Consider the following 57,671-nt stretch of genomic DNA (forward strand, 5'->3'; position numbering starts at 1 on the left):
GGGCGTACAGCTTGGCTTTCGTTTAGTCAAAGGATTCAACGAGGAAAGCGCAAACCGGCTTATTGAGCGCCGTCCTAAAAGCGGTTATCGATCTATTCAGGAAGTAAAGCAAATCCTGAGAAATCGCCGCGATATCGAACTCTTAGCATCCGCGAATGCATTCCAGATATTGTCGGGCAATCGCTACAGTGCTCGTTGGGCGGCCATGGACTCACTATCGGACTTACCTTTATTTCATGATGTGCAAGAGCCTGTTGCTAGTTATCAAACACAACCTTCTGAGTATGAAAACCTAATTGAAGATTATGCCAGTACCGGGCTTTCTCTCAATCGTCATCCGATTACTTTATTGGATCAAGCGGGTAAGCTGCCTCGCTTTACTCGCATGCAACAGTTAGTCGAGAAAGAACATAAATCACTGGTAACCGTTGTCGGGCTCGTCACCGGACGTCAATCTCCCGGTACCGCTGCGGGTGTTACTTTTATCACTTTAGAAGACGACACCGGGAATATTAATGTTGTGGTATGGAGTGCCACTGCCCGGGCCCAAAAGCAAGCTTATCTCACATCCAAAGTGATGATGGTAAAAGGAATTTTAGAGAGAGAAGGAGATGTGACACACGTGATAGCAGGCAAACTGATTGATTGCACTCATAACCTAGTGGAGTTACAAAGCAAATCACGAGACTTTCACTAGCGTTTGGGAATAGTACCAATCGTAGTAAGTAACAAGTAGTAAATAACAAAAAGGGATGAGAATTTAAGTCTCATCCCTTTGATATGTCCGATATAAAGTCAGTAAAAGAGATTAACCCTCTACCACTTTCATCAACAGTTGCCCGTCATACAACGCTTGTTTTACAAGTGCTGCACCCGGCATTGTCGCTTGCTTGTAGAAGCGAGACTCTACCAGTTCCAGATCTTGGTGGTAAACCGGTAAACTCTGCTCTTCAATACAACGACGAATAGCAGGGTAAAGGATCCCTTTCGCTTGGTTGATGACACCACCAATCAAGATCTTTTCTGGGTTAAAAAGGTTAATCACAATCGCAATCGCAGAACCTAGATAGCCGCCCAGTTTTTCAATCACATCCACAGCAAGAGGATCACCATTAGCAGCAGCTTCACATATGCTCTCGATACTCATCTCCTCTTGCTCAGCAAGGCTGGACGCCTCACCATCAGCAATACGTCTGACGACTTCTTCACGAATAGCCTGTGAGCTTGCCACCGTTTCCAAACATCCAATATTGCCACAATGACAGCGTTTACCATTTGGATCTATCTGAATATGGCCTAATTCACCGATATTACCGTGACGACCTAACAACACACGTCCATCCAGAATAATACCGGCACCTAAACCATGGTGAATCGAGATCAGAACTGAGTTTTCATTCTCTTTAGAGTGACCAAACAGTTTCTCCGCTAGTGCCCAAGCTCGCGTGTCATTAGCAACAAAGACTGGTAAACCTGTTGCCTTATATATTTCAGGTCCCAGAGCTAAATTTTTTACGTTGTAATGAGGCATTTGTAACACGATGCCTTGCTCTGAGTTAACAAGGCCTGGCAGCGTAATTGCGATACTGGTAACACGATCTAACTGATCAGCATAAGTTTGAAAAAATTCATCGATTTCGTAAAGCAAGCGCTCAAGTACATCGTCTTGGTCCAGCTCATGAATTTCGATTTTTGTATCAATTAATACATCGCCGCCGAGCTCATGGAGCGCGATTGTCAAATAACCACGGCCTAAACGCATCGACAGGAACTGCCAACCTTCATTATTAACCTGTAAACCGACAGCGGGACGACCACGACTGGTGGCCTCTTGAACGGTTGTTTCATGAATCAAGTGTGCTTCAATTAATTCTCGAGTGATTTTAGTAATACTTGCAGGCGCAAGCTCACTTTGCTTGGACAAATCAATTCGAGATATTGGACCCTTTAAGTCAATTAGTTTATATACCCGACCAGCATTGATCTGTTTGATATGATCAATATGGCCCGGTTGAGCCATGTACATTCTGCACTCCAAAATTCTATAACACGGCAATTTTTTTACTTTGCGAACTAATTGTGAAGTGAATTAATAGATCCCCGTGACAAGCATCACGCAGAAACCTGATTGTTTGTGTATTTAGTCAAATAACGGAAAATTTACACCTGTTAAATTGTGTAAAAAATAACTTATTTTTTTGACCAAATTAGTAAATCCCTCCAAGCGAGTGGCTATCACTAAAAACATCAAGCTAATTCTTTGCCGTTGGTTTTTGTAAAGATGCAGAACTTTTTGCTTGTGTTCATCTTAACCAAAGCATTCTGTGCATATACTTAAATACAATTCGAGTTACCTTGTCCCACACTAGCATTCTTCGGAGACTCTATGACATCCACATTGAGAAGAACAAAAATCGTTACCACACTTGGGCCTTCAACTGATAAAGACAATGTACTTGAGGAGATCATCAAAGCTGGCGCTAACGTTGTACGAATGAACTTTTCACACGGTAGCAGCGAAGATCATATTCAACGTGCAAACAAAGTCCGTGCTATTGCCGCAAAACTAGGACGTCAGGTTGCAATTTTAGGCGACTTACAAGGTCCAAAAATCCGCGTATCTACATTCAAAGATGGCAAAGTGACGCTCAAAGTAGGTGACAAATTCACCCTAGATAGCGACTTGCCAAAAGGTGAAGGCAGTCAAGAAACAGTCGGTTTAGACTACAAAGAATTGCCACAAGACGTCGCACCCAACGATGTTCTATTGCTCGACGACGGCCGCGTTCAATTACAAGTCACCAGCGTAGAAGGCAATAAAGTACATACTCGTGTCACGATTGGTGGTGTCCTGTCGAACAACAAAGGCATCAACAAAAAAGGCGGTGGATTATCCGCAGAAGCCTTAACAGAAAAGGATAAGGCAGACATTTTTACTGCCGCAGAAATCAAAGTCGATTATTTAGCGATTTCTTTCCCGCGTAATGGCGAAGATATGCATTATGCACGACGCTTAGCACGAGATGCAGGCTTGGAAGCAAAGTTGGTCGCCAAAGTAGAGCGCGCCGAAACTGTAGAGAGCAATGAGTCGATCGACGATATCATTATGGCATCTGATGTTGTCATGGTTGCTCGCGGAGACTTAGGGGTAGAGATTGGCGATCCAGAGCTTATTGGTGTTCAGAAGATGCTTATTCGTCGTGCTCGTAGCTTAAACCGTATCGTCATCACCGCAACCCAGATGATGGAGTCGATGATCACAAGCCCAATGCCAACACGCGCCGAAGTCATGGATGTCGCAAATGCTGTGTTAGATGGCACCGATGCGGTGATGCTGTCAGGTGAAACAGCGGCAGGCCAATACCCGGTGGAAACCGTTAAATCGATGGCAGATGTATGTCTTGGGGCAGAGAAAATGTCTGAAGCTAGTCTGTCTTCATATCGTTTAGACCGAACCTTCGAAACAGCTGAAGAAACGATCGCGATGGCAACCATGTACTCTGCAAACCATATGGAAGGCATCAAAGCCATGATCTCCTTAACCGAGTCAGGCAGAACAGCCCTTATGATGTCTCGTCTTAGCTCAGGGTTACCAATTTTTGCCTTATCAAGGAATGAATCGACATTGAATCGCGCCGCATTATATAGAGGTGTCACACCCGTCTATTTTAACGCTAAAGAAGATACAGGATTACCAACCGCGCAGGCTGCTATTCGCTGTTTAAAAGAACAAGGTTTTTTAAACGACGGAGATGTGGTCATTATTACTCAAGGTGATGTAATGGATGTCGTTGGCTCAACCAACTGCATGCGTATTATGCCTGTATAATATATCAGTACAAAGAATAAGGGCCCCTTTCGGAGCCCTTATTCACTTTAAAACTCAGCAATATCAAAACACTACGCACTTTCTCGCCCATCTAAGTCAAGATCAATATTTATCTGATCATAAAGTTGGACGAAGTTGTATCCTGCCTGTAAACCTAATTGATAATCATGTTCTAACGCTTCAGGATCACTCAACAAAGAAGAGGCACGAAGCGCTTCTCTGGGCGCGATCTGCAAAATAAAAGTATCATCAGGCGGCGTAGAGAGAAACGCTTGAGTAAGCTCAAATGTTTGATAATGGATCATCAGCATATCAGCTAAACCAGAGTCAAAGTTTTCTCCGATAAGGTGACTCAGTCGATACAAATTATCCGCCCCAAACAACCATCGTCCACCATTTAGAAGCATTTCGCCAGTCAGTTTAGATTGATGGGCGTTATTAATTTTCTGTTGGAAAAAGGACGCCCAATCAGACTTCCACTGACTCACTTTCTGTTGCCACGATTGCTGAACGGAGTTTATAGACTCACGATACCACTGCACAGGGGAGTCCCCTATTTCGCTTTGTACTCTTGCTTTACTCTCTGAGTACGGCTCAGTTCGGATAACAATAATATTACGCGCATTCTGTCGCCATGCTTCCTGAACAGGAATGGAAGCAGAAACACCACCATCGACAAATTTATGCCCATCTACATCAACAGGGCCAAGGTATAACTTAGGAATGGCACACGTTGCCAACATGGTTTGAAACCAGGAATCTCCCAACATAGGAAGATACTGATCGGAAAGCGTCTCTACATTAGTTACAGCCGCAAAAGCGCCTCTAGCTCCCAAGGCTTTACGCCCCATATCGAGGTCCAGTTTGTAGGGAAAATCCTGAATTCGTTCTAGCGCCCATTCCAGCCCCAAGTATTGCTGCTTACGAATATAACGAAAAAGGTTAAAAAACTCAGGCGAGGTAGTCAGTTCAGTAATAAACGCCTTACCCATACCATGCTGACGGCATAAATAGGGGCACAGGTTTAGTGCGCCTGCTGAGGTACCATAGAATTCATCGAAGGGATCAAAGTTGGAGAGTAAAAAAGCATCAAGCACTCCAGCGGTAAAAATTCCTCTCTGCCCTCCTCCTTGCGTCACAAGAGCAGTTTTGCCATGCCTGAATTGTTCGTAAACATTGATATCAAGTTCAGTATGACTATCTGTAATTATACCGCTGTTACGTATCATCGGCTTACGCCTTCTAATAAAGCTAAACTTAGATTAAGCCGAAGTAATCGCAATAATTCCGTATGACAAAAGAACTGCGAACACAGCGGCAACGATGATTAGTGCGGATTTGAGATCGTGTTCCATAAACACCTCCTTAAACTGTAACAAATTAATAACACCAGTGTGAAACATGTTCAAGATTTGCTTGATTTGTTCGCACGGTTTTGACTAAGCCATCACAATTAGCGTAGGTATAATAAGGAGATAGGACATGAGTAATAAATTCGACTGCTTAGTTGGAAGTATTTTGATGAGTGTTGCTGTTAACGCCCAAGCGAATATCATCGTCACGCCATTCATTGGTTACACCGGTGGCGGTAAAGTGGAAGACGCGAACGCTAATACCTACGACATCGATGCAGCTACCAATTATGCGTTGGCAATAGAAACACCTTTTCTTCAGGGTAGAGTTGGTCTTTTTTACTCCTATCAACCGACAGAACTAAAATCACTGTCTAACTCGGCAGACATTCATTACCTACAGTTTCAAAGTAGTCTCGCCTATCCTATTGCACGGGGTTGGCAGACATACGCTGGCTTAGGGTTAGGCGGCTCTTATACAGATGTGAACTGGGCGGATAAAAAAGTGGGTTTTTCTGTTAGTGCGTTTGCTGGTATTGAATATGAATACTCTCAAGCATTTGCTTTAACGGCACAACTACGCTGGCTAGGTACCGTAGTCGACAATGACACTTCAGGCTCATGTACATTACCATCTGAAGGTTCCAACTGCATCATCAAGTATGACACAGATTGGATGAACCAATTTCAATCTAATGTCGGATTTAGCTTTCGCTTTTAATCGCCTCGCGTTGACGAAACATCTTCTAGAGGATGTACAAAAGCTAGTCGTACCCCCTAAATAATCAAAACAGTCCTTATAACCAATTATTTAGCTATATGGCAGTCATTTATCTTGATACATACTGATCAAATCTCAGATAAACACCATGAAAACTAAAATTAACCATATTATAACCAGACAAAATACTAATATTAACATTTAGAATCTGTTGCGCTTGTGATTATTAGAAGTTAGTCTGAACAGCGAAAACAGATAAATATTTCAGTTTTATCAAACACACATCAACAATTTAAGAGTTAAACTCTGAATTCTTTCATGTGAAGCAGAATAAAAAATGGCAAATCAACAACTACTTAGAATTTAGGCTATAAAAACTGATGGATAGCAGTTTCCCTAACTTTTAATAAATTGCCCTGCTTTACAGAAAGAGCTTCATTCCTTAGGGAGTTGTACAGGAGTCAAATATGAAGCGAGAACAATGGGGATCCCGCGCAGGATTCATCTTAGCAGCAGTAGGGTCAGCGATCGGTCTGGGGAACATTTGGCGTTTCCCATACATGGCCTACGAAAACGGTGGCGGCGCATTTTTTATTCCTTACCTTTTTGCCATGATCACTGCAGGTATTCCATTCATGATCCTAGAGTTCAGTATGGGGCAAAAATACCGTGGCTCAGCACCAAAGACGCTAGCAAAGATTCATTCAAAATTTGAGTGGCTTGGTTGGTTTCAGGTGGGTGTCGCAGCAGTCATCGCCGTTTACTATGTTGCCGTGATCGGCTGGTCTATTTCTTACTTTGGTCTGTCGTTCAGCCAAGGCTGGGGAGCAGATACAAACGCGTTTTTCTTCAGTGAATACCTGAAGTTAGGTGATAACTCACCAACTAATCTAGGTAGTATCCAATGGAAAATTGCGTTGTCTATGGTGATTGCTTGGGCCGTTACTTATGTAGCGATTGCGAGTGGTGTGAAATCAGGAATCGAGCGTGCATCCAAGATCATGATGCCAATTCTTTTCTTGATGGTGCTGTTCCTTATCGGGCGCATGGTGTTCTTACCAGGTGCACTGAACGGTGTGAACTACATGTTCGAACCTGACTTCAGCAAAATCTGGGATGTTAAAGTATGGGCAGCCGCTTATGGTCAGATCTTCTTTACCCTGAGTATCGGTTTTGCCATCATGCTGGCCTACTCTAGCTACTTGCCAGAGAAATCAGACATCACAAACAATGCGTTCATGACAGTATTAATTAACTGTGGTTTCTCTATCCTTGCCGGGATCATGATTTTCTCTGTATTGGGCTATATGGCTCAGGAGCAAGGTAAACCATTAACAGAAGTGGTTTCAGCGGGTGTTGGTCTTGCATTTGTAACGTTACCAGCAGCAATTAACTTATTGCCAGCACCTTACATTCTTGGTCCACTGTTCTTCTTTGCTTTAGTTGTAGCAGGCTTAAGCTCCCATATTTCAATCATGGAAGCTGTAACCTCAGCAATTATCGATAAATTAAACTGGACTCGTAAGAAAGCCGCAAACGTTGTTATTGGTACTGGTTTCGTCGTATCCATGGCATTTGCAACCAACGGTGGTCTGCTATTGCTTGACTTGGTTGACCATTTTGCCAACAACGTAGGTATCATGGTTGGTGGCTTAGTAGAAATCGTATTGATGGCATGGCTATTAAACCGTGTTGCAGAAGTTCGTGGTTACGTTAACGAGCGTTCTGATTTCTCAATCGGCCAATGGTTTGAAATCTGCTTGCGTTTCGTTACACCAATTATGCTAACTGTAATCTTAGCGACTAAGCTTTATGCTCTACTTACTGACGGCTACGGTGGTTACGATTTGACGTTAGGCTGGGCATTGATCGCAGCACTCTTTATCTTCGGGCTATTAATTAACGCAGTAAACCGCAAGGAGACAACAAAATGACAACCAGCGCAATCATCATGATGGTTCTTGGCTTAGGCATTACTTGGGGCGGTGCGGCCGTTTGCATCAAGCGAGCAATGAATAAGCAATAAAACTTGTTACCAACAATAAAAATGCCGGCTATTGAGCCGGCATTTTTCTTTGTAACTGATATTAGAAGCTGTATTTCACACCAACTGCACCACCAAGCTGTAAATCTGCACCTTTATACAGATCAAGCTCTGGATGCAGCTGTGCATACACATCCCAGCCCTGAGATAAGTCCCAATTGACGCCTAGTGGTACACGCACACCAAATTCATCGTCCCACTCGTACCAACCACCTACACCCACATACCAGGTTACCGGGATGTTTTGGTCGAACGTACCGCGTTTAGCAATGTAGTCAAAAGCCATGCCGTCATTACCGATAATCCCACGGTAAGTATTATCTATCTCAACAACAACGCTCAATTGTTGATCGACTGCCATACCAACAGCTAAATCAGAAGCTCCATTAGCCGCCATTGCAGCGCCAGACATCAGTCCTGCTGCCAGTATTATTAGTTTCTTCTTCATAAACGTTATCAATTCTTAAAAAAACATCGTGCATAATTCAAACACGACTGGATTTTATTATGTCAATGAAGGGTAAGAAGGATGTAGGGAAACTCTCAAAAAAGTAAAGATGAGTTTATAGTCACATGAATTAGGGTAAGTGCTTTAGTAGGGAAGGAATGTGATATAGAAAGTTTGTTAAACCGTAAGGTGATTAACGTATTGAAGTTAGAGTACGTAGACATTAAAAAAGGAGGCCGAAGCCCCCCCTTTCACTTAAATAATGGACAACTGAGATTAGCCGTGGTTACGAATCCACTCATCCATTTCTGTTTTTAGGTTATCAGACTTAGTACCGAAGATAGCCTGAACACCACCAGCAACAACAACAACACCTGCTGCGCCTAGCTGTTTTAGTTTGTCTTGGTCGACAGCTGCAGTATCAGCGACTGCAACACGCAGACGAGTAATACATGCATCTAAACCTGTGATGTTAGCTTTGCCACCGAATGCTGCGACTAGTTCACCACCCATGTCTGAGCCAGAAGTTGTTGCAACACTTTCAGTTTCATCTTCACGACCCGGTGTTTTTAGGTCAAGAGCAGTGATCACTGCACGGAACACAACGTAGTAGATAACCGCGTAAACCAGACCTACACCAATCATCAGAACCATCTTTTGAGCATTACCAGACAACACTAAGAAGTCGATAAGACCGTGAGAGAAAGAAGTACCGTGAACAAAACCTAGCGTGTTAGAAACAACGTATGCAGAACCAGCTAGTAGCGCGTGGATTCCGTATAGTAGTGGAGCAACGAATAGGAACGAGAACTCGATTGGCTCAGTAATACCAGTAAGGAATGATGTTAACGCAGCTGACGCCATGATACCCATTACCTTCGCTCGGTTTTCAGGCTTAGCACAATGAGCAATAGCAATAGCTGCCGCTGGTAGACCGAACATTTTGAACATGTAACCACCCGCTAGCTGACCGAAGCCATTACCAGCAGCACGTGATGCTTCATCAGCAACAAGGTAACAAGTTAAAACGCCGTTTTGAGCTTGACCTGCAGCGTTGACACATTTACCTGCTTCGAAGAAGAAAGGTACGTTCCATACATGGTGTAGACCGAATGGAATCAGTGAACGCTCAACAATACCGTAGATACCAAATGCTAGCTGCGGGTTTTGATCCGCCGCCCAGTGAGAGAACGCGCTGATACCGCTACCAATTGGTGGCCAGATTACAGAAAGGATAACACCAAGAATGATCGCACCAAAGCCAGTGATGATTGGCACCGCACGTTTACCCGCGAAGAAGCCAAGGTATTCAGGTAACTGAATCTTGAAGAAACGGTTGAATGCCCAGGCAGCCAAACCACCACTTAAGATACCGCCTAGTACACCAGTATCAATTTTTTCAACACCCATGACGCCAGCCATTACACCAAGCGTCGCAGTCATAATACCGTAACCAACGATTGCAGCCAGACCTGCTACACCATCGTTATTTGTGAAGCCTAGAGCAACACCGACAGCAAATAGCAAGGCCATCTGGCCAAATACAGAACCACCAGCTTGTTCCATTAGGTTAGAAACAATCTCTGGAATGAAACTCAGATGGGCAGCACCAACACCCAGAAGAATACCTGCAACCGGCAATACCGATACTGGAAGCATCAGTGATTTACCGACTTTTTGCAGGTTAGCAAAAAGGTTTTTGAACATGTTCAAGCTCCTGATAAGTAATAAATATTATATGGGCACTAACGGCCACCCCCCGTAGCCTAAATGTTAGCACCCAATTAAGATGTAACCACAAAATGATTATATTTTATGCCTCGAAATATATTATTGATAACCCTCAAAGTTCGAAGACAATAATCGTTTACAGATCACGAAAACAACAAATTAATTGATAAATTCCTCTAGTAATAGCGTTTGAACCATACTAGTTATCAACGGCCTCTCTTTTATTACAAAACCAATAAATTTCATAAATATAAGAAACACAAAAACACACAAAGCCATAACGCAAGTTGCGTGCAAAATGTTCACCTTATCCATAAAGTGACAAAAAAATCTAACAGAAGCATAGGCGAGAAATGGCACTTAGCATGCATCAATTGATAAAGTTTACTAAAGAAACCTTTCATTAGTTTTGCTCCTGATAGAATAGTTAGAGCGCTAGCGGCACACCCCCGCAGCCTGAATGCTAGTCTCTACAGAATATATAACCGCGAACACGATATATTTTCCGGCTCTAAATATATCCCGTAATTGGTACCGGTTTCTAGCGGATGCTTGAGATTAGTTTCAAAGTAATATATAGATCACAGTCTAAACGCTATTAAGCAATGGATTACATTGAGGTTAAGTTACTGTTTTAATTTAAATTATTAATTAACAACATTAATTTTAAAGAGTAAATAAAATAGATGGGATTGTTACTTTTCATCACAAAATAAATTCAGATTAAATTGACACCAAAAAATCACCAAAACTAGTTGGGTTATTAAATAAAAAATCGACTAGACGGTATTTTAATATTAAAAAAGGAGCAATCGCCCCTTTTTTAATCTAATTTAACCGAAATCTTTTTATCTATCGTAAAAAAAGATTCTTGAAGTTTTCGGTAGTTTTTTGTGCGACTTCTGAAAGAGCAGCCCCTTTAAGCTGCGCAATGTAAGCCGCTACTTCGACAACATAGGCGGGTTGGTTCTCTTTACCTCGATGAGGAACTGGCGCTAGATAAGGTGAGTCGGTCTCAATAAGTAACTTGTCCAAAGGAAGTGTCTTAACCACTTCTTTGAGTTCAGTTGCTTGGCGGAAAGTTACGATCCCTGAAATAGAGATGTAAAAGCCTAAATCCAACGCGGCTTCAGCAAATGCAAGATCTTCGGTAAAGCAGTGAATCACACCACCACACTTATCTGCTCCACCAGCGCGAAGTATATCCAGTGTGTCTGAACGAGCATTTCTCGTGTGGATAATCAGTGGCTTATTAAGTTCAACCGCAAGTTCAACATGCTGCTCGAAACGTTCTTTCTGCAACGCAGCAGTTTCTGGCTTGTAATGATAGTCCAAGCCAGTTTCACCAACCGCCACTACCTTGTTATGTGAAGCATGCTGACGAAGTGTGTCCAGAGAAAATGCGCTTTCTACATCTAGAGGGTGAACGCCACAAGAAGCGTAAACATTCTCGTATGGCGTAATCATTTCCAACATGTTAGGAAACGAGTCCAGAGTCACCCCTACAGAGAGTAGCTCCGTCACATTAGCCTGCTTGGCTTTGTTAATAACGTCTTCCACGCTGATGTGGAGATCGTCGTAATTCAATTTGTCTAAGTGACAATGCGAATCTACGAACATAATGCCTCTCGTGATTCAATTAACCAATTCATTGATAATAGCTCAAGGTTCAAGCCCGGAAATGCTTGTAGTTGAGCCTTGATTTCCATCAACTGCTTCGCTGATGAATATAAACCGTTGTAGCTTTTGTGCTGAAGCTGATAAGCACCAGGCAAAATATCGCCTTCAGAAACACCAAACTGAACCTTCTGTGCATCAGTGAGAAGATACCAGGCCCAATTTATCGCGTTTTCGGGATGTTTCGCCATATAAGAAGCACATGCTGATAGATCAGCCACAACGGATGACATAGCGTCTATGAAATCGTATTCGAATGTCAAATACTCATCCAATTCACCACTATTTTTTGCCTCTAGTGTTTTTAAAGGCGATCCGCTATTAAGCTTTAATGCATAAGCAGGAAGATCGGATGCACCGTTCTCTTTCAGCCACTGCATTGCTTGATCAGTCGATGGTGGGGTAACAACCCAATGTTGACAGCGGCTGCGTATCGTCGGAAGTAAGCGCTCTTGATTATGTGTGACAAGCAAGAACAAACACTTCTCTCCCGGCTCTTCTAGCGTTTTTAACAACGCATTAGACGCCGACTCATTCATCATGTCTGCAGGTTCAATAACAAACAAGCGATAACCGTTGAGTTGTGATGACTCATGCGCGAGGCGATTACAAGTACGGATCTGATCAACCGTTATTGCTTTGCCCTCTTTCTCTGGTTTGATCCAGTGCAAGTCTGGATGACTGTGCGATTGAACGAGCTGACAGCTATGGCAAAAACCACAAGCTTCGCTAGTGAAGTTCTGACACAGAAGCGCGTGACTAAAACGCTCAACGAGATAGTCAACAGCCAAACCAGGCTCACTTTGTATCAACAAAGCACCGGGAATTCGGTCTGAGTCTAAACCCGCTTTTAGGTTATCCCAAATAGGGTTGAGCCATGGAAAATCATTAAACATGAGTCAATTAAATCCTTGTTCGCGCTTATTGACGCGATAACCACTCATTCAACGCCTCTTGAATATCATGAGACACTTTCTCAATCGGCTGCTCTGCATTGATCACGACAACCGATGGATCACTATTGGCAATATCCAAATAACGTTCACGAGTACGCTCAAAGAAGCTGATATCCATCTTTTCGATACGGTCAAGTTCACCGCGCCCACGAGCACGTTCCAGACCAACTCGGGGGTCGATATCCATATAAAGCGTTAGAGCTGGTTTAAAATCACCCAGAGTAGTGTCACGAAGGTTTTTCATCAGTGATGCATCGATCTGACGACCACCACCCTGATAAGCCTGAGAAGACATATCATGACGGTCACCCACAACCCATTGCCCATTCGCTAGAGCAGGCTTTATGACGTTCTCTACTAGTTGAACACGTGCCGCGTAAAGCAGCAGCAATTCCGTCATATCCTGAAGCTCTTCACCCTCGTGTTCTTCTTTGACTAGTGTTCGCATCTTCTCTGCTAGTGGCGTACCACCGGGTTCACGAGTATTGACAATATTTTCGATACCCGCAGTTTTAAGAGTATCTAACACAGTTTGTATCGCAGTACTTTTACCCGCGCCTTCCAGGCCCTCTATGACAATAAAATTCGCTTTCATCATTTATTCTTTCTTAGTTCTCTTAAATAGGCTCTTACGGCACGATTGTGCTCTGCAAGGGATTTGCTGAACACATGTCCGCCCTTTCCGCTTGCGACAAAGTATAAGTAGGCACTCTCTTCAGGGTTCAACGCCGCAACGATTGACGCTTCTCCTGCCATTGCAATTGGCGTCGGTGGCAACCCACTAATGACATACGTATTGTATGGCGTAGGCGTGCGCAGATCTTTTTTACGAATATTACCGTCATACGCATCGCCCATTCCGTATATCACTGTCGGATCTGTTTGCAAACGCATACGCTTGTTCAGACGATTAACAAATACCGATGCGACTCGCTCACGCTCTGAATCAATAGCGGTCTCTTTTTCGATAATTGAAGCCAAAATCAAAGCTTGGTATTTATCTTGAATCGGAAGTTTTTCCTGGCGTGACGCCCAATGCGCATCAAGTATACTATTTAGTTTCTGGTGCGCGCGCTTTAGTAGCTGACTTTCTGTGGTACCGGCAGTGTAATGGTATGTTTCTGCTAGGAAGAGTCCTTCTAGCTTTTCACGTTCAATACCCAACTTAGCCGCCATCTCCTTTTCAGAGAGTGCGGTCAAATCATGCTCTACGTAAGGCGCTTCTTTAAGCAAGTCCAACCATTCAGAAAAACGGCTGCCCTCCACAAAAGTAATCGCGAACTGATACTCTTTGCCTGTATTTAGGTGCTCTAACGCTTGATAAAGCGATATCTTAGGCTCGAGTTGATATGTTCCAGCCCTAACTTGTAGCAGTTCCGGATAAAGACGCGGAATAAAACGAGTATAATCAGAAGACTCGATAACTTCTGCTTTCACCAAGTCACGCATTATTTGGTTAAAGCTTGTACCATTTTCTACCGTAAATAGCTGAGGTTGCTCAAGTAGAATTGGCTTATTCACGTATTGCTTCGCCTGTGAAACAACGTAAAAAACACCTGCAGCACCAATCAAAGCGATCAGTACAGCAACAGCCAATAGTTTTTTAATCACGTAGTTAACTTCCCTTGCAGTCGTTGAGTCTGTTTTCCTATTGGAAATACGTTTTTCTTATTTTGTGTTGTAATGCTCGTTACAGGAGCCACACCTAATATTGAGTTACACATCCATACTTCATCGGCGTTGAGCACATCAGAAAGCTCAAAGGCCTCTACCTGTACATTGATGCTATTAACCTCGCAAAATTCAATTACCTTGCGACGCATGACACCGGCAACACCAGACAAACTTAAATCAGGCGTATAAACATTATTATCTTTAACCCAAAAAAGGTTGGCCATTGTAGTTTCAATGACATGATTTTGCACATTTAACGTTACTGCATCGGCAAACTCGGTCCCGTCTATTTCGGATTTCGCGAGCACCTGCTCTAAGCGGTTATTATGCTTGTGACCAGCAAGTAGCGGTTGAATACCTAATCGCGTTTCACACACGCCAAGACTTACACCATTAGTTTGCCAGGCAGCGTAATGACTAGGGAAAGGAAAATTAGAAATGGTCACGGTTGGCCCTTCAATGCCATACGGGCTATATCCGCGCCCACCAGTGCCACGACTGATATGGATTTTCACACCCGCATCACCATCTGACAATGCTGCACTCGCAGCCCATTCATAAACCGCTTGCCAATCGGGAAAAGGAATGTGTAACGCTTTGAGACAGGCTTCCATCCTTGCAACATGCTCAGGCCAATACACCAACTCTCCCTTCTTAGTCAGGATTGTCGAGAAACACCCATCACCATATTGAAAGGAACGATCGCTCAATGAGACATGTGTTTGTGGAATTCCATTTACCCAAAACATTCGGCTTCCTTAAAAATTGTGGCTATCAAATAAAACAAAACGGCTCAATGCTAAGCATTGAGCCGTTAGAATACAAGTTCCACTTATCTAAATTAAATTAGACAGTGTTACTCTGAAAACAAATGTTATTCAGCGAACTTTTTGAATACCAAAGAACCGTTTGTACCGCCGAAGCCAAACGAGTTACAAATTGCGTATTCCATACCTTCAACCTTGCGCGCTGTGTGCGGTACAAGATCGATATCTAGACCTTCTTCTGGATCATCTAGATTGATGGTTGGCGGAACAATTTGATCAACCAAAGACATCACCGTGATGATTGCTTCTACAGAGCCTGCAGCACCCAGTAGGTGACCTGTCATAGACTTCGTTGAAGAAACGAGAACTTGCTTAGCGCCTTCTTCACCAAGCGCACGTTTCACGCCCTTGATTTCAGCCACATCACCAGCAGGTGTCGAAGTACCATGTGCGTTTACATAACCCACTTGAGTACCTTCGATTTTAGCATCACGCATTGCAGCTTCCATCGCCAATGCACCACCTGAACCATCTTCACTTGGAGAGGTCATGTGATAAGCATCGCCCGACATACCAAAGCCAACTAGCTCTGCGTAGATCTTAGCACCGCGAGCCTTAGCATGTTCGTACTCTTCAAGTACCATGATGCCGGCGCCGTCACCAAGAACAAAGCCATCACGGCCCTTATCCCATGGACGAGACGCTTTTTGAGGTTCATCGTTACGAGTAGATAGCGCTTTAGCAGCACCAAAGCCTGCCATGCCTAATGGTGTTGACGCTTTTTCAGAACCACCGGCAACCATAGCATCAGCATCGCCATAGGCGATCATGCGAGCTGCATGGCCGATGTTATGTAGACCAGTAGTACATGCAGTAGAAATCGCGATGTTTGGACCACGAAGACCACGCATGATAGATAGGTTACCTGCAACCATGTTTACGATGGTCGAAGGAACAAAAAATGGGCTAACTTTGCGAGGGCCTTTGTCTACTAACGCAGTGTGACCTGATTCAATCAGTTCCAGACCACCAATACCTGAGCCGATGGCAACACCAACTCGAGCCGCGTTTTCTTCGGTAATTTGTAAGCCAGAGTCATCAATTGCTTGCATGCCTGCTGCAACGCCGTACTGGATAAACAAATCCATTTTACGAGCATCTTTCTTAGACATGTACTCTGTGCAATCGAAATCTTTCACAAGACCTGCAAAACGAGTTGAGAAATTCGTAGCATCAAAGTGCTCGATATTCACAATACCACTTTGACCTTCTAGCAGGGCTTTCCAAGATGATTCTACTGTGTTGCCTACCGGTGACAACATACCCATGCCAGTGACAACTACACGACGCTTGGACACGATATAATTCTCCGGGAATTGAATATTTCTATGAGAGGATAGAAGAAGTTAGAAAGAACACAGGCGGTCTAGGAGACCGCCTGGGAGAGATAATTACTGAGCGCTGTTTACGTAGTCGATTGCAGCTTGAACAGTAGTGATCTTCTCAGCTTCTTCGTCAGGAATCTCAGTGTCGAATTCCTCTTCTAGAGCCATAACTAGTTCTACAGTGTCTAGAGAATCAGCACCTAGATCGTCAACGAAAGAAGCTTCGTTTTTAACTTCTGCTTCGTCTACACCTAGCTGTTCAACAATGATTTTCTTTACGCGTTCTTCGATGTTGCTCATTTTTTCTTTTCCTTTACAGATTTCGCCTAATGCGATGATTCCGTAGTTTATTCGAACTATTGAAAGTTGCAAGGGGGTCCTTGCTGGTCAAACCACAAAATTAGCGAATTTAACCGAATTTCAATACATTTTTGACTTAAATCATGCACAAATCTTGCGCATAAGCATGACAAGTTCATGACAGTTAACTGCAACTATAAGCTATTCTTCACAATGTAAAATAGCTTATTTTGCCGAAACTGTCGTATTAAACCATGTACATGCCACCATTTACATGCAAAGTTTCACCAGTAATGTACGCTGCTTCAGGTGAAGCAAGGAAAACCACTGCTGATGCAATTTCGCGAGGATCACCCAAACGACCAGCAGGAACGTTAGACAAAGTTGCCGCACGTTGCTCGTCATTTAATGCCTTAGTCATGTCAGTTTCGATGAAACCTGGAGCAACAGTGTTTACTGTTACGCCACGAGAAGCAACTTCACGAGCCATCGATTTAGTGAAACCGATCACACCTGCTTTTGCCGCTGCGTAGTTAGTTTGGCCTGCATTCCCCATAGTACCCACGACAGAGCCTACGTTGATAATACGACCCGCACGCTTTTTCATCATGCCGCGCAATACCGCTTTAGACATACGGAAAATTGGTGTCAGGTTAGTATCGATGATGTCATTCCACTCATCATCTTTCATACGCATTAGTAGGTTATCACGAGTGATACCTGCGTTGTTTACTAGAATATCGATCACACCAAACTCATCATTGATGGTTTTTAGTGTTGCTTCGATAGACTCAACGTCAGTGACGTTAAGTGCCAGACCTTTACCGTTTTCGCCTAGGTATTCGCTGATAGCAGCTGCGCCACTTTCAGACGTCGCAGTACCAATTACTGTTGCACCACGTTCAACAAGAAGTTCAGCAATCGCACGACCAATGCCACGGCTTGCGCCAGTCACTAGAGCGATCTTACCTTCTAGATTCATCATGTTGTGTTTTCCTTTTATTATCGTGTCTTAACGCTAAATTATTTAGCTGCTTCTAACGACGCTACATCGTTAACAGCCGCTGCACTTAGTGTTTTCACGATACGTTTAGTTAGACCTGTCAACACTTTGCCAGGACCAAGCTCAAGAAGATTTTCTACGCCTTGCTCACTCATCAGCTGTACGCTCTCAGTCCAACGAACTGGGCTATGTAGCTGGCGAACAAGCGCGTCTTTAATTTTTGCAGGATCAGTTTCAGCTGCCACATCAACGTTGTTGATCACTGGAAGCTGTGGCGCATTAAACTCAATAGATTCTAGAGCAACAGCCAGTTTTTCTGCCGCAGGTTTCATCAGAGCACAGTGAGAAGGCACTGAAACAGGAAGAGGAAGCGCACGCTTAGCACCTGCTTCTTTACACAATGCACCTGCACGCTCTACTGCGTCTTTGCTACCAGCGATAACAACTTGACCAGGAGAGTTGAAGTTTACCGGAGAAACCACTTCGCCTTGCGCTGCTTCTTCACACGCTTTTGCGATAGATTCATCATCTAGGCCAATGATTGCGTACATTGCGCCAGTGCCTGCAGGTACTGCTTCTTGCATTAGCTGACCACGCAGCTCAACCAGTTTGATTGCTTCTTTAAAGTCAATCACACCTGCACATACTAGTGCTGAATACTCACCCAAGCTGTGACCCGCAAGGTTTGCAGGTTGCTCAAGACCAAGCTCTTGCCATACACGCCAAATAGCCACAGACGACGCTAACAATGCAGGCTGTGTACGGAACGTTTGATTGAGATCTTCAGCAGGGCCATTTTGAACAAGCGCCCATAGATCGTAACCTAGTGCGTCAGATGCTTCTGCAAATGTTTGTTTTACTACGTCATATTGTTCGCCAAGCTCAGCCAGCATACCTACTGTTTGAGAACCTTGGCCTGGAAATACGATAGCAAACTTGCTCATGTTGTTTTCCTTTAAGCAATGTAAAAAGAAATAAGATGCACTTCAGTGCACCTTAAATTTTGAATTCTCGTGAAACTTAGAATTTCACCAGAGCAGAGCCCCAAGTGAAACCGCCACCAAATGCTTCTAGTAGCAGAGTTTGTCCACGCTTGATGCGACCATCACGCACCGCTTCGTCCAGCGCTGTTGGTACTGTCGCTGCCGAAGTATTACCATGCTTGTCTAAGGTCAATACAACTTGATCCAGAGACATTGATAGCTTCTTAGCCGTCGCTGAGATAATTCGGTAGTTCGCTTGATGCGGCACTAGCCAGTCTAGCTCAGACTTATGCATGTTGTTGGCTTCAAGTGTGTCTTTAACTAATTTAGACAATTGGGTTACTGCAACCTTGAATACTTCGTTGCCAGCCATGTGAAGCCATTTATCCGCATCTTTACCACGATCAGGCACTGGTAAGCTCAAAAGCTCACCAAATTGACCATCCGAGTATATGTGCGTAGAAATGATGCCAGGCTCTTCACTTGCTCCAACAACAACCGCACCTGCGCCGTCACCAAACAGAATAATGGTTGAACGGTCAGTCGGGTCACATGTTTTTGACAATGCGTCTGCACCAATCACCAATACGTTTTTACACATACCTGTTTTGATGTGCTGGTCAGCTACAGATAGAGCATAAACAAAGCCAGAACAAGCAGCGGCTAAGTCAAAAGCCGGACAACCTTTAATGCCAAGCTTTCCCTGCACCTGACACGCAGATGAAGGGAAAGTATGACTACTGCTGGTAGTGGCAACAATGATAAGATCAATGTCGTTCTTATCTATACCTGCCATATCGATAGCGTTTTCAGCTGCGTAGAATGCCATGTCAGCGACTGTTTCATCTTCTGCTGCGATTCGACGCTCTTTAATACCCGTGCGAGCAACAATCCACTCATCACTTGTATCTACCATTTTCTCTAGATCTGCGTTAGTACGCACCTGAGATGGCAGGTAGCTGCCAGTACCTAAAATTTTGCTATACATGAAGACTAATAATGCCTCTCGAGTAAAACCGCTTCTAAACGATCGCTAATACGGCCTGGTACTTGTCGTTTGACCTCGTGTACTGCCTCTCCAAGTGCATTGACAATTGCAGATACATCAGCACTTCCATGGCTTTTAATGACAATGCCGCGCAATCCTAGCAAACTTGCGCCGTTATACTGGTCGGGGTTCAGTATTTTTAGTTCATTAAATAGCCGGGAAAACAACTTTCTAGCAATCCAACCCTTTATCGTAGACGCCATTATACTGGTTTTAATTTTTTCGATAAAAAGTTGTGCTGTTCCCTCACTGGCCTTTAAGCATACGTTACCGACAAATCCATCACAAACGATGACATCAGCAACGTCATGCAGTATTTGATTACCTTCAATATAACCAACAAAATTAATTGCGTCGGTTTGTGAAAGCATTTCTGCACAGCGCTTAACGAGATCATTCCCTTTTATTTCTTCTGCACCGATATTAAGAACCGCCACACGAGCGGGATGACCCAAGTGCTGTTCAGCCAACGCACTGCCCATCACGGCAAATTGAAACAAGCTGTCTGCATCACAAGATACATTCGCACCCAGATCCAACATCCAAGTACGCTTTCCACTGATGGTTGGTAAAGCAGACACTAAAGCAGGACGATCAATACCAGGCAGCAATTTGAGAATAAAACGTGACAGCGCCATCAATGCACCGGTATTACCGCCACTGACGCAAGCGTCTGCTTTTTGCTCTGAAACAAGATCGATGGCTTTACGCATCGAGCTATTTTGGCTATTGCGTAGTGCTAAAGAGGGCTTTTCTGAGTTAGAAATCACTTTCTCACTATGGAGAATCGTCAAACGAGAATGGGTAGAAGCACCTAATTGAGATAATTGAGACGTGATCAATGATTGATCACCAATAAGGACCACTTTTAGCTCTGGGAAATGAGACAGTGCCTGCACGGCGGCAGGCACTGTTACGCGAGGACCGAAATCCCCGCCCATTGCATCAAGTGCAACGGTAATAGTTTGCAAAGGTTCAACCTTACTTGTTGATAACCTTCTTGCCACGGTAGTAACCTTCAGCAGTTACGTTGTGGCGTAGGTGAGTTTCACCAGAAGTCGCGTCTACAGATAGAGCAGCTGTAGTTAGCGCATCGTGTGAACGACGCATACCGCGCTTAGAACGAGTTTTACGGTTTTTTTGTACGGCCATTGACCCTACTCCTATACTATTGGGTTAAAAACCTGAATAAGAATCGGTGACCACACCTATTACTTTTTCAGACTTTTCAAAACGTCGAATGGATTCGGTTTCTTTTCCTCAATTTCTTCAGGAAGCTCACCAAAAACCATGTTATTTGAATCAACGCTACAATCCGCTTCATCGTGCATCGCAATTTGAGGTAATGTTAAGATGAACTCGTCCTCAACCAGTTGTATAAGGTCTAATTCACCGTACTCATTTAGATCTACCAAATCATAAATTTCCGGTGCTTCCTCTTCCGTCTTCTCACCATAGTAAGGAGTGTAAAGGAATTCAACTTCACACTGATGTGTGAATACCTCATTACAACGCTGACATTCTAATTCGACTTCGATGTTAGCTTTACCAGAGATAACAACAAGTCGCTGTTCATCTATCTCAAATGACAATGAGACTTCTGCGTCGCGTTTTACGCCTTCAGTTGCTTCCGCTAAGCGCTTAAAAAGACTGCCTTGGATGATGCCATCGTAGTCCAATCGTTTCTGTGCCGCCTTCGCCGGATCAACCGTTCGCGGTATTTTTACCTTTTGCATAGGGCGCGAATATTATCTTCCAAATCAAAATTAGTCAAAGAAAAAGGCAAAAAAGTTGTACTTTTTTACGCTTATCATACAGAGCATTAGCCAGAATCATTTTTGATCGATTATCCTATCGGAAATGCTCTTGCGAATTGTAAATCAAAATGAAAAATTACCAACTGGTTTTAGCCTCAACCTCCCCTTTTCGCCGACAACTGCTGGAAAAACTTTCAGTACCGTTTATTTGTGTCTCACCAGACTGTGACGAAACACCGTTAGAAGACGAAAAGCCTGTAGAACTTGTCATGCGGTTAGCCGCCAATAAAGCGACTTCTTGTACAACAAATCAGCCAAGCCTGATTGTCGGTAGCGATCAAGTTTGTGTCATTAACAATAATATCGTTGGCAAGCCACTCAATCGTGAAAATGCCATCGAGCAGCTACTGGCTCAAAGTGGCAATGTAATCACTTTTTATACAGGTCTCGCCGTACACAATACCGCTACTAACCATACCGAAGTTGGTTACGACACCTTCGAGGTTCACTTCCGGGATTTAACTCGTGAACAAATAGAACGCTATATAGATAGAGAAGAGCCTTTTTACTGCGCGGGCAGTTTCAAAAGTGAAGGCATGGGAATTTGCTTGTTTAAAAAACTTGTGGGAAAAGACCCGAACACGCTCGTGGGTCTGCCAATCATTGACTTAATTGACATGTTGCGCGTTCAAGGGCTTGATGTCCTTTAATACAATAGAACAAAGGGAGCCATTGGCTCCCTTACTTACCGCTAGAAAAATACCATTACGCTTTTCTTAAACCAGCCAGTACTTTCTCTAACTTAGGTTCCATCTTCGCGTTAATTTCCATCCATTCATCATTTGAAGGATGCTGGAACTTAATGTTAGCCGCATGAAGGAACAGCCGATCCAAACCATATTGTCCAGTGTATGCATCAAAACGGCGGTCGCCATAACGATCATCCCAAGCGATCGGATGCCCCGTGTACTGAGTATGCACACGAATTTGGTGAGTACGCCCGGTAATTGGACTTGCTTGAATCAGCGTTGCCTGTTCAAACTTCTCCAAGATCTTAAAGCGTGTTTCGGATGGTTTACCGTTTGGATTCACACGAACAATGCTGTTGACTTCATTTTTCAGCAGCGGCGCGTTAACCACTTTACAACTGCTTTTCCATTGCCCCATTACCAGCGCGAAGTAAAACTTCTTCACTGTTTTTGCTCGGAACTGTGCTTGCAGGTGACGAAGCGCTGAACGCTTTTTAGCCACAAGTAGAATGCCTGAGGTATCACGGTCAATACGATGCACTAGCTCAAGAAAACGTGCGTCAGGACGCAAAGCTCGAAGGGCTTCGATAGCACCAAACTTCAAGCCACTGCCACCATGAACCGCGGTCCCTGAAGGTTTGTTGAGAATGAGCATATGGTCATCTTCAAAAATGATCATATCTTCCAGCTCTGCGACTCGATTAAGTTTAGTGCTCGGCGCTACGTCGTCTTCTTTCTTCTCCATAGTAACTGGAGGAATACGAACCAGATCGCCCGCTTTTAGTTTGTACTCTGCTTTAATACGCTTTTTATTAACGCGTACCTCTCCCTTTCGCACGATTCTATAAATCATACTTTTAGGAATGTCTTTTAATTGGTTGCGCAAAAAGTTATCAATGCGCTGACCCGCCATGTCTTCATCGATGTCGACAAACTGGACTTTAGTTCTTATTTCGCTCATGCGCGCTATTGTAAACGCAAATACCCGTGACTTCACATTATTCTTTCTGCAAAAGAAACACTTGCTAGAACAGACTGGTCTAAAATCGCCCAAGCTTTTGTTTAAATTATTAAAACTCTCTATCAAGTTTTAAGCTTGTTTTGTGTCTTCATCACTTTACATGATTCAATTGTTTAGGAAACAGCCAGTTATAAATTACAAAATTTGAATTTTGTGGCAATTTTTCTACCGATTGTATTAAAGCAGATTGCTGATAGCGACGCGCACTGCTATAGTTCACAGCTGCTAAGGAAGGTTTGGTTATAATTTATTCACTACCATTCATTACTCCTCAAGCAGTGTGAGTAGAACGTTGAACGTCAGGTGCTGCAGTTGGCGTAAGACACCTTGAATTCAACACACTTGCCGCCCTACTCCTCGCATATTCACGTTGAGTACCTACCGCCCAAATAGCGGGTCACAAGTCTGCGTTTCCGACAGAAACCTAAAGAGATTTGTGATAACTGAAGTGCCCTAGAGCATCCCCTTCCAGCCGGGAGGCTGCAAAATATAAGTCATGGGATCAGGCACCGTGGAAAGCGACCAAACAGTGGCAAGTCGACAAGAAAGATATAAAAGAAAAGACAACGAGAATTTTCAATGAAAAGAATGTTAATTAACGCAACTCAAAAAGAAGAGTTGCGTGTCGCTCTGGTTGATGGCCAGCGACTTTTCGATCTTGATATCGAGAGTCCGGGACATGAATCTAAAAAAGCGAATATCTACAAAGGACGTATCACACGTATTGAACCAAGCTTAGAAGCCGCATTTGTTGATTACGGATCTGAGCGTCACGGTTTCCTCCCTCTCAAAGAAATTGCCCGCGAATATTTCCCAGAAGGTTACACATACCAAGGCCGTCCAAGCATTAAGGAAGTGCTGACCGAAGGCCAGGAAGTAATCGTACAAGTGGAAAAAGAGGAACGTGGTAGCAAGGGCGCAGCTCTGACTACTTTCATTTCTCTAGCAGGTAGCTACCTTGTTCTTATGCCTAACAACCCTCGTGCTGGTGGTATTTCTCGCCGTATCGAAGGTGACGAGCGTACTCAACTAAAAGCTGCACTCAGCACATTAGAACTGCCACAAGGCATGGGTCTGATCGTGCGTACAGCAGGTGTTGGTAAGAGTGCAGAAGAACTTGAATGGGATTTAAACGTTCTACTGAACCATTGGGGAGCGATTAAAGGTGCAGCAGATTCCAACCCTGCTCCATTCCTGATCCACCAGGAAAGTAACGTTATTGTTCGCGCAATCCGTGACTATTTACGTCGTGATATTGGTGAAATCCTTATCGATAGCAACACCATTTATGAGCGTGCAAAAGCGCACATTCAATTGGTTCGCCCGGATTTTATTAACCGTGTTAAGAAATACGACGGTGAAGTGCCACTGTTCAGCCACTACCAAATTGAAAGTCAGATTGAATCGGCTTTCCAACGTGAAGTGCGCCTGCCATCTGGTGGCTCAATTGTTATCGACCCAACAGAAGCACTGACTTCTATCGATATCAACTCAGCTCGCGCAACTAAGGGTGGTGATATCGAAGAGACCGCACTTAACACTAACTTAGAAGCAGCCGATGAGATTGCTCGTCAGCTACGTCTACGTGACCTAGGTGGTCTGGTTGTTATCGACTTTATCGATATGACGCCTGTTCGCCACCAGCGTGAGGTAGAAAACCGCCTACGTGAAGCCGTTCGTTTAGACCGTGCTCGCGTACAAATTGGCCGTATCTCTCGTTTTGGTCTGCTAGAAATGTCTCGTCAGCGTTTGAGCCCTTCTCTTGCGGAAGCGAGCCACCACATCTGTCCACGTTGTAGTGGTACGGGTGTTGTCCGTGACAACGAATCTTTAGCACTTTCTGTTCTTCGTTTAATCGAAGAAGAAGCACTGAAAGACAATACCGCACAAGTATTGGCGGTAGTCCCAGTACCAATCGCCTCTTACCTATTGAACGAAAAACGCCGCTCAGTTAACCACATCGAACGCATTCAAGAAGTGCAAATTACGGTAGTTCCTAACTCTGATATGGAAACACCGCACTTCGAAGTGATTCGTGTCCGTGAAGGCGAAGAGTTTGACCTAATTTCTTACCTACTTCCTAAGAAACTGGAAGCGCTTAAAGAAGCGGAAGGTAAGGAACCAGTAGAAACAGATATCAAGCCGAAGCGACTAGAAGAGCCAGTACTTAAAGGCTTTGCTGCACCTTCACAATCAGCACCAGCTCCAGCTCCAGCTTCTAAACCAGCACCAGTGGCGAAGAAGAAAGAAAGCGAAGAGGTGAAGAAAGAAGTCACACCAGGCCTATTTAGCCGTCTGTTTAAAGCACTTGGTAGTTTCTTATTCGGTGGTTCTCAAGAAGTAAAAGAAGAGCCGAAACCACAAGAAGAGCCAAAACCAAGCCGCGACAATAAGCGTAACAAGCGAGATCGTAACGATCGTCGTCGTAGCAACAGCAACCAACGTGATAACCGTGACAGCCGCGATAACCGTCGCCGTCGTAAACCTCGCGATGAACAAGCTACTGAGCAGAACGATACTCAGCAGCAACAAGCAACTGGCAATAAACAGCAAAATCGTAACCAGAAGCGTAAGCCTAAAGCTCCACAAGCAGAAAAAGCTCAAGAGCAAAAAGTGAACGCAAAAGTAGCAGAAAAAGGTCTACAGCTTGCAGCAGAAGCGCGCTCTGAAGAAAAACCAGAAAGCAGCAAAGCGAAGCCAAGCGCTAAAGCAGAAAAAGTTAAAGAACGTCGCCAACGTCGTAAACTAAACAAATCTGTTCGTGTTAAAGATCAGCAGGCTGCTGTCCAAGCTGAAGAAACTCTGGTTAAGGCTGCAGAATCGGTTGAAGCTCCAGTTGAGAAATCAGTCGTAGAGGCAGTAGAAACTCAGCAAGAAAACAAACAAGCAGAGTCAAAACAACGTCGTAATCGTCGTTCACCACGCCACCTTCGTGCAAGTGGTCAACGCCGTCGTCGTGGTCGCGATCGTCGCCCTAACCCATTCCGCCTACGCAAAGGTGGTGTTGCCTCTCCTGAGATGGCAATGGGTAAAGTGATGCCACGTTACATTCCAAAACCAGCGCCTAAGAAGGAAGAGCGAGTTAAGGAAGAAGCAGCAGTCGCAGCAGTACCGACAATGCAAGGTGGTTTCGCTTGCCCAGAGATGGCGATGGGTAAAGTAATTATCCGCCGTGATGTGCCAGCCGTCGCAGAGCCTAAACCTCAAGAAGAGGTAAAAGTCGAAGCCCCTGTCACCGAACCAGTGATTGCTGAACCAGCTGTTGTAGAACAAGCACCAGCAACGCCAATCGTAGAAGCAAATGAGGCACCAGTTGGCGACGCGACTGAAGCAACAGTTGAAGCTTCAGTAACAGAGCAACCTGCAGAGCCAGTAGTTGAAACTGTTGCTGAAACGACTGAAACTGTAGAAGAGGTGAAAACGCCTGTTCCTGCTGAAGTTAAAGAGCCAATCCTAGATGTGTTTAAAGCGGTCACTAAGCCAAACGCAAGTGCACCAATGACAAAAGCACCGGGACCTCAGGAGCTACGTGAGATTGAAGTGACTGCAGCACCATTTAAAGCGGAACGCTATCAGCCTAAAGGCGCAGGTAGTCAAGTAGCGAAAAACAGTGCTTCTGCGGAGATGACTAAACCAAACTTTAGCTAGTTTGAACGAGTAATAGTCTGAAACGCAAAATAAAGGCTGCCTTTTGGCAGCCTTTTTATTGGGTACTGATTTGCTCTAATTCTTCATATCAATATCAACGAATGATCACATATATAGGTCATTATTCGTATCATTCTTGAACTTAATCACACTTTTCGGTAGCATTCGCCGACTAAAGTTTTCGACACCATTCTGATGCTGCTCTTTTATTACTACGGTTTACACTGATTGAGTGAGCTCTAAATTCATCTTTTCAGTGGCTTGTGCAAATACGAATATGTGTCGGGATAAACTCACCTCAACGAGAACTTAAAAACAAACATGTTCGAATTTCCGCAATTTTCAAAGCACTCTGTAAAAAATGACGTGCTCTCAGGTTTGACCGTAGCGTTAGCATTGGTTCCTGAAGCAGTCGCATTCGCATTCGTTGCTGGTGTAGACCCAATGGTTGGTCTTTACGCTGCATTTATCGTTGGCTTGATCACTTCTATCTTTGGTGGTCGTCCAGGCATGATTTCCGGTGCAACAGGCGCAATGGCCGTTGTAATGGTATCTCTTGTTGCTAGTCACGGCGTTCAATACTTATTCGCAGCCATTATGCTCGCGGGTATTCTTCAGGTTGCCGCTGGACTGTTCAAGTTAGGTAAATTTATCCGAATCGTACCGCACCCAGTGATGATCGGCTTCGTAAACGGCTTGGCGATCGTTATCTTCTTGGCTCAACTTGGCCAATTTAAAGCGCCTGACATCAACGGCATTTTGACTTGGTTACCACAAGATCAGATGATGCTAATGCTTGGTTTGGTTGCACTAACAATGGCAATCATTCACTTCTTACCTAAAATTACAACGGCAGTACCATCTTCGCTGGTAGCTATCGTAACGGTTACCGCGCTAGTGGTTGGTTTAGATCTTGAAACCCGTACCGTAGTTGACTTTTTACGTACAATGTCTGGTGATGAAGCGGCGACGCTAGCTGGCTCTCTGCCAACATTCTCTATTCCAATGGTGCCATTAACACTGGAAACACTACAGATCATCCTTCCTTACGCCATTATCCTTGCTGCTATCGGTCTGATTGAGTCTCTACTGACTCTGACAGTATTGGATGAGATGACAAATACACGCGGCCAATCTAACCGTGAATGTATTGGTCAAGGTATGGCTAACATGACTTGTTCAGTATTCGGTGCTATGGGTGGTTGTGCGATGATTGGTCAATCGATGATCAACGTAAACTCAGGTGGTCGTGGTCGCCTTTCTGGTATCGTTGCGGCCGTCGCTTTGTTGATGTTTATCCTGTTCGCATCTTCGCTAATCGAAATGATTCCTCTTGCAGCACTTGTTGGTGTGATGTTTATGGTTGTAATCGGTACATTCGAATGGGCGACATTTAAACTGGCTCGCCGCGTACCAAAACAGGACTTCTTCGTTATCTTACTGGTAACTGTGGTGACTGTACTTACAGACCTTGCTGTTGCAGTAGGTGTTGGTGTGGTCGCGTCTGCCCTAATGTTTGCTTGGCAGCATGCTAAGCACATCTACGCTGACACGTGCCTGAATGAAGAAGGTTCAAAAGAATACAAAATCCACGGCCCTATCTTCTTTGGTTCTGCTGCGAACTTCCTTGAATTGTTCAACGCACAAGAAGACCCGAAAGATGTCATCGTCGACTTTGCTGACTCACGAGTTACTGACCACTCAGCGATTGAAGCAATTGAGACCTTGGCAGAGCGTTACGCCGTTTTGGGCAAGACACTTCATTTACGCCACTTGAGCCAAGATTGCCGTAAACTTCTCGACAAAGCAGGCAGTCTGGTCGAAATCAATGTCAAAGAAGACCCTAGCTACAAAGTTGCAACTGACTTGCTAGCCGGGTAATACAATTCGAAGATAAATAGGTAAAGGGATGAGTCAAACTCATCCCTTTTTTATTTGGCTGGGTATTTAGAAGTTACAACTTCTTCAAAATGACTTCTGCCGCCTCTTCAATTAGATCCAATACCAACTCAAAACCATCTCCTCCTCCGTAGTATGGGTCCGGAATTTCGTCATAGCTGGAATCAGAGTGACTGAGAAACAAAGTGATTTTATGGCGGTGCTCAGCAGGACAAATATCAAAAAGATCGGCTAAATTGGCTTTGTCTGCCGCCAGTACCATATCAAAGTACTCAAAGTCGTCACTTTTTACCTGACGCGCTCGCATGCCTTTAAAAGAATATCCTCGCTGTTTTCCTGCCAACATAGCCCGAGAGTCGGGAGGATTACCTGCGTGATAACCAATAGTCCCTGCAGAATCAACCTCTACCGTAACACCAAGCTTGTTTGCTTTCGCTCTGAGTACCGCTTCCCCTGTGGGAGAGCGACAAATATTTCCCATACAAACAACGAGTATTCTCTTCATTTTATTCCCTGAATTATCGGTGGTTTTTCTGAATCACTTGTTGATCTATCATAGCGACATAATACGACTAACCCAAGCTCATGCGACGCCTGGGTGTAATAAAAGGAATTGAGGTACTAATATGTCTATCGAAGAAAATAAAGAAGCCCGTCACAAGGCTCGCCAACAGAAAGTGAAAGAACAGGTAGACGCTAAAATCGCTGCCGCGCAGGAAGAAAAGGGCTTGCTCCTAATTATTACAGGAAATGGCAAAGGTAAATCCACGTCAGGCTTTGGCACTATTGCTCGTGCCGTAGGACATGGTTTGAATTGCGCTGTTGCCCAATTTATTAAAGGCACTTGGGATAACGGTGAACGTAACCTACTTGAGAAATTAGGCGTTGAGTTTCAAGTTATGGCGACGGGCTTTACCTGGGAGACTCAAAACAAATCGGCAGATACAGAAGCGGCACAATTGGTCTGGCAAGAATGTAAGCGCATGCTGCAAGACGAATCTCTTGATGTGGTTCTGTTCGACGAACTGACTTACATGGTCAGTTATGGCTACATAGATTTAGATGAAGTTGTAGAAGCACTCAACAATCGCCCTAAAATGCAGTCTGTTGTCATCACAGGCCGCGGTGCGCATCGTACACTGATTGAAATGGCCGACACCGTCTCTGAGGTGAAAAACGTCAAGCACGCTTTCGAGTCCGGCGTAAAAGCCTTGAAAGGTGTGGATTGGTAATTTGAAGACTTTCCTTTAGGAATCAAAAAGGGTTGGCGAAGTGCCAACCCTTTGCATATCAACGGAGGTTAGTTAAATAAGTTTTTCAACAAACCGTCAACCGCTTCTTTAGTTTTCTCATCTTTGATTTTGTCCGTAAGTTTCTCTACACCACGGTCAATCTCTTTTTGTGCTTTTTGTTTCAGCACATCATCAAATACCAGTTTGAACTTAGGGTCAGCCCACTTACCAGACACATTGATGGGTATCGTAATGTCTTTCAGCTCATCGATATTCTTACCACCTTGCCCTTCTAGCGTGCCGACAATGGACGTACTGATAGTGAAATCGACGGTTTCGTTCAGATAATTTGCTTTACCTTTACCACGCACACGCAGCAATGGTGACTGTGCCTTCATGTCATCTGTTGATACTACGCCTTTGTTTAGCCTCAATGTTGCAGTCATTGCACTGAAGTCCGTTTTCTTCACTTCCTTCGTGCTTTCAACCGACTGACCTTTGAATTTTGCGTAGTTTTCTCGGATTAACTGCGCCACGTTGATGCCATGAACAGCACCATCAGCAAAGTTAATCGCCACCGTTCCAACTAGGTTCTGTTTAATTCCCGTCGGTGTTAGGCTGTTGCCTTTCACGTTGATGTCAATATTACCGGTGCCTTCTAACTTATCATTATCAGCAACATCCACTAATAACGGTTGTACATGCACACCTTTAATCGTATTCGTTACAATGTATGTCGCAGGAGTCTTACGAGCATCCAATTGTGCTTTCGCGTTAATCGTGCCTTGATAGAGTTTTGAGCTGAATGAAGTGAGTTCAGCAACGCCACGGTTGACTGTAAAGCTTGCTTTCACGGCTTCCATTTTCGCGTTTGCCGCTTTGAAGTTGTCTATCGCGATGTCACCTTTAACATCCAGTGTCTTCAGTGCTGACAAATCAGGTTCTGCTTCTGGGCCTGTTTTGGTGGTTTCGCTAGTTGATGCCGATTTACCACCAGATTGCTGGTTTAGCCCCAGGAATTCATCCAAATCAATATTTGGGCTATGCAGCGCAAAACGAACTTTAGGGATATCACTTAAAGTCACATCCGCTTTGCCGTCTAGCTCGATAGCATTTGCTGTGAGCTTCTCCAACACAAAACTTAAGTGGCTTTTGCTCAGATCAAAAGACAAATCAGATAACATGTCCACCTTCATCGGCGATTGTGGCAGAGTATCACCTTCAAATGTCGATTTAAGTGATAACTTGTCTAATTGCACTTTACTGATCGCGTTGTCGACACTTAGTTGAGCTGCGCCTTGCATGTCCAACTTCATATCTGCAGCACTGCCTTTAAGGGCATAGCTCAAGTTATTAGCAGTATCAAATGCAAAAGTATCCAAAGTGATGTTGGCCGATTCGATATTGTTGCTTGGGTCAGCGTAAGTTGCATCAACCTTGATGTTCTTTAGCTCGTAACTTGCAAGACCTTTAGCTAATTTAAAATCTGCTTGACCTTGTGCGGTGAACTTCTGGTCATTCATCTCACCTTTTATGCCAAAATCTGCTGTCGTCCAATTATCAAAAGCAAATTCAGAAAGATTGAGAGAAATATCATACAGTTTGGTGTAACTGTCGGCTTGCTTATCCTGAATCTCTAAAGAACCATTAGATACAGTTACACCAGCAAGATTGATCGTCCAATCAGAACCTGACTGTTGTGTCTCTGCGCTCTGTTCCGATGCTGCTGTACTATCTACTTGTTGCGATTGTTGCGCTTGCGTCAGTGCATCAATATTTTTGCTGCCATCCGACTTAGTTTCGAGATAAAACTCGGCACCGTCGAGTGTGACATTACCAATTTCCAACTGCTTACTGAAAAGCGGAGTAACGGATACCTCTACGCTCACAGCATCTACTTTGAACAGATTTGGCTGACTGAAGCCTTGTGGGTTTCTCAGTTCGGTACGACCTAGCTCAAGACCAATGGACGGGAAAAATTGCCAGCTAAGATCCCCTTCAATCACTAACTCCAAACCCGTTTGTTTTTGGGCTTGTTCAACGATAAGAGGCTTAAATTGATTAGGGTTTACAAAAATAGTTAAAGCGAGAATCGCCCCAACAACTAGGACAACTGGTATTGCAATAATTAAGAGCAGTTTCTTCATTTGTTTATCCTTGCTCGTGTGTTTTTAAATCGTACCAATCACAGTAAATCAGTGTTCAGAAATAGCGTAGGAAAAACACTTGAGAACAAAGCAAAAGTTTTCGATAAGTAGTTATTCTACAATCAGAACTTTTAACGCCATTATCGAGTGTTTTATCAAGCTAGAATGACCGATTATTTACTACGATTGGTATCATAATAGTTGATTTATTCTATCGCTGACAGTTCCGTGAAAGCGTGAAATTATCCTTTATTGTAGTGCAACTGATTAATTTAAAAACAAAAAAAGAAGTGACACCTAAGGTGCCACTTCTTTTTACAAAAATAAAGCGATATAGCCGTTTAAAGACTTATGCTTTCAGAAGTCTTGCAATGTGAGCTTTTAGTACATCAATTGCAATGCGGTTTTTACCGCCACGAGGAACAATGATATCCGCATATTGCTTAGAAGGTTCGATAAACTGCATGAACATCGGACGCACTGTCTGTTGATATTGCTTTAGAACGGATTCCATTGTACGACCACGCTCTTCAACATCGCGCTTAACACGACGAAGCAGACAGATATCTAGCGGTGTGTCCATAAATACCGTCGCATGCATTAGGTCACGTAAACGAGGATCAGTAAGAAGAAGAATACCTTCAAGAATAATGACCTTTTTAGGTGTCAATGTTGTAGTGTGACTTGTTCTGGTGTGCTCAGTGTAGCTGTACTCTGGTACTTCTACTGCTTCACCACGAACTAACTTTTCAAGGTGCTCACATAGCAAGTCGTGGTCCAACGCACTCGGGTGGTCGTAGTTGGTCTTTACTCGCTCTTCCATGCTTAGGTGGCTTTGGTCGTTGTAATAGCAATCTTCCGTGATGACACCGATTTGATGATCGCCTACTTTCTCGCGAAGCTCGTTATAAATGGTGCTTGCGATCAGACTTTTTCCAGAAGCAGAAGCGCCAGCAATACCTACGATGACGCAATGATTATTATCAGACATTAATTTGCACCCGATGATGATTTCTAGTGACATAAAAAGATAAACCGCGTGATTATAGGGAGTTCACCTCTTAGTTACTAGCTGGAATTAGAGTTTAGCCGTAAGTTTCTAACGACTCGGAGGATTAACCTCCGAGTAAACGTTAAAACATGCAACTTTCAACCATAAAACTTAACAAACTTAGTTAAGAGTTAATTGACCATTGTAAAACTGATTGCATCTGGTTTGGCTTTACCATGCCAATACATCGTGCTGCATACACGATCAGCGAGCTGTTTGTAGTAGCCTGCATGCTCACTGTCTGGTCTTCTCGCAACAGTTGGGACCCCGGAGTCAATGTCTTCTCGCATTGAAATATGCAATGGGATTTGGCCTAAAAGCGCTAAACCAAACTCCTGACACATTTTCTCAGCTCCACCCATTCCAAAGATGTGCTCAGTCGCACCACATTGGCTACAGATGTGATAGCTCATATTTTCAACAACACCCACAACAGGCACATTCACTTTGTTAAACATTGCTGCACCTTTACGCGCATCAGCCAATGCTAGGTCTTGTGGTGTCGTCACCAATACCGTTCCTGTCACAGGGATTTGCTGTGACAAGGTAAGTTGTATGTCCCCAGTACCAGGTGGCATGTCGATAACCAAGTAGTCCAATTCAGGCCAGTCGGTTTCGGTAAGCAGTTGTGACAAAGCTTTCGAGGCCATAGGACCACGCCAAATAGCCGCTTCTGACTTGTCAACTAGATAACCAATAGAATGAGTATAGATCCCATGAGCCAAAATAGGCTCCATCCATTTTGAATCACGCACTTCTGGTTTGGCATCTTCTTGGCCAAGCATCATAGGAACCGAAGGGCCATAGATGTCAGCATCCAACAGACCAACTTTTGCACCTGATTGAGCAATCGCCAACGCTAAGTTTACTGCTGTGGTTGATTTACCTACGCCGCCTTTTGCCGAACTGACCGCTATAATGTTTTTTACCCCTTTAACATTATTGGTCACGTGTGTTTCCAGAGCCTTGACACTCAATTCAATTTGAAACGCAAACTCAGGTACTGCCCGAGAGCTTTGCTGCTGCTTGACCCAATCGTGTAACGAGGCTTTAAGCTCATTACTTGCGAATGGTAAAGTAATATCAATACCACCTTGTGCTGTTATCGTTACGATACCGCTAACATTTGACCAATTATCCACCAACAGTGGGTGTTCGAACTGGTTAAACCAATCACAAAAATCTTGTTTTGAAGTGAACTGATGCATACGCCCTCCTTTTGAGTCCCATGCTACCACTGACCCATCGTAATCAGAACCCCAAAAAAACTAAGGCATTCCACAGTTTGACACCTTGGAGTTAGTGAGCTCATGGGGTAGTATTATCCATCAAAAATCTTTATACCTATCAAGAAAAGCGAATATTAAGTATGGCAAACGATCCAAGACCTCTTTCTTCAAGAAAAATGCTGGTAACTTGTGCCCTTCCGTACGCTAACGGTTCGATTCACCTTGGTCATATGCTTGAACACATCCAAGCAGACATCTGGGTTCGTTACCAACGCCTACGTGGCAACACTGTAAACTTCATCTGTGCTGACGATGCTCACGGCACGCCAATCATGCTTAAAGCGCAACAGATGGGTATTACTCCTGAAGAAATGATTGCCGCAGTTAGCGAAGAACACCAGAAAGACTTTGCTGGCTTTGATATCAGCTTTGATAACTACCACAGCACGCACTCAGAAGAGAACCGCGAGCTGGCTTCGCACATCTACCTTGAGCTAAAGAAAAACGGTTTTATTTCTAGCCGCACTATTTCTCAGTTGTTCGACCCAGAAAAAGAGATGTTCCTACCGGACCGTTTCGTAAAAGGTACCTGTCCGAAATGTAAGTCTGAAGACCAGTACGGTGATAACTGTGACAACTGTGGTGAGACTTACAGCCCGACAGAACTGATCAATCCGAAATCTGCCGTTTCTGGTGCGACGCCAGTAATGAAAGATTCTGAACATTTTTTCTTCGACCTGCCTCAGTTTGAAAGCATGCTAAAAGAGTGGACTCGCTCTGGCTCGCTACAAGCTGAAACCGCGAACAAGATGCAAGAGTGGTTTGAATCTGGTCTACAACAGTGGGATATCTCACGTGATGCGCCTTACTTTGGTTTCGAGATCCCAGGTGAGAAGAACAAATTCTTCTACGTATGGCTAGACGCACCTATTGGCTACATGGGCTCTTTCAAAAACCTATGTGACAAGCGCGACGATCTAGACTTCGACGAATACTGGAACAAAGACAGCTCAGCAGAACTGTACCACTTCATCGGTAAAGACATTGTTTACTTCCACAGCCTATTCTGGCCAGCAATGCTAGAAGGTTCTGGTTTCCGCAAACCTAACAACGTATTCGTACACGGTTACGTAACGGTGAACGGCGCGAAAATGTCTAAGTCTAAAGGTACCTTCGTCAAAGCGAGCACTTACCTAGAACACCTAGACCCAGAATGTCTACGTTACTACTACGCGGCGAAGCTAAACAGCCGTATCGACGACCTAGACCTTAACCTTGAAGACTTCACTCAGCGCGTAAACGCTGACGTTGTGAACAAGATCGTTAACCTAGCATCACGTAACGCTGGCTTCATCGCAAAACGTTTTGAAGGCAAGCTGTCTGACAACTTTGCAGAGCCTGAGCTGTACAACGAGTTCGTTGCTGCCGCTGACCGTATTGCTGAGCTTTACGAAACGCGTGAATTTGGTCGTGCTATTCGTGAAATCACTGCACTGGCAGACAAAGCTAACCAATACGTTGATGAAAAAGCACCGTGGGTTGTAGCAAAAGAAGAAGGCAAAGATCAGGAACTACAAGAAATCTGTTCTGTGGGTATCAACCTGTTCCGCGTACTGATGACTTACCTAAAACCAGTAATGCCAGCACTTGCTGCGCGTACTGAAGCGTTCCTAAACCAAGAACTGACTTGGGAAAACATTGCGGCGCCACTAACGGGTCACGAGATCACTAAGTTCAAAGCACTGTTCAACCGTATTGATCCTAAGAACATCGAAGCGATGATCGAAGCGTCAAAAGAAGATGCGGCGGCAGAAATGGCGGCGAAAGAAAAAGCCGAAGCGGAAAAGAACAAGGCTAGCCAAACTGAGCTAGATAAAGATCCAATCGCTGAAGAGATTGAGTTCGACGCTTTTGCTGCAGTAGATATGCGTATCGCTCGCATCATCTCTTGTGAAGAAGTGCCAAAAGCAAACAAACTGCTTAAGTTCCAATTGGATATCGGTGGTGAAACTCGTCAAGTATTCTCTGGCATTAAGTCAGCGTACAAACCTGAAGAGCTAGAAGGCAAGCTAACCGTAATGGTAGCCAACTTAAAACCTCGTAAGATGAAGTTTGGTATGTCTGAAGGCATGATCCTAGCAGCTGGCCCTGGCGGCAGTGACCTATGGATTCTTGAGCCACACGAAGGTGCTCAGCCTGGTATGCGCGTAATGTAATTCGCCATTAACGAGTTAAGACTTACTTCACAGAATCCCCGCCAAAATGGCGGGGATTTTTTGATCAATTTCACAATATTGTGCATTTATCGCACCAAAATTGAGCAAAACTAACAATTTAGGTCTTTCGGGCACTGTTTAGATATAAAACTGGTTAGGAATAAATTTTGCATGGCTACCTTAGCTAGGTCTTAAGAACTAACAAGGAGTTAGTCATGTTTGTCTTGATTTCGACATTACTGTCTATAGTCATTCTCGCTGGTATTTATCACCTCTCATCAAAACGAGAGCAGCAACATGCGAGTAAATATAAGTTACTAACACTACTACGTGATGTAGTGCACCTACTTCGTCGTCATCGTGCCGCGACACACTACTCTATTCAATTCAATAAAAATAAAGAACAGGAAATAGAGAATCTTAATCAGGCTTTGACCCAGAAATTGCATATTCTTGTGGAGTCATCACGCTCAGAAAACAAACCTATGTATCGAGTCTTACAGATAAATGTAAACAAAATGCTGGAGCAATGGCGACAAAACAGTGTGGCTCGTAATCAGATGGAACATGGTAAGCTCATCCGCCACTGCCTGTTCTTAATGGATGAGATCACCATTGCTTGGCTCGCTATCGAGCAAAGAGATGAGCTCCACGATGAATACCATATTAGCTGGCAGGCCATCATTGATAATCTCGAAACACTCACTCAGTTACGTATTTGTATCAGAGACTTTGATGATGTGTCCGATCAGGAACGTTTAAAGAACACAGCAGCCATTATGCTTCGTAAGCTCAATCAATTAGCCGTAATCGCCCCACTAAGTATATCGTCACCAGTCGCAGTGCGTTCAATACAGGCTCTGCACGATTATGTTGAAGATAGAGTCACAGGGCTGACAGAAGAACAGCTATACGATATTACCTCGGATTTATCGTTGACGATTTTTAATACGTACGACCATGTACTTTCAACGGTAGTTGAAGAACTTTACTTACCCCTTCCCAGACTCACACTAGCGTAACCCCCATTACTGTAAATAAGACAATAAAAAACCGCAGACCTTGTCTGCGGTTTTTTAGAATCATGAGTAGTTATTAAACTTAGCTATCATCTTCGGTAAAGCTAGTTGGTAACTGCTTCTTCATTTCGTTCCAGATCAATGCACTTTCGATACCGTAATGACGAATAACAACAGGAAGCTGATCAGGCTCCGTATTTTCACATGTTTCCAGCAGCTGACGGTAGAATTTTAACGCCAACTCGCGAGAAGCTGGATTTGAGAAGTAGTAGCTGCCGACACGGTCATACAGTTTTTTCAATCCGTTAAAGATAAGACCATAAATCTGGTTGCCAGAATGGAATGCTAAACGCTGAAACAACATATAGTCGTAGAAGTTGAACGTTTTAGCGATGAGGATCTCTTGTCGCTTCGCCTCGTCTTTTTCGTTGTCTTCTTTAACGTTTTGCAGAACCTTATCTGCATACGGAGAAGAGGCGATAAATTCATCCCAAGACGTGGCATTCATAAGTGCTTCACAAGACTCAATCACGTTCTTGATCGTACGCTCAGAGCTTTCTTTATTCATCTTAAACGCGTAGCGCATGAAGATTGGGCTGATGTTCGTGCGTGCTGCAAGCAGATCTTCTACAATATTCGTTGCATTATCGACATCCAAGGTCATCAGCGTATCCAAAATGTGCAGACCTGACGTCTCCATGAATTGGTTTACTTTTGTTGGTTTGCCATGCTGAATGGTCAACCATCCATCACGTGCTAATCGTTGAAGAACCTCTCGCAACGTTGTGCGCGTAACACCGATCAGTTCAGACAGCTCACGCTCAGCAGGTAAAATTGAGCCCGGAGGAAAACGGCCGTTCCAAATGCTCTCGATAATGTACTTTTCTGCAAATCCAGCAGGGCTTTTCGCCTTTATGACCATTCTACGTTTATCCAATATTGATTTTTGAGGGTCGATACTACTCATCATACCACTAGTTAACGGTTTGAGAAAACTAACGAAGAATATTTGAAGCACCATAAAAATAGAGCAAAAACTCTACATATAGTCTCAATAGTGAATCATTAATAACTTCACTCTAACAAGTAAAACCAACATTTTACTTAAAAGGCACTGCTCATAATTCCTCTGAAAATAACGAAACTTTAGTCACATTTTTATATTTAAAATATAAAAAATTAGTTTGTACTCGCTCAACAAATTTTTCAGTTACATTATTATTTTTCGTACCTAGTCGTCATTTAGTGTCCCAAAAGGAGTTTTATAAAACTTTCATGATATAATGCCACACGTTCGATCGCGTTATTACATTAGAAAAGTTATTTAAGTCAGAAGCCTTGCGCTTTGTTATTGACTATTAAAAACGTGAGTGTAGAGTTTGCGATCGAAAATGAGCGGTGCTTAAGTTCAAAGGAAGTAACTTGGCAAGACTACAATAAAACAAAGGATTGTTGTTTTACTAAGTTACTGTTTTAAAAGGCTAAACAATAAGTCCAATAAACAAGTACTTATGCACTAAATTGTAGTATCTATTCATAAATTTATTATAAAGAGATTTATCATGCCGATATCGCTCGGAAACGCTTTTATCAAGAACTTTCTAGGTAAAGCGCCTGATTGGTACAAAGTTGCCATTATAGCCTTCTTAATAATTAACCCTATTGTTTTCTTTTTTATCAGTCCATTTGTTGCTGGATGGTTGCTGGTCGCTGAATTTATTTTTACGTTAGCAATGGCGTTAAAATGCTACCCGTTACAGCCAGGTGGTTTACTTGCAATCGAAGCCATTGCAATTGGGATGACTAGCCCTGCACAAGTGAAACATGAGTTGGTAGCGAATATTGAAGTGTTGTTACTTCTAATATTCATGGTTGCCGGTATCTACTTCATGAAGCACCTTCTGCTGTTTATTTTTACCAAAATATTACTTGGCATTCGCTCAAAAACGCTTCTGTCACTGGCATTTTGTTTTGCCGCGGCGTTTTTATCTGCGTTTTTGGATGCGCTAACCGTTATTGCTGTGGTTATCAGCGTTGCAGTAGGCTTCTACTCGATTTACCACAAAGTAGCGTCAGGCAACCCTATTGGCGACCATGACCATACACAAGATGACACCATCACCGAGCTGACTCGTGATGACCTCGAAAACTACCGCGCATTTTTACGCTCATTGCTAATGCACGCTGGTGTGGGTACTGCACTTGGTGGTGTAACCACCATGGTGGGTGAACCTCAAAACCTTATCATTGCCGATCAGGCTGGTTGGTTTTTCGGTGAGTTCCTGATTCGAATGTCACCCGTTACGTTACCTGTTCTATTCTGTGGCTTGATTACTTGTGCATTGGTAGAAAAGCTAAAAGTCTTTGGTTACGGCTCACAACTGCCCAATAACGTTCGCCAAATCCTTGTCGACTTCGACCGCGAAGAGCGTAAAACACGTACAAATCAAGACGTGGCTAAGCTTTGGGTTCAGGGCTTTATCGCAGTATGGCTAATTGTTGCTCTTGCATTACACTTAGCAGCGGTTGGTCTGATCGGGCTTTCGGTTATTATTCTGGCAACGTCGTTTACTGGTGTTATTGATGAACATTCAATGGGTAAAGCGTTTGAAGAAGCATTGCCATTTACCTCCTTACTTGCCGTGTTCTTCTCTGTCGTCGCCGTAATCATAGACCAACAGCTATTTAAGCCAGTTATTGATGCTGTACTCGCTGTAGAAGACAAAGGAACCCAGCTTGCCCTGTTCTATGTCGCAAACGGCTTGCTATCCATGGTTTCGGACAACGTGTTTGTTGGTACGGTTTATATCAACGAAGTAAAAACCGCTCTCATCGAAGGCTTGATTACCCGTGAGCAGTTTGATTTGCTAGCGGTGGCTATCAATACCGGTACAAACTTACCTTCAGTAGCAACACCAAATGGACAAGCTGCGTTTCTATTCTTGCTGACTTCAGCACTTGCACCGCTTATTCGCCTTTCTTATGGCCGAATGGTTATCATGGCATTGCCATACACCGTAGTGTTAGCGATTGTAGGTCTTATGGGGATTATGTTCTTCTTAGAGCCAGCAACCGCGTCTTTCTACGAAGCAGGTTGGATAACGCTGCACAATACTGACCTAACTCCAGCTGTTTCAGGTGGACATTAGGACGTGTTGACCTTCTGAAGTTAACATGCCCTAATATTTAAGTTGATTAAGAAACTTATCCACGATAAAAAGCTCTGAGTAATCAGAGCTTTTTATATTTTCAGACAGGATTGAAACCGTGAATATTTTTAGATCACTAAACCAGTTTTCCAAGGGGCGCCTATCTTGGATGCTTCTTCTCTTTTTTATCATTTTCTTTGAAGCATGTGCCCTCTACTTTCAACACGTGATGATGTTGGCTCCGTGTGTAATGTGTATTTACGAGCGAGTGGCTATGTTGGGAATTGGCGGAGCTGCAATTATCGGCTTGATATCACCTAGCAATCCACTCTTCCGATGGCTAGGTTTTATCACATGGGGTCTTAGTGCATACAAAGGCCTGTTACTTGCGCTACAGCACGTCGATTATCAGTTCAATCCATCGCCGTTTGCGACCTGTGACGTATTCGTGACTTTCCCGAGCTGGGCTCCACTGAATCAATGGGCGCCGTGGATGTTTGAAGCCTACGGAGATTGTTCGGAGATTGTGTGGCAGTTCTTAACATTATCTATGCCACAATGGTTAGTGGTCATTTTTGCAGGTAACTTAGTCTTCCTCGCTCTTGTCGTGATTGCTCAGTTTTTCCCAGCAAGACGCAAGAACCCGATTCTTTAAAACATATACACAAATAGCAACCAAGCCGACCTCATGGTCGGCTTTGCATAATTTTTCGCATTAAATCAGAAAAATAGTGATTATTTACCACAACACTGCTTGAACTTTTTACCACTCTCACACGGGCAGGGATCGTTACGACCCACACCTTTAAATGGATTCAGGCTCTTTGCTTTGTTTCCCACCATGAGTTCGTCTGCACCCAATGCTGCCTCACTGATCATCAAGTCAAGTTGATCAATCAGTTCACTCAGTGCCGGTGGGTTCTCAATACCAGCATCACGCATGTGTTGTTGGGTCGCTGATTCATCAATCGCGAGCATCATCGTCGTTAGCAAAGCTTGCAGCATGCGCTGTAAGCCGTCATTGAGCTCGGTACCTTGCCACTGTTCTTCAATCAAAGGCCAAACCGACATGAATCCTTCAGCGAAGTCAGCCAGTTGCTCTGGATGATTGTCTGTCAGAGCGAGTACTGAATACTCGTTACGTAGAATACGATTGTGCTGCTTGTTAATCTGCTCTTCAACCGCAGGTTGAATTGCCTTAAAGTCAGCCCCAAGTAGCGGCTCTAACCAAGTCTCTGGAGCCAAGGGCTTAGTTGTAAGGTTTGCTGCTAACACAGCCCCTTCAATAAACAGTGAAGATTCATCTAGCTGAACCTCACCCTTTTCAATCAGTGTATATTGCATGACATCTGGTTTCCCATGAATTTGCCGGCATTATACCCCAGAGCTTTAACTCAAGTAACCTCGGTATACCGGTTTGATAAATTTGCTCGCTTCGAGTCTTTTAATGACAAACTAGGCTGGCCTCGCTACAATCGCCCTCCTTTTATCACCAAACTGTACTAGGCAAACTATGCGAGTTGTATTAGGCCCAATGGAAGGCGTTTTAGACCATTTGATGCGCCAAATTTTGACCGAAATAAACGACTATGATCTTTGTGTCACTGAATTCGTTCGAGTTATCGATCAGTTATTGCCGGATCACGTATTCCATCGTTTGTGCCCGGAACTTCTGCAAGGCTCTCAAACTGCATCTGGTGTACCTGTACATGTTCAATTGTTGGGTCAAGAACCAAACTGGATGGCCGAAAATGCGATTAAAGCTGCTGATCTTGGTGCTCGTGGTATCGATATCAACTTTGGTTGCCCTGCTAAAATGGTGAACAAAAGTAAAGGTGGCGCGGCACTTCTTCAACATCCAGAGTTGATTCACCAAGTCGTAAAAGCGTGCCGTGAAGCGGTTCCTGAAAACATCCCGGTAAGTGCAAAAATTCGCCTAGGTTGGGAAAACCCTGAAGACTGCTTCGAAATTGTCGATGCAATCCAGTCTGCTGGCGCAAATGAGCTAACGGTTCATGCCCGAACCAAGCAAGGTGGGTATAAAGCTTCAGAGATCAAATGGGAATACATTACGAAAATCCGCGAGCGTTTCTCTATTCCTTTAATTGCCAATGGTGAAATCTGGGACTACAAAGACGGTCAACGCTGTATTGAGACCACTGGAGTTGATTCATTGATGGTCTGCCGAGGCGCATTTAACATTCCAAACTTAGGAAACATGGTAAAACACAACCACCAGCCTATGTCTTGGCCGGAAGTGGTCGAATTGCTGATTTACTACTCTAAGTTCGAGATGAAAGGTGACAAAGGGCTGTACTACCCGAACCGAGTTAAACAATGGTTCTCTTATTTGCGTCAATCTTACCCAGAAGCAAAAGACTTGTTCCGTGAAATCCGCACCTTTAATAAAGCTGCGCCTATTGTTGAGCATATTCAACGATATCGCGATGAGTTGGTGTCAGCGACATCACGAGTGGCTTAGATAATCAAACCGTTAAAAGGGCGACGATTCGCCCTTTTTTACGCTCCAGCCAAACACTAGTACACTTTTATTTTTGCCGTTGTGCTTTGCCTGATCTAATTTCTCATCAGTCGAATTAAACAACTCATCACGCTTTTATCACCGCTTTCTCTACAGAAAACGATGCTTCCCGATACGGTAAACCCACTGCTAGTGATAAAGACAGTGTCACTTTAGCCGCCATACTTTACCGCTTTTCCCTGGAAGGTTAACACCCAGATTATTCTTGTAATCAATAACTTCGCGGGCATCCAATATGTTATGCAAGCTTTTCGCACTCAGACCTAACTGCCATAGTGGTAGTTCAATACTCACTGCTTTTTCACTGGTGTTGATGGCAACAATGACGGCTTCATCTTCGAGCTGTCTCGCATATACCAACGCGTCATCACGACAATAAAGCCATTGAATACTGCCGGATTGTAGACATTTGAACTTTTTACGAATGTTTATCCAACGTCGATAAACCTCCAACCATTCTGAGTTAGCTAATTCATGCCAAGGGAAACAACGTCGGTTATCTGGGTCTAATCCGCCTTCCAGCCCGACTTCACTTCCATAATAAAGGCAAGGAGTACCGACATAAGTTATTAATAGCATCAGAGCAATGTGCATTTTGTCTTCGCTACCCCCCACAAGAGTGAGAAAGCGTGCCGTATCATGACTATCAAGTTGATTGAGTTGAGACAACTGGTTCGCAAATGGAATCTTCGCTCTCGCCTCATCTAACCAATTTTTGAACTCAGTTGCATCGATCTGGATCGGATCATACATGATGTCTTGATGAGCAATAAATGCTCTTACCGGATGAGCAAATCCATAATAATTCATTGCTCCATCTTCTTGACCGCCTTGTAGCCACTGGGTTGCCTCAAAAAAATGTTCACCAAGCACATACGCATTGGGGTTAACCGACTTTGTCGCTTTACGGAACGCTTCGACGTAAAGAGCATTATTTTTCGCCCCTTCCCCCTCGCCGAGCATATGAATTACATCAAAGCGCCAGCCATCCGCGGAGTAAGGAGCTTTTAACCAGTGTTGAATTACCGCGTGCTTACCTTGATAAATGTACTCCCGCACCTCTTTATTCTCGAAGTTCAACACAGGTAAATTGCTGATACCTTTCCAGCCGATGTAATTATTGCTGTCACCGTCAAAGAAATAATAGTGGCGGTACTTCGAGTTCGGATTGCCATATGCCCCGTCGCCTGCCATTTTCACATTGAACCAAGGGTGGTGAACTGAAGTGTGATTAAATACCGCATCCAAAACAATTTTCATCTGCTTAGAACGTATCTTGTTGCACAACTGAGCAAACTGCTCATTGCTTCCAAACATAGGGTCTATATTGAAATAGTCAGTGGTATCGTATTTATGGTTACTCGGAGAACAGAAAACCGGGTTGAAATACAAAGCAGTAACACCGAGGTTTTCAAGGTAATCCAGCTTTTGTTCGACACCTTTTAAATCTCCACCGAAGAACTCTTTAGATCCCGTGTTTTGATGGCCACCAACTGCATCTCCCCAGGACTTAACTATCACTTCAGGATTGTGTTCAGCATACGCTTGTCGAATCTCTGCTTCCCCCCGACTCGCGGAAAAACGATCTGGAAATATTTGATAGAAGATCTGTTGTTGAACCCATTTTGGTGGCTGGTTGTTCACATTCAATTTAAAGTGAAACTCTTTTGGCGGAATTCGCTTTTGTACGCCTCGCCCATCCAGCCAGAACTGCTGCTCGCCCAGAACTAGCTTAAATACATAGTGAGTCACATCTCTGTCTTTATTTGGGGCAAAGGTTGCGTTCCAGAGTTTCAGTTCTCCTGAAGTACCCGCTGGATGCATTTCAGTCAGATACTCTTCGTTATCAGGCTCAGAGCGCACATAGACACGATCAAAATTAAGGTTCTCCGTCTTTAGCGTGACCGTTATGGTTGCTTCGTCGAAAGAAAGTCCATCCAGCGTCTGGCTGTGGAAAATGAAAGGAAGGGTCATAGCTAGCACTCCTGTAAAGGGCATATGCCATGACTTTACTATAGGAAGTGATAATAAAAATCCTCCTTGTAAAACTGCTAGTTAGCAATATTTCTCAAGGAGGATCACGTTCGGTAGGCGTAGTTAACCAAAACTGAAGTTAGGTAACGAGCTGTACTGACTAATTGAGTAGCAAACTATCGTCAGAAAGTTCCTCACCACGCACTTTGGAGAACATTTCTAGCAAATCTGGCACTTGCATATTCGTTCTTTGCTCTCCAGCCACATCGAGCACAATTTCGCCCTGATGAAGCATCACAGTTCTATCGCCACAAGCCAATGCATCTTTCATTGAATGGGTAACCATCATCACGGTCAAATTAAACTCATCCACGATGCGTTTCGTCAGATCAATAACAAAAGCAGCCATTCGAGGGTCAAGCGCCGCAGTGTGTTCATCCAGTAGCAGTAACTTACTTTCCGACAAAGTTGCCATCACCAAACTCACCGCTTGTCGTTGACCTCCGGACAGTAAGCCAATGCTATCCCCCAGCCTATCTTCTAATCCCAAACCAAGAATACTGATTCGGTCTTGGAATAGCTTTCGCCGTTGAGACGATAGTGCCAGTCCCCAACCACGCTTTTTGCCACGCATGTAAGCCAGGGCCATGTTTTCTTCAATGCTTAACTCCCCACAGGTACCAGCCAAAGGATCCTGAAAAACCCGGGCACATTGAGTAGCTCGTTGAGCCACTGTTTGTCGGGTAACGTCTTTACCATCGATAATCACTTGGCCACCAATCATCGGGGTTTCACCAGTGGTAGCGCCAAGTAACGTCGATTTACCAGCACCATTGGAACCAATGACGGTAAGAAACTGATGTTCAGGCACCACTAGAGATACCCCTTTTAACGCTCGGTTCTCCAGAATCGTTCCAGGGTTGAACGTCACTTGGATATTATTGAGTTCAATCATAATGTCTCCCCTGAACCTTTCTTAGATGCGGCCTGTTTCGCATCTGAAACTCGTTGTTTCGCTTTCATGCGCTGTTTTAGTTTTGGTGCTATCAATGCGACCGCAACCAGCACAGCAGTAACAAGGTTTAGATCGGATGCCTGCAAGCCAAACATTCCAGAACTCAAAGCAAACGCGACGGCAAGACGGTAAAGGACAGAGCCAACGATAACGGCTAACACCGCTACCCAAATCTTACGACCAGGAATCAGAGTCTGACCTAAAATCACCGCGGCTAAACCGACCACAATAGTACCGACACCCGATGTCACATCGGCAAAGCTGTTGGTTTGTGCAAACAGTGCGCCCGCAAAGCCAACAAAACCATTTGATAATGCCAAGCCAAAGAAAGTGTAAAAACCAGTACTGGCTCCTTGAGCGGAGACCATTCGAGCATTAACGCCTGTTGCTCGTAGACCAAGGCCAAAGTCACTGTTAAGCAAACGGACCACAAAGAATGCAGAGAATAAAACTAACACCCCCACCACAAGTGGACGAATCAACATTGGTTCGCCCATTGCTTCAAACGGCGTCAGGATTGTCTCTTCTCCAAGTAGCGCGATATTGGGCTTACCCATAATACGAATATTAATGGAAAATGCAGCGATCATGGTGAGTATTGACGCTAAGAGATGCAAAATTCCACAGCGGACAGCAAGAAAAGCGGTAACCCAACCAGTCATACCACCGGCGATAATTGCCATCCCAGTGGCAACCCAAGGGTTAATGCCCGCAACGATTGCGGTAGCAGCAACGGCAGCCCCCATCGGGAAACTGCCATCGACACTTAAGTCAGGAAAATCAAGTACGCGAAACGTGAGGTATACGCCCAAAGCGACTAGCCCATAAATCAAGCCAATCTCAAGAGCGCCAAAAAATGCAAATGCAGACATAAAACGGCTCCTTTCTGCATGTTCAGATCAGTATCGAGATCTGAAAGTAAGACTTCTCACTTCAGGCGGGACTAGCTAATCAACTAATGAAATAAACACCCGGAGAAGGAGTAATAAGCCAATGACGTGACTTATTACTCCCACCAAAACGGTTACCTTGAACGGATAAGCCTATTTCGTCCCAACACAAAGTGACTTATTGCATGCTTGTTGCACGTTCTACGACTGAACTCGGTATTTGAATACCCAGCTTAGAAGCAGCATCTTGATTGATCACTAAGTCAGAACCCGTTGCCACTTTTACGTCTAGTTTGCCCGGCTCCTGGCCATCGAGAATAGCCGCGACATAATCAGCGGTTTGAACACCTACTTGGTAGTAGTCAAAGCCAAGGCCTGCGATCGCGCCTTTTTCGACATAGGATGTTGCACCACCAAATACTGGCGTCTTAGCCTGATTCGCTGCCACGATCATACCTTCAATCGCACTTGCCACTGTATTGTCTGTCGGTGCATAAATGATGTCAGATTTTGCAGAAATGGCTTGGGTAGCCGATTGTACGTCGGCACTTTTCAGAGCCGTTGCTTCTACGATTTCGATCCCTTTCGCTGCTGCACTCACTTTGAGAAGTTCGACCAAGGTTACAGCATTGGCTTCACCTGGATTGAAAACAACACCGATACTTTTCACTTGAGGCAGGATCTCTTGGATAAGCTCAACATGCTGGGCAACTGGCGACAGATCAGAAAGACCAGTCACGTTCTGCCCTGGCTGTTCCATGGTTTTTACCAGTTTAGCCCCTACCGGGTCTGTTACCGCGGTAAATACAACCGGGATTGAGCGTGTTGCGGATACAAGAGCTTGTGCAGATGGTGTCGCGATACCCACTAAAACATCTGGGCTTTCACCGACAAACTGGCGAGCAATCTGAACCGCGATAGCAGGGTTACCTTGTGCCGTTTTGTAGTCAAACTCTAGGTTTTTACCTTGTTCATATCCTTTCGCCTTCAAGCCGTCTAAAAGCCCCTGACGAGCAGCATCTAATGCCGGATGTTCCACAATTTGTGAAACCGCCACCGACGCAGTGTTAGCGAGAACACCTGCGGAGGAAAGAACGGCAGTCGCAGATAAAATAGCGGTGGTGAGTAAACGTTTCGGTATCATCATAACTCCTTGATGTGTCTTCGTCCTTGTTCTGCGAGCATTAACCAATTGGTGTACGCCCGCAAACCCAAAAATAGGAAGGCGTTTTGTTGTGTTTGTAATAAATTTAGCTGTGCACTTCTTGTGCATCTTATTTTTATTATTACTACTAAGTCCCAGTAAAGAAAAGAAACATTTAACAGTAAGACAACATTTGTGATCGCGGAATAGTAATCTTGTCGCGCAAAATCAGCGAAAATAGGGAAATTTTTGTCAGGGTGAAGGAAAAGTGACGAAAAGAAGTGGATCGATAGGATTATGGAAGAGTGTGAAACACAAAAAACGGAGTGGCTTGCGCGCACTCCATTTGACTAAATTCTAGCGTTGTTAGCTTATTTAGAACCAGCGCTCTAACGAAGATTTATCTAACTGCCTAAAAGCTCTATTTAAAATTAACGCCAGTTCTTTATAACGAGGCTTTGTCTTGACAGGTTCTAACGCGAAACCACTCTCAACTATTTTATGGTGCAGTTCTCGGTACCAAGAAGCCAAAGAAGGAGGCAATTTGGTATTTGATCGCGCTCCTAACCACCAAATTCCCTGTAACGGCAGACTAATAGCGAACAACGCTACAATGATCGACTGAGGCAGCGCACTATAGTTGTTAAACGCCATTTGAGTGAGGACGCTGATCGCGGCAACTGCTGGCATGACTTTAATGCCAAATCGCGTCGCTTTAATAATTCGCTGCTCTGGAAACACGGCATTCAGCTCTTTACGAACCGGCCAGATCTCCATGTAATTTTGGCCATCTTTCAGGCTATGGAACAATCCGACTTTATTACTCATACCACTCTCTCACTAAAAAATAGTTGAACATTTCAACTGAAGGTGCAAAAAATTGATGGAAATTAATATAATTTCAAATTTTTTTTGTTATCATTGCCCATTATCGCTATCCTTTGCAGGCCCTCAACTTCATTGTTGCCGTTATTTACAATTTAAGCAACTCTGAGGTCACTATCTGCAAGGAACGCGTCATCGTGATGAGCGGGCTCATCACTATATCTTTATATGGAATTAGATCAATTTTTGACCAAGATTAGTGCGCACCTTTGCAGGTCTCTACTATTCTTGTGATTAATTTTTCATTCTTTAACTGATTTTGATCAGACGAATAACAGGTAGTCATACATGTCTAAGCTAGTTTTAGTTTTAAACTGCGGTAGTTCTTCTCTTAAGTTTGCCGTTGTTGATGCCGAGAACGGCGACGAGCACTTATCAGGTCTTGCTGAGTGTCTTCACCTTCCTGAAGCTCGTATCAAGTGGAAACTTGATGGCAAGCACGAAGCTCAACTAGGTAATGGTGCAGCTCACGAAGAAGCACTAGCGTTCATGGTAGAAACTATTCTTGCTTCTAAGCCAGAGCTTTCTGAAAACCTAGCAGCTATCGGTCACCGCGTAGTACACGGCGGCGAGAAGTTCACTCAGTCTGCACTTATCACTGATGACGTACTGAAAGGTATCGAAGACTGTGCAGCACTAGCACCACTTCATAACCCAGCACATATCATCGGTATCAAAGCTGCTCAAAAATCTTTCCCAGCACTTAAAAACGTTGCTGTATTCGATACTGCATTCCACCAAACAATGCCTGAAGAGTCTTACCTATACGCTCTTCCGTACAACCTGTACAAAGAGCACGGCATCCGTCGCTACGGCATGCATGGTACTTCACACCTATTCATCACTCGTGAAGTTGCAGGTCTACTGAACAAGCCAGTTGAAGAAGTAAACATCATCAACTGTCACCTAGGTAACGGCGCTTCTGTATGTGCAGTTAAAAACGGTAAATCAGTAGATACTTCTATGGGTCTGACTCCTCTTGAAGGTCTGGTAATGGGTACTCGTTGTGGTGATATCGATCCTGCGATCATCTTCCACCTACACGACTCACTAGGCTACTCTGTTGAGAAAATCAACACGATGCTAACGAAAGAGTCTGGCCTACTAGGTCTGACTGAAGTGACTTCTGACTGTCGTTTCGTTGAAGACAACTACGGTGAAAAAGAAGAAGCAACTCGTGCAATGGATGTGTTCTGCCACCGTCTAGCTAAATACGTTGCGGGCTACACTGCATCAATGGACGGTCGTCTAGATGCGATTACTTTCACTGGCGGTATCGGCGAGAACTCTGGCCCTATCCGTGAAATGGTTCTAAACCGTCTAGGTATCTTCGGTATCGAAGTTGACAGTGAAGCAAACCTTAAAGCACGTTTCGGCGGCGAAGGCACTATCACTACAGCGAACAGCCGTATCCCAGCAATGGTAATCTCTACTAACGAAGAGCTTGTGATTGCAGAAGACACTGCGAGTCTAGCAGGTCTTTAATGCATAAACTGGCTAGCCAATTGGCTAGCCAGTTTTTCTTCCAAAGAGCTTTCTTTAGGGGCTCAGCTCCTATTCTTTGAAGATCATGGAATAAGAATTGAGCTTTTATCTCTCCCAATAGCAAAGGTACTCTACGAATGTCTCGTACTATTATGCTTATCCCTGCAAGTGCTGGTGTTGGTTTAACTAGCGTAAGCATGGGTGTTCTTCGCGCTATGGAGCGCAAAGGCGTTAAAGTTTCTTTCTACAAACCTATTTGTCAGCCACGCAGTGGTGGCGATCAGCCAGATCTAACTTCAACTATCGTTGGCCACAACAGCGATATGAAGATCGGCGAACCTATGGCGATGTCTGTTGCTGAAAGCCTGATCGGTAACGACAATATGGATGAGTTGCTAGAAACCATCGTTGAGCGTTACAACCAAATCAATAAAGATGCAGATGTAACCCTTATTGAAGGTCTGGTACCAACTCGTAAGCACCCATTCGCTAACCAAGTGAACGCGGAAATCGCAGCAACACTTGGTGCTGAAATTGTTCTAGTAGCAACGCCTGGCACTGATAACCCATCACAGCTTAAAGAGCGCATCGAAGTGGCATGTTCTAACTTCGGCGGTACTAAGAACAAAAACATCTCTGGCGTTATCATCAACAAGCTAAACGCACCTGTTGATGAAGCTGGCCGCACTCGCCCTGACCTGTCTGAGATCTTTGACGATGCAGACAGCGCGAAACAAAACGAAATGAAAGTGATGGAGATCTTCAACACTTCTCCAATTCGTGTACTCGGTTGCGTGCCATGGAGCATCGACCTGATTGCTACTCGTGCTATCGACATGGCGAAACACTTGAATGCTGATATCATCAACAAAGGTGACATCAACACTCGTCGCATCAAGAGCATTACGTTCTGTGCACGTTCTCTGCCAAACATGATTGAGCACTTCAAACCTGGTTCTCTACTTGTTACTTCTGCAGACCGTCCAGACGTAATCGTTGCTGCTTCTCTAGCGGCAATGAACGGCGTTGATATCGGTGCTGTTCTGCTAACTGGCGGTTACGACATCCCACGCGAGATCGAAGGTTTATGTAAGCCAGCATTCGAAACGGGTCTACCTATCTTCAAAGCTCAAGGCAACACTTGGCAGACTTCTCTAAACCTACAGAGCTTCAGCATTGAAGTACCTGCAGACGATAAAGAGCGTATCGAGTTCATTAACGAGCACGTTGCTGGTCACATCGACGGTAACTGGATCGAGTCAATGACTGAAGGTACTCAGAAGTCTCGTCGTCTGAGCCCACCAGCATTCCGTTACCAGCTAACTGAACTTGCTCGTAAAGCAGGCAAGCGTATCGTCCTTCCTGAGGGTGATGAGCCTCGTACAGTGAAAGCTGCTGCTATCTGTGCTGAGCGTGGCATTGCAGAATGTGTGCTTCTAGGTAACCCAGAAGAAATCCGTCGCGTAGCTGCACAACAAGGTGTTGAGCTAGGCACTGGCGTTCAAATCATTGATTCTGATGCTATCCGCGAAAACTACGTTGCTCGTCTGGTAGAGCTGCGCGGTGCGAAAGGTATGACTGAAGTAGTCGCTCGTGAGAAACTACAAGATTCAGTATTCCTAGGCACAATGATGCTTGAGAACAACGAAGTTGACGGCCTAGTTTCTGGTGCTGTTCACACTACGGCGAACACTATCGTTCCTCCGTTCCAAATCATCAAGACGGCACCTAACGCGTCTATCGTATCTTCAGTATTCTTCATGCTTCTGCCTGATCAAGTATTGGTTTACGGTGACTGTGCTATCAACCCAGATCCAACCGCAGAACAGCTTGCTGAAATCGCTATCCAATCAGCGGATTCTGCAGCGGCATTCGGTATCGATCCACGCGTTGCAATGATCTCTTACTCTACTGGTGAATCTGGTAAGGGTGCAGACGTTGATAAAGTACGTGAAGCGACAAAACTGGCTCAAGAGAAGCGTCCTGATCTTATCATCGACGGTCCTCTACAGTACGACGCGGCTATCATGGAAAACGTTGCTGCTTCTAAAGCACCAAACTCTCCAGTAGCAGGTAAAGCGACGGTATTCGTATTCCCAGACCTAAACACTGGTAACACGACTTACAAAGCGGTACAACGTTCAGCAGATCTAGTCTCTATCGGTCCAATGCTGCAAGGTATGCGCAAGCCTGTAAACGACCTGTCTCGTGGCGCGCTAGTAGACGACATCGTGTACACAATCGCTCTAACAGCAATCCAAGCAACTCAAGAACAGCAGTAAGTCTTTTCTCTGCTTGAGTGAATATTCAAAGCCCTCGATTGAAGTCGAGGGCTTTTTATTGATATTTACTGGGCTGGTTAAGAAATAGCGAAGAACATCAACCCACCGACAATCACACACCCGATCATCACTGGGGCGACTCGGTGCCATAATCTCCTCTCGCCTAAAGCCACCACCATTCCCATCTTCACTATGGTATTTACCGAAGCTGCAATGATGATACCCAGAGCCGCAGTCGTCACACTCAAGTGCTGGATACTTTGACGACCAAGAGCGAGCGAAATTGCATCCACATCTGTGATACCTGACACCGCTGAAAGCATCAAAACACCAGCATCGCCAAACCAGTCTGAGAGCGTATGTGAGAGCAGCATGATCATCGCAAGTACAACACCAAAAAAGAGAGCGGACTGCAGAGCAAGAGGATTAGTTTGCTTGTTTGATTGCTCAACCTTCTCCATTTCACTTCGTTTCCATATCCACCAAGCTGGTAAGTAAAGTGCAACCATCATCGCGAGTACGATTGGCCAAAGCATTTTCACTAATGGAGGGTTAATGACAGATAGTATGAACAAGAGCCGCGGGAACATAGTTCCACAACTGATTAAGATGCCACTTGCCAGCAGCGGGCTAATTGCCGGCTGCTCGCGTGACAGATGAGAAAACTGTAGGGTCAATGCGGTTGAAGAACTGAGGCCAGCAAAAACAGACGTAAACAAAATTCCCCGCTTCGCGCCACCAATCTTAATCGCAAAGTAGCCAACAAATGAGATACTGGCGATCAATACGACCATCCACCATATCTCGTACGGGTTTAAAGCGTTCCAAGGGCCATAAGTTTTATTGGGTAAGAGTGGAAGTAAAACAATAGAGATAAGAAGTAAGCGCAAAGCTGCATCCAGTTCGTACTCTTGTAACTTTTGTAACGCCTCGTGGAGCTCTCTTTTATTATCAAGAACAAGAGCGGTTATCACGGCCGCTGATGCAGCAAGTACCGCTTCGCCAGCTACCGCTAAACTGCCTAAAACGAACGTCACCAGCAAACTTACTAAGCCAGTGATACTGACATCACCACTGTTCTTTTGCTTCACAAAAAAGGCGATGCAAGCCAAAATCACTAGCGCGATCAACGCAAAACCGAGTAGTAACGGTGAAAAGTGGGAGGCGAGAATTGCAACCAGACCACCAAGCAAGCCGACCAAAGAATAAGTACGAATACCTGCAACCCGGCTACCTTCAACACTATTGCGCTTCACCCATCCACGCTGAATGCCAATAATCGCTCCCAAGAGAAGAGCAATCAGCAAATTCCAGATTTGATGCTCGCCAGATGCAAGCTCGTTGATATCCATACCTCACCTCGCCAAAAGATCGGTTCTATATCATTAGTTTATGTCATGTACTGGAATAATCTGTGATGCTTGGAGTAATAACCGATAAAACGGCGTATAAATGTATATAACCTCGGTAAGCAGATGAGAAAGCGCCATAGAAAATGACGCTTTAGGAGAAGGACTAATTTGAAATTTGATCACGCCCATGAAGAGATTCTAAGTCTAAATCAGGACCTTTTGGCACCACCTGTGTTGGGTTGATACCTGTATGGCTGAAGTAGTAGTGACGTTTTATATGGTAAAAGTCCGTCGTTTCTGCCACGCCATCAACTTGATAGAGTTCTTTTAAGTAGCCCTGAATATTGGTGTAATCCGCAATGCGCTTTTTATTACATTTAAAGTGGCCAACATACACAGCATCAAAACGTACTAATGTGGTAAACAGACGCCAGTCTGCCTCCGTGATCTGACTGCCTGTTAAATAACGATGTGTCGCTAGATGTGTATCAATTTTATCTAACGCAGAAAACAGCGAATCAAAAGCTTCTTCATAAGCTTCCTGAGTAGTCGCAAAACCACAACGATACACACCATTATTCACATTCGGATAGATGAAATCGTTCCACTCATCGATAGATGACCGTAAATACTCAGGATAATAATCGTCGTCGTTACCCGCTAACTCATTAAATACTGAGTTGAACATACGGATAATCTCAGAAGATTCATTAGACACGATAGTATTGTTTTTCTTATCCCATAAGACAGGAACGGTCACACGCCCACTATAGTCTGGCTTTGCTTGAGTATAAATTTGATGCATACGTGTATGGCCAAACAATGGCTCAGGTAAGCCCATTTGCCAGCCTTGACTAAGCATGTCTGGACAGACAACAGTGACATCAATATGCGGTTCTAGCCCTTTGAGCTTCCGGAAAATGAGGGTTCGGTGTGCCCAAGGGCAAGCAAGAGAAACATACAAATGGTAGCGTCCAGATTCTGGTTGGAACTCTGCATCCGGTTCATTCTTGATCCAATTACGAAACCCTGCGTCTTCGCGAACAAATTTACCGCCACTTGATTTCGTATCGTACCAGACGTCGTGCCAAACACCTTCGACCAATTTACCCATCTTCGTTCTCCTCTCGTTCTATTCCCCCCTATATTAGCGATTCGTGACGAACAGAAAACAAGCGGGCTTCGGACATGACGTTCAAGAAATTTGAATAAGTGCCCAGTTAGACATAAAAAAAGCGCGCCCCTAATTAAAGAGCCGCGCTTAAGCCCGTCACAGGCTGAATGGCTTACACTTGAACGTGTAAACAAGATACCGCGTGAACATCGTTACCTTGGATTGTCGGTTTGGTCTTCGCACACTCTTCTGTTGCTTGTGGGCAACGAGTACGGAATACACAACCCGACGGTGGGCTGATTGGTGATGGAAGATCACCTTCCAGCATTTGGATTGTCTTACTGCGCTCGATCTTTGGATCTGGAATCGGTACAGCCGACATCAGCGCGCGAGTGTAAGGGTGTTTTGGATCAGCAAATAGTGCGTCCGCTTCACCAAGCTCCACTGCGTTACCTAGGTACATAACCAGTACGCGATCAGAGATATGTTTTACCACTGAGAGGTCGTGCGCGATGAAGACCAGAGAAAGACCCAACTCTTTCTGGATTTCTTTAAGCAGGTTGACTACCTGAGCCTGAATCGAAACATCTAGCGCTGATACTGGTTCGTCACAGATGATCATTTTTGGCTTAAGGATAAGCGCACGTGCAATACCAATACGCTGACACTGACCGCCAGAGAATTCGTGCGGATAACGGTTGATCACGTTTGGTAGTAGACCCACTTTCGCCATCATCTCTTTAACACGATCTTTGACCTCTTGCTTTGAAAGCTCTGGATAAAAGGTTTCTAGAGGCTCAGCGATGATGTCACCAACCGTCATACGCGGGTTCAGAGAAGCCAAAGGATCTTGGAAAATCATTTGGATTTCTTTACGCGTTTCACGGCGCTGTACATCTTTCATCTTCGTTAGATCTTGACCTAACCACACGACTTCGCCATCAGTTGCTTCTACCAAGCCGATGATAGCGCGCGCAAACGTCGACTTACCACAACCCGATTCACCCACAACGCCTAGAGTTTCACCTTCGTACAGACGGACATTAACACCATCGACTGCTTTTAGGTTTGAAGGCTTTGACCAAGGCCATGCTGATTTTGCTGCAATGCTAAAGTGAACTTTAAGTTCTTTAACATCGAGTAGTAATGATTTATCTACACTCATTTTTTCCAAGCCTCCCAATCAGAAAAACATGCGCGCTGACGACCATCACCAAATGGTGTCAGAATTGGCGCTTCTTGCTTACAGCGGTCCATCACACGGTGGCAACGTTCCTGATAAGGACAGCCAGGTGGGAGGCGAAGTAAGTTTGGTGGGTTGCCCGGAATGGTTGGCAAGATCTCACCTTCTGTATCTAAGCGAGGAATGGCCTTCAACAGACCTTCTGCGTATGGGTGACTCGGGTTGTAGAAGATTTCATCAACTGTACCGTATTCCATTGTACGGCCTGCGTACATCACCAATACTTTGTCACAAGAACCCGCAACAACACCTAGGTCGTGCGTGATCATGATGATTGCGGTATTAAATTCGTCTTTCAGTTCGTTAAGCAGGTCCATGATCTGCGCCTGAACGGTTACGTCTAGTGCCGTTGTCGGCTCATCAGCAATCAACAGCTTAGGACGACATAACAGCGCCATTGCGATCATTACACGCTGACGCATACCACCTGAAAACTCGTGCGGGTACATGGTAATACGCTTGCGAGCTTCTGGAATTTTCACCGCTTCAAGCATACGTACCGATTCTTCAAATGCTTCCGCTTTACCCATGCCTTTATGAAGCATCAACACTTCCATCAGCTGGTCACATACCTTCATATAAGGGTTGAGTGACGTCATTGGGTCCTGGAAGATCATCGCGATCTGCTCTGCTCGAACTTTGTTAAGTTCTTTTTCAGGCAGGTTCAGGATCTCTTTACCTTCAAACTTAGCGCTACCAGAGATAATACC

General features: G+C 44.3%; 50 protein-coding genes (2 of these 50 running past the window's edge). 16 read left to right on the plus strand and 34 right to left on the minus strand.

What is annotated here, in order from left to right:
• On the plus strand, positions 1-697 hold the 3' portion of the coding sequence (locus tag L3V31_RS11655; RefSeq protein ID WP_237316216.1) for an error-prone DNA polymerase. It extends 2,381 nt beyond the left edge of the window; 697 of the gene's 3,078 nt are visible here — the last part of the coding sequence; its start codon lies beyond the left edge, outside the window; it ends in the stop codon at positions 695-697.
• A gap of 111 nt (positions 698-808) precedes the next feature.
• Here L3V31_RS11655 and L3V31_RS11660 read toward each other — a convergent pair whose 3' ends face one another.
• The gene (locus L3V31_RS11660; protein WP_237316217.1) at positions 809-2,026 is read right to left on the minus strand and encodes an ROK family protein; all 1,218 of its coding nucleotides are present in this window, start codon (positions 2,024-2,026) and stop codon (positions 809-811) included.
• Positions 2,027-2,386: 360 nt separating this feature from the next.
• Between L3V31_RS11660 and pyk the strand changes: the two genes are divergently transcribed.
• Positions 2,387-3,829 (plus strand): pyruvate kinase, encoded by a 1,443-nt coding sequence (gene pyk, locus L3V31_RS11665; protein WP_237316218.1) that lies wholly within the window; start codon positions 2,387-2,389, stop codon positions 3,827-3,829.
• A 71-nt stretch (positions 3,830-3,900) separates the two neighbouring features.
• On the opposite strand, the gene L3V31_RS11670 is transcribed toward pyk, so the two are convergent.
• Positions 3,901-5,058 carry a patatin-like phospholipase family protein gene (locus L3V31_RS11670; protein ID WP_237316219.1) on the minus strand — a complete coding sequence of 386 codons (1,158 nt, stop codon included), beginning with the start codon at positions 5,056-5,058 and terminating at the stop codon, positions 3,901-3,903.
• Between the two features lie 33 nt (positions 5,059-5,091).
• Positions 5,092-5,184 (minus strand): YnhF family membrane protein, encoded by a 93-nt coding sequence (locus L3V31_RS11675; RefSeq protein WP_020335625.1) that lies wholly within the window; start codon positions 5,182-5,184, stop codon positions 5,092-5,094.
• Between the two features lie 127 nt (positions 5,185-5,311).
• Between L3V31_RS11675 and L3V31_RS11680 the strand changes: the two genes are divergently transcribed.
• The 3 genes from L3V31_RS11680 (at position 5,312) to L3V31_RS11690 (ending at position 7,928) form a co-directional block, all read left to right on the plus strand.
• Entirely contained in the window at positions 5,312-5,902 is a 591-nt protein-coding gene (locus L3V31_RS11680) for an outer membrane beta-barrel protein (RefSeq protein ID WP_237316220.1), read from the plus strand.
• Between the two features lie 467 nt (positions 5,903-6,369).
• Positions 6,370-7,836 (plus strand): sodium-dependent transporter, encoded by a 1,467-nt coding sequence (locus tag L3V31_RS11685; RefSeq protein ID WP_237316221.1) that lies wholly within the window; start codon positions 6,370-6,372, stop codon positions 7,834-7,836.
• Entirely contained in the window at positions 7,833-7,928 is a 96-nt protein-coding gene (locus L3V31_RS11690) for a MetS family NSS transporter small subunit (RefSeq protein WP_237316222.1), read from the plus strand. Before L3V31_RS11685 ends, L3V31_RS11690 begins: the two co-directional genes overlap by 4 nt.
• A 61-nt stretch (positions 7,929-7,989) precedes the next feature.
• On the opposite strand, the gene L3V31_RS11695 is transcribed toward L3V31_RS11690, so the two are convergent.
• The 15 genes from L3V31_RS11695 to yceD all read right to left on the minus strand — a co-directional run bounded on the left by L3V31_RS11695 (position 7,990) and on the right by yceD (position 21,654).
• The gene (locus tag L3V31_RS11695; RefSeq protein WP_237316223.1) at positions 7,990-8,394 is read right to left on the minus strand and encodes a hypothetical protein; all 405 of its coding nucleotides are present in this window, start codon (positions 8,392-8,394) and stop codon (positions 7,990-7,992) included.
• A gap of 276 nt (positions 8,395-8,670) precedes the next feature.
• On the minus strand, positions 8,671-10,101 hold the full coding sequence (ptsG, locus tag L3V31_RS11700; protein WP_237316224.1) for a PTS glucose transporter subunit IIBC: 1,431 nt from the start codon (positions 10,099-10,101) through the stop codon (positions 8,671-8,673).
• A gap of 876 nt (positions 10,102-10,977) precedes the next feature.
• Positions 10,978-11,745: a YchF/TatD family DNA exonuclease gene (locus L3V31_RS11705; protein WP_237316225.1), complete on the minus strand. Its 768-nt coding sequence runs from the start codon at positions 11,743-11,745 to the stop codon at positions 10,978-10,980.
• The gene (locus L3V31_RS11710; RefSeq protein WP_237316226.1) at positions 11,736-12,698 is read right to left on the minus strand and encodes a DNA polymerase III subunit delta'; all 963 of its coding nucleotides are present in this window, start codon (positions 12,696-12,698) and stop codon (positions 11,736-11,738) included. The genes L3V31_RS11705 and L3V31_RS11710 overlap by 10 nt, the downstream gene beginning before the upstream one ends.
• A gap of 25 nt (positions 12,699-12,723) precedes the next feature.
• The gene (gene tmk, locus L3V31_RS11715; RefSeq protein ID WP_237316227.1) at positions 12,724-13,356 is read right to left on the minus strand and encodes a dTMP kinase; all 633 of its coding nucleotides are present in this window, start codon (positions 13,354-13,356) and stop codon (positions 12,724-12,726) included.
• Entirely contained in the window at positions 13,353-14,369 is a 1,017-nt protein-coding gene (mltG, locus tag L3V31_RS11720; RefSeq protein WP_237316228.1) for an endolytic transglycosylase MltG, read from the minus strand. The genes tmk and mltG overlap by 4 nt, the downstream gene beginning before the upstream one ends.
• Positions 14,366-15,181 (minus strand): aminodeoxychorismate lyase, encoded by an 816-nt coding sequence (gene pabC, locus L3V31_RS11725; protein WP_237316229.1) that lies wholly within the window; start codon positions 15,179-15,181, stop codon positions 14,366-14,368. The genes mltG and pabC overlap by 4 nt, the downstream gene beginning before the upstream one ends.
• A gap of 125 nt (positions 15,182-15,306) precedes the next feature.
• On the minus strand, positions 15,307-16,557 hold the full coding sequence (gene fabF, locus L3V31_RS11730) for a beta-ketoacyl-ACP synthase II (RefSeq protein ID WP_014232490.1): 1,251 nt from the start codon (positions 16,555-16,557) through the stop codon (positions 15,307-15,309).
• Positions 16,558-16,650: 93 nt separating this feature from the next.
• The gene (gene acpP, locus L3V31_RS11735) at positions 16,651-16,884 is read right to left on the minus strand and encodes an acyl carrier protein (RefSeq protein ID WP_004406112.1); all 234 of its coding nucleotides are present in this window, start codon (positions 16,882-16,884) and stop codon (positions 16,651-16,653) included.
• A gap of 247 nt (positions 16,885-17,131) precedes the next feature.
• Positions 17,132-17,866 carry a 3-oxoacyl-ACP reductase FabG gene (gene fabG / locus L3V31_RS11740; protein WP_237316337.1) on the minus strand — a complete coding sequence of 245 codons (735 nt, stop codon included), beginning with the start codon at positions 17,864-17,866 and terminating at the stop codon, positions 17,132-17,134.
• Positions 17,867-17,907: 41 nt separating this feature from the next.
• The gene (fabD, locus tag L3V31_RS11745) at positions 17,908-18,831 is read right to left on the minus strand and encodes an ACP S-malonyltransferase (RefSeq protein ID WP_237316230.1); all 924 of its coding nucleotides are present in this window, start codon (positions 18,829-18,831) and stop codon (positions 17,908-17,910) included.
• Positions 18,832-18,907: 76 nt separating this feature from the next.
• Positions 18,908-19,858, minus strand: a complete 951-nt coding sequence (locus L3V31_RS11750) for a beta-ketoacyl-ACP synthase III (RefSeq protein ID WP_237316231.1) — start codon at positions 19,856-19,858, stop codon at positions 18,908-18,910.
• A gap of 5 nt (positions 19,859-19,863) precedes the next feature.
• On the minus strand, positions 19,864-20,889 hold the full coding sequence (gene plsX / locus L3V31_RS11755; protein ID WP_237316232.1) for a phosphate acyltransferase PlsX: 1,026 nt from the start codon (positions 20,887-20,889) through the stop codon (positions 19,864-19,866).
• Between the two features lie 10 nt (positions 20,890-20,899).
• Positions 20,900-21,070: a 50S ribosomal protein L32 gene (gene rpmF, locus L3V31_RS11760; protein WP_014232495.1), complete on the minus strand. Its 171-nt coding sequence runs from the start codon at positions 21,068-21,070 to the stop codon at positions 20,900-20,902.
• Positions 21,071-21,129: 59 nt separating this feature from the next.
• The gene (yceD, locus tag L3V31_RS11765; protein WP_237316233.1) at positions 21,130-21,654 is read right to left on the minus strand and encodes a 23S rRNA accumulation protein YceD; all 525 of its coding nucleotides are present in this window, start codon (positions 21,652-21,654) and stop codon (positions 21,130-21,132) included.
• Positions 21,655-21,803: 149 nt separating this feature from the next.
• Between yceD and L3V31_RS11770 the strand changes: the two genes are divergently transcribed.
• Positions 21,804-22,385: a nucleoside triphosphate pyrophosphatase gene (locus L3V31_RS11770; RefSeq protein WP_237316234.1), complete on the plus strand. Its 582-nt coding sequence runs from the start codon at positions 21,804-21,806 to the stop codon at positions 22,383-22,385.
• Between the two features lie 55 nt (positions 22,386-22,440).
• Here L3V31_RS11770 and rluC read toward each other — a convergent pair whose 3' ends face one another.
• A complete protein-coding gene (gene rluC / locus L3V31_RS11775; protein WP_176291947.1) occupies positions 22,441-23,385 on the minus strand; it encodes a 23S rRNA pseudouridine(955/2504/2580) synthase RluC in 945 nt (314 codons plus the stop codon).
• A 639-nt stretch (positions 23,386-24,024) separates the two neighbouring features.
• Here rluC and rne point away from each other — a divergent pair.
• Both rne and L3V31_RS11785 read left to right on the plus strand, forming a co-directional pair.
• A complete protein-coding gene (rne, locus tag L3V31_RS11780) occupies positions 24,025-27,093 on the plus strand; it encodes a ribonuclease E (RefSeq protein WP_237316235.1) in 3,069 nt (1,022 codons plus the stop codon).
• Between the two features lie 321 nt (positions 27,094-27,414).
• Positions 27,415-28,974, plus strand: a complete 1,560-nt coding sequence (locus L3V31_RS11785; protein WP_237316236.1) for a SulP family inorganic anion transporter — start codon at positions 27,415-27,417, stop codon at positions 28,972-28,974.
• Positions 28,975-29,047: 73 nt separating this feature from the next.
• Here the strand turns inward: L3V31_RS11785 and L3V31_RS11790 are convergent, their stop codons facing one another.
• On the minus strand, positions 29,048-29,497 hold the full coding sequence (locus L3V31_RS11790) for a low molecular weight protein-tyrosine-phosphatase (protein ID WP_237316237.1): 450 nt from the start codon (positions 29,495-29,497) through the stop codon (positions 29,048-29,050).
• Between the two features lie 121 nt (positions 29,498-29,618).
• On the opposite strand from L3V31_RS11790, the gene cobO reads away from it, so the two are divergent.
• On the plus strand, positions 29,619-30,224 hold the full coding sequence (gene cobO, locus L3V31_RS11795) for a cob(I)yrinic acid a,c-diamide adenosyltransferase (RefSeq protein ID WP_237316238.1): 606 nt from the start codon (positions 29,619-29,621) through the stop codon (positions 30,222-30,224).
• Between the two features lie 68 nt (positions 30,225-30,292).
• Here the strand turns inward: cobO and L3V31_RS11800 are convergent, their stop codons facing one another.
• From L3V31_RS11800 to apbC, 3 genes are all read right to left on the minus strand, one after another.
• Complete coding sequence (locus L3V31_RS11800) at positions 30,293-32,371, minus strand: AsmA family protein (RefSeq protein ID WP_237316239.1); 2,079 nt, start codon at positions 32,369-32,371, stop codon at positions 30,293-30,295.
• A 349-nt stretch (positions 32,372-32,720) separates the two neighbouring features.
• Positions 32,721-33,362: a uridine kinase gene (gene udk / locus L3V31_RS11805; RefSeq protein WP_237316240.1), complete on the minus strand. Its 642-nt coding sequence runs from the start codon at positions 33,360-33,362 to the stop codon at positions 32,721-32,723.
• Between the two features lie 191 nt (positions 33,363-33,553).
• Positions 33,554-34,630 (minus strand): iron-sulfur cluster carrier protein ApbC, encoded by a 1,077-nt coding sequence (gene apbC, locus L3V31_RS11810; RefSeq protein WP_237316241.1) that lies wholly within the window; start codon positions 34,628-34,630, stop codon positions 33,554-33,556.
• A 161-nt stretch (positions 34,631-34,791) separates the two neighbouring features.
• Between apbC and metG the strand changes: the two genes are divergently transcribed.
• Together metG and L3V31_RS11820 are read left to right on the plus strand one after the other, a co-directional pair.
• Entirely contained in the window at positions 34,792-36,867 is a 2,076-nt protein-coding gene (gene metG, locus L3V31_RS11815; RefSeq protein WP_237316242.1) for a methionine--tRNA ligase, read from the plus strand.
• A 215-nt stretch (positions 36,868-37,082) separates the two neighbouring features.
• Complete coding sequence (locus tag L3V31_RS11820; protein ID WP_237316243.1) at positions 37,083-37,889, plus strand: hypothetical protein; 807 nt, start codon at positions 37,083-37,085, stop codon at positions 37,887-37,889.
• A gap of 79 nt (positions 37,890-37,968) precedes the next feature.
• Here the strand turns inward: L3V31_RS11820 and fadR are convergent, their stop codons facing one another.
• Positions 37,969-38,808 (minus strand): fatty acid metabolism transcriptional regulator FadR, encoded by an 840-nt coding sequence (fadR, locus tag L3V31_RS11825; protein ID WP_237316338.1) that lies wholly within the window; start codon positions 38,806-38,808, stop codon positions 37,969-37,971.
• 640 nt (positions 38,809-39,448) lie between these two features.
• Here fadR and nhaB point away from each other — a divergent pair.
• Together nhaB and dsbB are read left to right on the plus strand one after the other, a co-directional pair.
• Positions 39,449-41,035: a Na(+)/H(+) antiporter NhaB gene (gene nhaB / locus L3V31_RS11830; protein ID WP_237316244.1), complete on the plus strand. Its 1,587-nt coding sequence runs from the start codon at positions 39,449-39,451 to the stop codon at positions 41,033-41,035.
• 118 nt (positions 41,036-41,153) lie between these two features.
• Positions 41,154-41,690, plus strand: coding sequence for a disulfide bond formation protein DsbB (dsbB, locus tag L3V31_RS11835; protein WP_237316245.1), 537 nt, complete (start codon positions 41,154-41,156; stop codon positions 41,688-41,690).
• A gap of 80 nt (positions 41,691-41,770) precedes the next feature.
• On the opposite strand, the gene L3V31_RS11840 is transcribed toward dsbB, so the two are convergent.
• Positions 41,771-42,379: an SEC-C metal-binding domain-containing protein gene (locus tag L3V31_RS11840; protein WP_237316246.1), complete on the minus strand. Its 609-nt coding sequence runs from the start codon at positions 42,377-42,379 to the stop codon at positions 41,771-41,773.
• A gap of 169 nt (positions 42,380-42,548) precedes the next feature.
• Between L3V31_RS11840 and dusC the strand changes: the two genes are divergently transcribed.
• The gene (dusC, locus tag L3V31_RS11845; protein WP_237316247.1) at positions 42,549-43,517 is read left to right on the plus strand and encodes a tRNA dihydrouridine(16) synthase DusC; all 969 of its coding nucleotides are present in this window, start codon (positions 42,549-42,551) and stop codon (positions 43,515-43,517) included.
• 207 nt (positions 43,518-43,724) lie between these two features.
• Here the strand turns inward: dusC and malZ are convergent, their stop codons facing one another.
• From malZ to yfbV, 5 genes are all read right to left on the minus strand, one after another.
• Positions 43,725-45,551 (minus strand): maltodextrin glucosidase, encoded by a 1,827-nt coding sequence (gene malZ, locus L3V31_RS11850; protein WP_237316248.1) that lies wholly within the window; start codon positions 45,549-45,551, stop codon positions 43,725-43,727.
• A 160-nt stretch (positions 45,552-45,711) separates the two neighbouring features.
• Complete coding sequence (locus L3V31_RS11855) at positions 45,712-46,506, minus strand: ABC transporter ATP-binding protein (protein ID WP_237316249.1); 795 nt, start codon at positions 46,504-46,506, stop codon at positions 45,712-45,714.
• Positions 46,503-47,438, minus strand: a complete 936-nt coding sequence (locus tag L3V31_RS11860) for an ABC transporter permease (RefSeq protein WP_237316250.1) — start codon at positions 47,436-47,438, stop codon at positions 46,503-46,505. Before L3V31_RS11860 ends, L3V31_RS11855 begins: the two co-directional genes overlap by 4 nt.
• A gap of 196 nt (positions 47,439-47,634) precedes the next feature.
• Complete coding sequence (locus tag L3V31_RS11865) at positions 47,635-48,600, minus strand: ABC transporter substrate-binding protein (protein WP_237316251.1); 966 nt, start codon at positions 48,598-48,600, stop codon at positions 47,635-47,637.
• A gap of 375 nt (positions 48,601-48,975) precedes the next feature.
• Positions 48,976-49,428 carry a terminus macrodomain insulation protein YfbV gene (yfbV, locus tag L3V31_RS11870; protein WP_237316252.1) on the minus strand — a complete coding sequence of 151 codons (453 nt, stop codon included), beginning with the start codon at positions 49,426-49,428 and terminating at the stop codon, positions 48,976-48,978.
• Between the two features lie 345 nt (positions 49,429-49,773).
• On the opposite strand from yfbV, the gene L3V31_RS11875 reads away from it, so the two are divergent.
• The gene (locus tag L3V31_RS11875) at positions 49,774-50,970 is read left to right on the plus strand and encodes an acetate kinase (protein WP_237316253.1); all 1,197 of its coding nucleotides are present in this window, start codon (positions 49,774-49,776) and stop codon (positions 50,968-50,970) included.
• 137 nt (positions 50,971-51,107) lie between these two features.
• Positions 51,108-53,252 carry a phosphate acetyltransferase gene (pta, locus tag L3V31_RS11880; protein WP_237316254.1) on the plus strand — a complete coding sequence of 715 codons (2,145 nt, stop codon included), beginning with the start codon at positions 51,108-51,110 and terminating at the stop codon, positions 53,250-53,252.
• 77 nt (positions 53,253-53,329) lie between these two features.
• Here pta and L3V31_RS11885 read toward each other — a convergent pair whose 3' ends face one another.
• From L3V31_RS11885 to L3V31_RS11900, 4 genes are all read right to left on the minus strand, one after another.
• The gene (locus tag L3V31_RS11885) at positions 53,330-54,604 is read right to left on the minus strand and encodes an MgtC/SapB family protein (protein ID WP_237316255.1); all 1,275 of its coding nucleotides are present in this window, start codon (positions 54,602-54,604) and stop codon (positions 53,330-53,332) included.
• A gap of 163 nt (positions 54,605-54,767) precedes the next feature.
• Positions 54,768-55,718, minus strand: coding sequence for a glutathione S-transferase family protein (locus L3V31_RS11890; RefSeq protein WP_237316256.1), 951 nt, complete (start codon positions 55,716-55,718; stop codon positions 54,768-54,770).
• Positions 55,719-55,890: 172 nt separating this feature from the next.
• Positions 55,891-56,883 carry a murein tripeptide/oligopeptide ABC transporter ATP binding protein OppF gene (gene oppF, locus L3V31_RS11895; protein WP_275949726.1) on the minus strand — a complete coding sequence of 331 codons (993 nt, stop codon included), beginning with the start codon at positions 56,881-56,883 and terminating at the stop codon, positions 55,891-55,893.
• Positions 56,880-57,671, minus strand: partial view of an ABC transporter ATP-binding protein gene (locus L3V31_RS11900; RefSeq protein ID WP_237316258.1) — the 3' portion only. 180 nt of this gene lie beyond the right edge of the window; the window shows 792 of its 972 coding nt (coding positions 181-972); the start codon falls outside the window, past its right edge; the stop codon is at positions 56,880-56,882. The genes oppF and L3V31_RS11900 overlap by 4 nt, the downstream gene beginning before the upstream one ends.

The sequence above is a fragment of the Vibrio sp. J1-1 genome (genome assembly GCF_021728395.1).
Classification (GTDB): domain Bacteria; phylum Pseudomonadota; class Gammaproteobacteria; order Enterobacterales; family Vibrionaceae; genus Vibrio.

What these genes read in the sequence shown, in the direction of transcription:
- L3V31_RS11660 (WP_237316217.1), bottom strand. Translation starts at nt 2,026, where the DNA reads ATGTACATGGCTCAACCGGGCCATATTGATCATATCAAACAGATCAAT.
- pyk (WP_237316218.1), top strand. Translation starts at nt 2,387, where the DNA reads ATGACATCCACATTGAGAAGAACAAAAATCGTTACCACACTTGGGCCT.
- L3V31_RS11670 (WP_237316219.1), bottom strand. Translation starts at nt 5,058, where the DNA reads ATGATACGTAACAGCGGTATAATTACAGATAGTCATACTGAACTTGAT.
- L3V31_RS11675 (WP_020335625.1), bottom strand. Translation starts at nt 5,184, where the DNA reads ATGGAACACGATCTCAAATCCGCACTAATCATCGTTGCCGCTGTGTTC.
- L3V31_RS11680 (WP_237316220.1), top strand. Translation starts at nt 5,312, where the DNA reads ATGAGTAATAAATTCGACTGCTTAGTTGGAAGTATTTTGATGAGTGTT.
- L3V31_RS11685 (WP_237316221.1), top strand. Translation starts at nt 6,370, where the DNA reads ATGAAGCGAGAACAATGGGGATCCCGCGCAGGATTCATCTTAGCAGCA.
- L3V31_RS11690 (WP_237316222.1), top strand. Translation starts at nt 7,833, where the DNA reads ATGACAACCAGCGCAATCATCATGATGGTTCTTGGCTTAGGCATTACT.
- L3V31_RS11695 (WP_237316223.1), bottom strand. Translation starts at nt 8,394, where the DNA reads ATGAAGAAGAAACTAATAATACTGGCAGCAGGACTGATGTCTGGCGCT.
- ptsG (WP_237316224.1), bottom strand. Translation starts at nt 10,101, where the DNA reads ATGTTCAAAAACCTTTTTGCTAACCTGCAAAAAGTCGGTAAATCACTG.
- L3V31_RS11705 (WP_237316225.1), bottom strand. Translation starts at nt 11,745, where the DNA reads ATGTTCGTAGATTCGCATTGTCACTTAGACAAATTGAATTACGACGAT.
- L3V31_RS11710 (WP_237316226.1), bottom strand. Translation starts at nt 12,698, where the DNA reads ATGTTTAATGATTTTCCATGGCTCAACCCTATTTGGGATAACCTAAAA.
- tmk (WP_237316227.1), bottom strand. Translation starts at nt 13,356, where the DNA reads ATGATGAAAGCGAATTTTATTGTCATAGAGGGCCTGGAAGGCGCGGGT.
- pabC (WP_237316229.1), bottom strand. Translation starts at nt 15,181, where the DNA reads ATGTTTTGGGTAAATGGAATTCCACAAACACATGTCTCATTGAGCGAT.
- acpP (WP_004406112.1), bottom strand. Translation starts at nt 16,884, where the DNA reads ATGAGCAACATCGAAGAACGCGTAAAGAAAATCATTGTTGAACAGCTA.
- fabG (WP_237316337.1), bottom strand. Translation starts at nt 17,866, where the DNA reads ATGAATCTAGAAGGTAAGATCGCTCTAGTGACTGGCGCAAGCCGTGGC.
- fabD (WP_237316230.1), bottom strand. Translation starts at nt 18,831, where the DNA reads ATGAGCAAGTTTGCTATCGTATTTCCAGGCCAAGGTTCTCAAACAGTA.
- L3V31_RS11750 (WP_237316231.1), bottom strand. Translation starts at nt 19,858, where the DNA reads ATGTATAGCAAAATTTTAGGTACTGGCAGCTACCTGCCATCTCAGGTG.
- rpmF (WP_014232495.1), bottom strand. Translation starts at nt 21,070, where the DNA reads ATGGCCGTACAAAAAAACCGTAAAACTCGTTCTAAGCGCGGTATGCGT.
- yceD (WP_237316233.1), bottom strand. Translation starts at nt 21,654, where the DNA reads ATGCAAAAGGTAAAAATACCGCGAACGGTTGATCCGGCGAAGGCGGCA.
- L3V31_RS11770 (WP_237316234.1), top strand. Translation starts at nt 21,804, where the DNA reads ATGAAAAATTACCAACTGGTTTTAGCCTCAACCTCCCCTTTTCGCCGA.
- rluC (WP_176291947.1), bottom strand. Translation starts at nt 23,385, where the DNA reads ATGAGCGAAATAAGAACTAAAGTCCAGTTTGTCGACATCGATGAAGAC.
- rne (WP_237316235.1), top strand. Translation starts at nt 24,025, where the DNA reads ATGAAAAGAATGTTAATTAACGCAACTCAAAAAGAAGAGTTGCGTGTC.
- L3V31_RS11785 (WP_237316236.1), top strand. Translation starts at nt 27,415, where the DNA reads ATGTTCGAATTTCCGCAATTTTCAAAGCACTCTGTAAAAAATGACGTG.
- L3V31_RS11790 (WP_237316237.1), bottom strand. Translation starts at nt 29,497, where the DNA reads ATGAAGAGAATACTCGTTGTTTGTATGGGAAATATTTGTCGCTCTCCC.
- cobO (WP_237316238.1), top strand. Translation starts at nt 29,619, where the DNA reads ATGTCTATCGAAGAAAATAAAGAAGCCCGTCACAAGGCTCGCCAACAG.
- L3V31_RS11800 (WP_237316239.1), bottom strand. Translation starts at nt 32,371, where the DNA reads ATGAAGAAACTGCTCTTAATTATTGCAATACCAGTTGTCCTAGTTGTT.
- udk (WP_237316240.1), bottom strand. Translation starts at nt 33,362, where the DNA reads ATGTCTGATAATAATCATTGCGTCATCGTAGGTATTGCTGGCGCTTCT.
- apbC (WP_237316241.1), bottom strand. Translation starts at nt 34,630, where the DNA reads ATGCATCAGTTCACTTCAAAACAAGATTTTTGTGATTGGTTTAACCAG.
- metG (WP_237316242.1), top strand. Translation starts at nt 34,792, where the DNA reads ATGGCAAACGATCCAAGACCTCTTTCTTCAAGAAAAATGCTGGTAACT.
- L3V31_RS11820 (WP_237316243.1), top strand. Translation starts at nt 37,083, where the DNA reads ATGTTTGTCTTGATTTCGACATTACTGTCTATAGTCATTCTCGCTGGT.
- fadR (WP_237316338.1), bottom strand. Translation starts at nt 38,808, where the DNA reads ATGGTCATAAAGGCGAAAAGCCCTGCTGGATTTGCAGAAAAGTACATT.
- nhaB (WP_237316244.1), top strand. Translation starts at nt 39,449, where the DNA reads ATGCCGATATCGCTCGGAAACGCTTTTATCAAGAACTTTCTAGGTAAA.
- L3V31_RS11840 (WP_237316246.1), bottom strand. Translation starts at nt 42,379, where the DNA reads ATGCAATATACACTGATTGAAAAGGGTGAGGTTCAGCTAGATGAATCT.
- dusC (WP_237316247.1), top strand. Translation starts at nt 42,549, where the DNA reads ATGCGAGTTGTATTAGGCCCAATGGAAGGCGTTTTAGACCATTTGATG.
- malZ (WP_237316248.1), bottom strand. Translation starts at nt 45,551, where the DNA reads ATGACCCTTCCTTTCATTTTCCACAGCCAGACGCTGGATGGACTTTCT.
- L3V31_RS11855 (WP_237316249.1), bottom strand. Translation starts at nt 46,506, where the DNA reads ATGATTGAACTCAATAATATCCAAGTGACGTTCAACCCTGGAACGATT.
- L3V31_RS11860 (WP_237316250.1), bottom strand. Translation starts at nt 47,438, where the DNA reads ATGTCTGCATTTGCATTTTTTGGCGCTCTTGAGATTGGCTTGATTTAT.
- L3V31_RS11865 (WP_237316251.1), bottom strand. Translation starts at nt 48,600, where the DNA reads ATGATACCGAAACGTTTACTCACCACCGCTATTTTATCTGCGACTGCC.
- yfbV (WP_237316252.1), bottom strand. Translation starts at nt 49,428, where the DNA reads ATGAGTAATAAAGTCGGATTGTTCCATAGCCTGAAAGATGGCCAAAAT.
- L3V31_RS11875 (WP_237316253.1), top strand. Translation starts at nt 49,774, where the DNA reads ATGTCTAAGCTAGTTTTAGTTTTAAACTGCGGTAGTTCTTCTCTTAAG.
- pta (WP_237316254.1), top strand. Translation starts at nt 51,108, where the DNA reads ATGTCTCGTACTATTATGCTTATCCCTGCAAGTGCTGGTGTTGGTTTA.
- L3V31_RS11885 (WP_237316255.1), bottom strand. Translation starts at nt 54,604, where the DNA reads ATGGATATCAACGAGCTTGCATCTGGCGAGCATCAAATCTGGAATTTG.
- L3V31_RS11890 (WP_237316256.1), bottom strand. Translation starts at nt 55,718, where the DNA reads ATGGGTAAATTGGTCGAAGGTGTTTGGCACGACGTCTGGTACGATACG.
- oppF (WP_275949726.1), bottom strand. Translation starts at nt 56,883, where the DNA reads ATGAGTGTAGATAAATCATTACTACTCGATGTTAAAGAACTTAAAGTT.